Here is a 57,018-nt window from a genome sequence, read left to right on the forward strand (position 1 = left end):
CAGGAGGACCGGCCACAGCCAGACGGGGAGAAGGGAGCGCTGCTCTCCGGCCGGGTCCGGGTCCCGCTTCGGGTACGGGGCGGGGGCGGGGGCGGCCGGAGGGTGCGGACGCCGGCCCTGGTCCAGGTCCAGGTCCGGGTCCCGGTCCCGGTCCAGGTCCTGGTCCCGGTCCGCCGGATCCGGGACCGGGGCACTGTCCGGGCCTTGGCGCGTGGGAGGGGAGGCGGGAAGCATCGTCGTCTCACTCCCCCGCCGGTACGGACGCGACGGCGGCGGGCGCGTGGGGGATCGAGGAGAGCCTGCGGACGGCGAACTCCCGGTTGACGCGGGTCTGCTCCCGGTGGGCTTCGGGCAGGTCCGGCATCGCGAGCAGCCGGTCGCAGGCGGCGAGCGAGCCCGCGGTGTCGCCGACCCAGTACGCGGTGATCGAGAACTCGAACAGCAGGCCCCAGCGGTAGATCCACGGCTGGAGGAAGAGCAGGTCGTCCGGCGGTTCCCGGTCGAGGGCGGCGGTGACGACGGCGTGGGCGCTGTGGTGGCGGCCCATGCGGCGGAGCCGGGAGGCCAGTTCCCAGCAGGCTTCGAGGCGCTGCGGCCGGGCCTCCCAGGCGCGGGAGAGGGTGTCCATCGCCGACGGCCAGTCGCCGGCCTCGGCCTTCAGGATCCCGGCCTGGAGCAGCGCGTAGGAGACCTCCTCGTCCCAGCCGCCCATCCGGGCGCGGCGCTCGTAGAGGTCGACGGCCTCGGCCGAGCGGCCGAGGTCGCGCAGGGTCTGGGCGAGGTAGAAGACCGTCCGGGGGTCGTCGGGGTCCCGTTCGAGTTCGGCGCTCAGCAGCCGGGCGTCGCGCTCGAACTTGTCGTGCCGGGACCCGCCGTCGGCGAAGTCCTTGACGACGAGCGCGTCCAGATGCGCGCTGACATGGCTCTGCGGATGGCCCGGCTCGATGGTCAGGTACTCGTGGGTGACGCCTTCGTACCGCCATGGGAGATCGCCTCTGACCAGGCGTTTGATGCGGTACTCCAGCGCTCCGGCGTGCCGCAGCAGATACGCGTCGGCGGTGAGCTCCGGCAGGGGCCCGGCCCGCTCGATCACCAGGTCGGCGTCGAGGAGGAGCAGATAGTCGGCCCGGCCGCGGGCGTGCCGGATGTTGAGGGTCCGGTTGTGGCCGAAGTTCACCCAGGGCTCCTCGCGCAGCTCGCCGGGGATGCCGTCGAGCGCGTCGCGGACGAGCTGCCGGGTCCCGTCCGTCGAGCCGGTGTCGGAGATGACCCAGGTGTCCACCAGGTCACGGACGGAGGCGAGGCATCGCTCGATGACGCGCGCCTCGTTCTTGACGATCATGCAGAGGCAGATCGAGGGCTTCACGGCAACACGGCTCCGGGGGGATCGGTGCGGACGACCTCATGACCGGCCGACCTTACGAACCGGGCGTGGGAGCCCTCCCGCGGCACGCCGCGCACGGCCGTGGCGTTCGCTCCCGCGTACGCGTCCATTCGGGATCGGCCGTAGGCCAGGGAGTTGATAGCTCCGCGGGACCCTCAAGGCTTCGTGATCGTGACCCGATGACCCGAGGGGAAGTCCGAAGTCCGAACACACTTCCCACTCATCACTCGAACCGGTTACGAAGGAGCACATGTATGCGTCCTGATCCCCGGACCAGGTCCTCTCTTGGCCCGCTCGCCCGACGTCGTTCCTGGCTCACCGGCGGGGCCGTCGCCTCGCTCGCCCTGGTGCTCACGAGCGTGGCCGCTCCCGCGGTCGCCGTGACGCAGCTGCCGGCGGGCCTCGCGGGTGTGAACGCGAACGCGGGTCCCTCGCCCGAGGAGTGCCAGGACGGTCCGCCGCCGCACCACGAGGACGGACCGCCGCCGTACGCCCAGGACGGCCCGCCGCGGCACGACCAGGAAGGGCCGCGGTTCCACGAGGACGGTCCGCGGTTCCACGAGGACGGACCGCCGCCGTATGACAGGGAGCGGATCCGGGAGTACGTCGAGCGGCACCTGGGCGAGTTCGCGCCCTACGGTCCGCAGCGGGCGACCCGAGCCCTGCACACGGAGTGCGAGGACGGGCCCACCGGTCCGACCGGACCGACCGGGCCCACGGGTCCCGAAGGGCCGACCGGCGACACGGGACCCACGGGCCCCGAGGGGCCGACCGGCGACACCGGACCCACGGGTCCGGAGGGGCCGACGGGTGACACGGGTCCGCAGGGACCGACGGGTGACACCGGCCCGGCGGGTCCCGCGGGTGGTGACACCGGCCCGACCGGACCGACCGGACCGACCGGGCCCGAGGGACCGGCAGGAGCGGACGGCGAGCAGGGTCCGGTGGGCCCCCAGGGCCCGGAGGGAATCCAGGGACCGACAGGAATCCAGGGACCTCAGGGCCCGCAGGGACCCCAGGGACCGATGGGTGCCGACGGTGAAGAGGGCCCCGAGGGGCCCGAAGGACCGCAGGGGCCCCAGGGCCCGACCGGAGCGACGGGTGCCACCGGTGCGACCGGCGCCGCCGGCCCCGCCACGTGCGTGGACATCGACGCCTCCCGGGACGAGTCCAGCCGCGAGATCAAGGGCGTGGTCGACAATGGCGCGGTCTACGCCGGCATCCGGGATCTGACCCCCGACACCACGGACTTCGTCTGGACCCCGCTTCCCGGGGCCCCGGCCGGCGCGTGCTCCGTCTCGATCGCCGAAGGGAACGACGACGTCTCGGTGGAGGTGCTCACCACCGGGGGCGAGGTGTGGGAGTTCCGGTGCGAGGTGGACTCCGGCAACCCGAACGAGCTCGACTGCGACACGGTCACCGATGACCCGGAGAGCCCCGACTACGGCCGGGGCCGCTGGATCGAGCTGACCACGCCCGGCGGCGCGGCGACCAACCGGGTCAACCGGTTCCTGGGCAGGCTGGGCGCCTCCGACGGGCTGAACGAGGCCGCGAAGTCCCTGAAGTGACCTGATCCGGGGAAGTGACCTGATCCGGGCGCGAGCCGGCCCGGAAGACGCCCGAGGGGCGGTGCGCGCCCCATGCGCACCGCCCCTTGAGGCGTCGAGAACACCCGACCGTACGGTCAGGCCCTCTCGGCCACCCACCCGCTGTGCGGCTACCCGCCTTTCGCGGCCCTACGCCCCTCGCCCCGGCCGCGGCTCGGCTCAGCGGCTGAGCGCCGGCTCGGCTCAGTGGCTGAGCGCCGGCTCCTTCGTGGGTTCGTCGGTCGCCGGGCCGGGGCCCTGCTCGTCCGCCGGGCCGTCCTCGGCCGCTTCCGCGCCCTCGACGTGCTGCTTCGGCTTGGCCGGCAGCGCGAACATCAGCAGGAAGATCACGGCGAGCACCGCCACCACCCAGCCGAGCGCGTTCTGGAACGCGTCCGCGAACGCCGTCCCCACCTCGCCCGGGACCCGCGCCAGACGCTCCTCGTCGATCACGCCGTAGAAGACGACCGACACGAGCCCGAGTCCGAGCGCGTTGCCCATCTGGCCGGTGGTGTTGATGAGGCCGGAGGCCGAACCCGCGTGCTCACGGGGGACGTCGGAGAGCACCGCGTCCGTCAGCGGGGCGACGATCAGCCCCATGCCCAGGCCCATGACCACCAGCGGGGCGATCATCTGCCAGGAGTGGATGGCCGTGCCGTACCGACCGGCCTCCCAGAGGTAGAGCAGCACGCCCGCCGCCATCGTCAGCGCGCCCGCCTGCAGCACCTTCCGGCCGAAGCGCGGCACCAGCTTCTGCACCGACAGGCCGGCCGCCATCGAGACGGCGATCGAGAACGGCACGCCGGTCAGACCGGCCTTCAGCGGGCTCCAGCCGAGCCCGATCTGCATATACAGCGTCCAGACCAGGAAGAAGATGCCCATCACGACACCGAAGGTGAGCTGCACCGCGATGCCGGCGGCGAAGCTCTTCACCCGGAACAGCGACAGCTCGACCAGCGGCGAACCGTCCTTGCGCGTCTTGTACTTCTCGTACGCGACGAGGGCGGCGAAGACGACGAGGCTGCCGGCCATGCAGAGGTGGCCCCACAGCGGCCAGTCCAGCTCGCGGCCGCGCGTCAGCGGATAGATCAGCATCAGCAGCGCGAGGGTGACGAGCAGGACGCCGACCAGGTCGAGCCGGAGCGCCTTGGGCGCCTTGGACTCGATGATGAACTTCCGGCCCAGGAGCAGGCCCGCGATGCCGACCGGCAGGTTGATCAGGAAGATCGGCCGCCATTCCAGGCCGAAGAGGTTCCACTGCGTCAGCAGCGCGCCGAGCAGCGGTCCGGAGACGGCGCCGAGACCGATGATCGCGCCGAAGAGGCCGAAGACCTTGCCGCGTTCGTGCGCCGGGAAGGTGACGTGGACGATCGAGAGGACCTGCGGCACCATCATCGCCGCCGCGGCGCCCTGGAGGAGCCGGGAGGCGACCAGCATCTCCGGGTTCGCGGCGAAACCGCAGAGCGCGGAGGCGAGGGTGAAGCCCGCCGTGCCGAGGAGGAACAGCCGCTTGCGGCCGTAGATGTCACCGAGACGGCCTCCGGTGATCAGACCGGCGGCGAACGCGAGGGCGTACCCGGCGGTGATCCACTGGATGGCCCCGAAGGAGGCGCCGAGGTCGCGCTCGATGCTGGGGATCGCGATGTTGACGATCGTGGCGTCGACCAGGTCCATGAAGGCGGCCGTCATGACGATGGCGAGGGCTATCCAGCGCCTGCGATCGGTGCTCGGATCGGTACTCGGCTCGGTACTCGGGGCGGTGCCCGGCTCGGTACCCGTGCCGCTGCCCGGGACGGAGGCGTCGTGTGAACTCATGCTCAGAAGATAGACAGCATGTAGGACAGATCATGGCCTAGTTCGGCGGCATCCTGGAACGCATGACGGATACTCCCGCACGACTGCTGACGTTGCTGTCGCTTCTCCAGACCCCGCGCGAGTGGCCGGGCAGCGAGCTGGCGGACCGGCTCTCGGTCTCGCCCCGCACGATCCGCCGTGACATCGACCGGCTCAGGGAGCTGGGGTACCCGGTCGAGGCGTCGAAGGGGGCGGTGGGCGGATACCGCCTGGTCGCCGGGGCGGCGCTGCCGCCGCTGGTCCTGGACGACGAGGAGGCCGTGGCGATCGCGGTGGGCCTGCGGGCGGGGGCCGGCCATGCGATCGAGGGGGTGGAGGAGGCGTCCGTACGGGCCCTGGCGAAGCTGGAACAGGTGCTTCCGTCCCGGCTGCGGCACCGGGTCTCCACGCTGCAGAACGCGACGATGCCGCTGGCCAGGGGGGGACGGCGCCACGATCGACCCGTCCACGCTGACGGCCCTGGCCGGGGCGGTCACGGGGCAGGAGAAGGTGCGCTTCGGCTACCGCGCCGGGGACGGTACGGAGTCGAAGCGGCTGGTGGAGCCGTACCGGCTGGTGTCGACGGGGCGGCGGTGGTACCTCGTGGCGTACGACCTGGGGCGCGAGGACTGGCGTACGTTCCGGGTCGACCGGGTGGCGGAGCCCTTCGCCACGGGCGCCCGTTTCGCGCCGCGCGAGCTGCCGGAGGGCGGCGCGGCGGAGTACATGGCCCGTTCGATGGCCCGGTCGCAGGCCCAGCCGGACCTCGATCTGGACGTCGCCTTCGACGCGCCCGCCGCGTTCGTGGCGGCACGGCTCCCGGCGCATCTGGCGCCCACGCCGACGGGTCCGGACACCTGCCGCCTCCGGGCGCGCTGCACCGACTCCCTGGAGTGGGTGGCCCTCCGGCTGGCCCTGGTCGACTGCGACTTCACCGTCCACGCGCCGGACCCGCTGGTCACCTACGTGAGGGAGCTCGCGGCCCGCTTGGGCGCGGCGGTGCGCTGAGGGCGCGGGAGGGGTGCGCTGAAGGCGCGGGGCGGGGCCCCGGGGCGGGCCTCGGGACGGGCAGGGCTGCGCGGCTCGCGTGCTACCCAGGGCGCAGCGGTGCGCTGAGGGCGCGCGGTGGGCCGGGGGCACGCGTCACCCGAGGAAGGCGCCGGGCTGACGCGGGCGCGGCGCCCGGTGTGACGGCGCCGCGGCGGGGAGCCGGCTCCGACCGGTCCGGCTCCCGTCCGCCGCTACGCGACCGCGTCGAAGCCGGTGTCGCGGGCCATCTTCTTCAGCTCCAGCAGGGCGTGCTTCTCGATCTGCCGGATGCGCTCACGCGTGAGGCCGTGTTCCTTGCCGACCTCCGTCAGGGTCCGCTCGCGGCCGTCCTCGATGCCGTACCGCATCCGGATGATCGACGCCGTGCGGTGGTCGAGCTTGTCGATCAGGTCGTCGAGCTCCTCGCTGCGCAGCAGCGTGAGCACCGACTGCTCCGGCGAGATCGCCGAGGTGTCCTCGAGGAGGTCGCCGAACTGCGTCTCGCCCTGGTCGTCCACGGACATGTTGAGCGAGACCGGGTCCCGCGCCCAGTCCATGACGTCCACGACGCGCTCGGGCGTCGACCCCAGCTCGGCCGCGATCTCCGCGGGCTCCGGCTCGCGGCCGTTCTCCCGGTTGAATTCGCGCTGCACGCGCCGGATCCGTCCCAGCTCCTCGACGAGGTGGACGGGCAGCCGGATGGTGCGGGACTGGTCGGCTATGGAGCGGGTGATCGCCTGGCGGATCCACCAGGTGGCGTACGTGGAGAACTTGAAGCCCTTGGCGTAGTCGAACTTCTCGACCGCGCGCACCAGGCCCGCGTTCCCCTCCTGGATCAGGTCGAGCAGCGGCAGCCCGCTGCGGGGATAGCGCCGGGCGACGGCGACGACGAGGCGCAGGTTGGACTTGATGAAGAGGTCCTTGGCGCGCTCGCCCGCGGCGACCAGCGCCTCCAGCTCCTCGCGGGACGCTCCGCCCGCCTCGCTCTCCACCTCGCCTTCGAGGATCTGCCGGGCGTACACGCCCGCCTCGATGTCCTGGGAGAGCTCGACCTCCTTGGCGGCGTCGAGCAGGGGGGTGCGCGCGATCTCGTCGAGGTACATGCCGACCAGGTCGCGGTCGGCGATCTCCCCGCCCACGGCGCGAACGCTGCTTGCCCTCGAGCTGCTGCCGCTGGAGGCGGACGAACGACGGGCGACGGCACGGGTTGCCATGCGTGCTCCCTTGCTGAGTAGGTCGCGACACCTTTTCGGGTGCCCTGCATCCGACGGAAACAACGACTGGAATCAGGACAGAATTCCCACGCGGCACATCGATTTTCGCGATCATGCAGTACCCTGTCCGGCCACCCAGGGCTACGCCTGCTCCCGCAGAGCGCATCAGCGCAGGTCAGAGGGGGCGCGAAAGACGTGGCACGCGACCGCCGTCGGGGCCACGCCGCCCCCGCGTCCGCTTCACCCGGAGAGACGGCACGCGGCGCCACGCGGTTGCTCGCACTGTCCGAAAAGATCCGAAAGACCGGAAAGTGTGCGGGCGGGCACTGCCGCCGGTCCTACGTCCGCACACGGACCCGTCTACGCCGCGGCCTAGGTCTCCAGGCCGTTACGGGCGGCCCGGACGCGCGCCTACGGTCGGCGGCATGACCGAGACCGCAGGCACCGCAGGCACCGCCGACATCACCCGGACCCCCGACTTCACCGCCCACACCAGCACCGCCAACTCCTCCGGCATCTTCGACTCCACTGCCCACACCGGCACCGCCGACACCTCGGGGACCCTCGACGAAGCCCTCCAGCGCCTCCATGCCAGCGGCCCCGAGCGTCTGGGCCGGCTCACCAACCACGCCCCGATGGCCGTCGAGGCGCTGGTGCGCCGCGGCCAGGCCCGGGCCGTGCACCGCTGGCTCGACCACTACCGGCCCAAGCTGGAGGACATGCCCGCGCCCCACTCCCCCGTCACGGCGGCGAACTGGCGCGAGGCGCTCGGCGACCCGGTGCGGATCACCGACTGGGCGCGGTACTTCGACCGGGAGACCCGGGAGCGGCCCTGGCGGGAGGTGCTGGCCGAGTGGTGGCCGCGCCTGCTCCCCGGCATCGCGGGCGGGTCCACGCATCCCGTGATCCGCACCGGCCATGCCGTACGCACCCTCCTGACGTCCGAGGAGACGGAGCCGCGCCGGGTCGAGCTGGCCCACGCCCTCGGCTACTGGGCGGCCCGCCACCACCCGCTCCCGCCCCTGCGGGACCTGGGGCCCGCGCCGACGGCCGCCGCCGCGTTGGACGCCGTGCCGCCGATCCTCGACCAGGACGGCCCCCTGCCCGCCCGCCTCGCCCGGCTGACCGCGCACCCCCGTTGGGGCGCCGCCACCGACCCGGACACCGCGCACGCTCTGCTCACCGAGCTGGTGACGGCCGCGACCCACCGCTACGCCACACACGGCCACGGCGAACCGGTCATGCTCGTCCACGCCGCGACCGCGCCCAACGCGGTGCTCCGCACGCTGCCCGCGCTGCCGCGCGACCTGTGGGCGCCGAGCGTCGGCGCCGCATGGGCCGCCGCGGCCGCGGTGACCGCCGCCTACACCCCGGCCGAGCCCGTCCCGTACCGCCAGGTCCCGCTGATCGCGGAGGAGGTCTTCGAGCGGGCGGCGGCGCACGGCGACGACCACACCATCAAGTTCACCGACACGGCCCTGGACGTCGGCGACCCGCGCGCGCTGGCCGCCGCCGCCCGCTCGATCACCCTCAATCCGCCGGTGTTCTGACCCCAGCCGCCCCGCCCCGCCCCGCCCCGCCCCGCCCCGCGCCGCCCCGCTCCGGAGGCTCAGCCGAACTGCACCGAGCGTTTCGCCAGCCCCATCCAGAAGCCGTCGATCACGCTCCGCCCGCCGTCCAGGTCCCCGGCCGCCTCGGCCGCGCCGAGCGTGACGAAGAGCGGTGCGAAGTGCTCGGTACGCGGGTGGGCGAGCCGGCCGGCCGGTGACGTGTGGACGAAGTCGAGGAGCGCGTCGACGTCCCGCGCCTCCAGGGCCCGGCGCCCCCAGTCGTCGAACTCCGCCGACCAGCCGGGTACGCCTCCGCCGGTGTGCCGCAGCGCCGCCAGGTTGTGGGTGAAGAAGCCGCTGCCGACGACGAGCACGCCCTCGTCGCGCAGGGGCGCGAGCCGGCGCCCGATCTCCATCAGCGCGCGCGGGTCGAGCGTCGGCATGGAGATCTGGAGTACGGGCACGTCGGCGGCGGGGAACATCTCCACCAGCGGTACGTACGCGCCGTGGTCGAGCCCCCGGTCCGGGATGTCCTGGACCGGCGTGCCGGGCCGGCGCAGGAGCTTGCGTACGGCCGCGGCGAGCGCGGGGGCGCCGGGGGCCGGGTAGCGCACGCGGTAGTAGTGCTCGGGGAAGCCCCAGAAGTCGTAGACGAGCGGGACGGTCTCGGTGGCGCCGAGGGCGAGCGGGGCCTCCTCCCAGTGCGCGGAGACCACGAGGATCGCCGTCGGCCGGGGCAGCTCGGCGGACCAGGCGGCGAGTTCGCCGGTCCAGACGGGGTCGTCGGCGAGCGGCGGGGCGCCGTGGGAGAGGTAGAGGGCGGGCATCCGGCCACCCGGCGGGCGCCCTTCCCGCGCGGGGTCCCCCGGCGCGAGCGGGCCCCCCTCCCCCTGGCCGTGGGGCGGGCGCCCGGAAGCGCGCTGCCCTTCCACCAGCGGTCCCTGTTGTCCGGCGCCCATGACGACCGCCTCCCGAGATCCTTTAAGTTTCAAGTTCAACTGACATGACGAGCTTAGACCCGATTTAGTTCAACTTTCAAGGATAGGTCGTAGGATCGGTACATGAACACGGCACCGAAGGCCACGGCGACCGGCCCCCGCTGGCTCAGCGACGAGGAACAGCGCGTCTGGCGCGCGTACCTCCACGCCACCACCCTCCTCGAGGACCACCTCGACCGCCAGCTCCAGCGCGATGCCGGCATGCCGCACATCTACTACGGGCTCCTCGTCCAGCTCTCCCAGGCGCCCCGCCGCCGCCTGCGGATGACCCAACTGGCCAAGGACGCCAAGATCACCCGCTCCCGGCTCTCGCACGCCGTCGCCCGCCTGGAGAAGAACGGGTGGGTGCTGCGCGAGGACTGCCCCTCCGACAAGCGCGGCCAGTTCGCGTATCTGACGGACGAGGGCTTCGCCGTCCTGGAGCGGTCCGCGCCGGGGCACGTCGCCGCCGTACGCCAGGCGATCTTCGACCGGCTCAGCCCCGAGCAGGTGGAGCAGCTCGGCGCGATCATGTCGGTGATGGCGGAGGGCCTCCAGCCGACCGACCCGAACGCGGATCTGCCCTGGCTCCGCTGAGGCGGAACCAGGGCAGAGGGCCGAGGGGGCGTCGGCCCGTTCGGAGGCCCGACGGTCAGTGCATGACGACCGGGATCTTCACTTCGTCGCGCACGCCTTCACCGGCGCCGGCATCCGCGCCGTCCCCGGCGCCCGGACCGGCCGGGACGGACATCTGCGGCTTCCCGGTGTTGATGAAGGTGACGGCGATCGCGGCCGAGACGGCCAGGATGCCGACCGCCCACCAGATGGCCGCCGCGTAGCCCTCGACCATGCCCTGGAGCTGGAGCAGCTTCTGCGCGGCCGGGGTGGTGGCGCCGGCCGCGTGGTCGGTGAGGAACGCGGTCGTGGCCGAGGCGGCAATGGTGTTGAGCAGCGCCGTACCGATCGCGCCGCCGACCTGCTGCGAGGTGTTGACCATCGCGGAGGCCACACCGGCGTCCCGCGGGTCCACGCCGTGCGTCGCCAGCGACATCGCCGGCATGAAGGCCGTGCCCATGCCGAGGCCGAGCAGCAGCTGCGCGGGCAGGATCAGACCGGTGTACGAGGTGCCGATCTCCAGCTGGGTGAGCAGCAGCATGCCGACGGCGGCCGTCAGGAAGCCGGGGCCCATCAGCCAGCGCGGGGGCACCCGCGTCATCAGCCGCGTACCGATCTGGGTGGAGCCGATGATCATGCCCGCGATCATCGGGAGGAAGGCGAAGCCCGTCCGGACCGGCGAGTACCCCTTCACGATCTGGAGGTAGTACGTCAGGAAGAGGAACAGGCCGAACATCGCGATGACGGCGAGTCCGAGGGAGAGGTAGACACCGCCGCGGTTGCGCTCGGTCAGGACCCGCAGGGGCAGCAGCGGGGACTTGACCTTCGCCTCGGTGAGGACGAACGCGGCGAGCAGCACGGCCGAGGCGACGAAGAGGCCGATCGTGGTGGCGTCGGACCAGCCCTCGGACTCGGCGCGGGTGAAGCCGTAGACCAGCGAGACCAGACCCAGGGTGGAGAGGACGACGCCCGGGATGTCGAGCGGCGAGCGGTTGCGGCCGCCGACCGGCTCACGGATCACGAAGTACGCGCCGACGGCGGCGACGATCGCGAAGGGGATGTTGACGAAGAAGGTCCAGCGCCAGTTGAGGTACTCGGTGAGGAAGCCGCCGAGGATGAGGCCCACGGCGCCACCGCCACCGGCGATCGCTCCGTAGATGCCGAAGGCCTTGGCGCGCTCCTTGGCGTCGGTGAACATCACCGCGAGCAGCGACAGCGCGGCCGGGGCGAGCAGTGCGCCGAAGGCGCCCTGGAGGCCGCGGGCCCCGAGCATCATCGCCTCGCCGGTCGCGGCCCCGCCGAGCGCGGAGGCGGCGGCGAAGCCGATCAGACCGACGACGAAGGTCCGCTTGCGGCCCCACAGGTCGGCTATGCGGCCGCCGAAGAGCAGCAGACCGCCGAAGGCGAGGGCGTAGGCCGTGATGACCCACTGGCGGTTGCCGTCCGAGATCCCCAGGTCCTGCTGGGCGGAGGGCAGCGCGATGTTCACGATCGTCGCGTCGAGCACGACCATCAGCTGGGCGAGGGCGATGAAGACCAGCGCTTTCCAGCGCCGGGGATCTGTTTCGGACATGGGGGCAGCCACCTCTTGGTGCGTAAAGGAGAAAACGGACGTACGACGTGCGGCGTACGGAAGGCGGGGGCCGTCGCACGGGTCGACGGACGGGGTCGCCGGGCTGGTCGCCCGGCTCAGGGAAACCCTGGGGACGGGCCCAGGGAGCGGACATAGGGAACAGACCCGGGAAGCGGGCTTAGGGAACGGGCTGACGGAACGGTCCGGGGGCGGTCAGGTCGGGGTCACTCGCGGGAGGCGCCCCGCAGATCCTCCAGAGTGGCGGCCGACCCGGGCAGCACGGAGCGCGCGGGCGCTTCCAGGCCGTCCAGGAACAGCTGCAGATGGCGGTGGACGAAGCGGTCCATGTCCAGGCATCCGGTGCCCGGGAGCGGGCGGGTGAGCTGGGAGACGGCCACCATCAGGTCCCCGACGCCGACGTCGGCGCGGAGCCTGCCGGCCCGCTGCGCCCGGTCGACGAGGGCCTGGACGGCCTCCTCCAACCGGTCGCGTTCGGCGTGCAGTTCGGGGTGGTCCTGGTCGAAAGTGCCGTCGAGCATCGGACAGAGCGCGCCGATCCGCTCGTCGGCGGCGGCGTGGGTGAAGCGGCGGAGCGCGTCGAAGGTGTCGGCCTCCTCGGCGGCCGCCCGTTCCGCCAGGTCCGTGGTGCGGCACATGACGGAGACGACGACCTCGCGGACGAGGTCGGCGCGGTCGGGGAAGTTCCGGTAGAGGGTGGCGTTGCCGACGCCGGCGCGGCGCGCGATCTCGTCGAGCGGCACCTGGGGGCCGAACTCGACGAACATCTCGCGGGCCGCCGTCACGATCCGCTCGCGGTTGCGCAGGGCGTCGGCCCGCGGGCGCGGTGCGCGGCGGACGGCGGGCGCGGTGTCGGCGGTGGAGCTCACGCCACCCTCCTTCGAAGTCATCCGGGGACCAGGTCCCCACTTTCCGGAACACAGGCGTAAACGGGGACACCGCCCCCGGTTATTTCCGCGCCGCGATGTGACCTGCGCCACACCCCGCCGCCCCGGCCGCGCACCCGTACCTCCGGGCCGCGAAATCCCACGATCGGGCCACCCGGCGCGCGCCCCCGCGCCCCCCGACACAGGCTGATCGGACAGCGAGAGCGAGAGCGCGGACGAGAGAGGCGACCGTATGCAGCACACCTGCCGTCGGATATGCAGACCCCTCACCCTGGCCGCGGCGGCGGCGCTCGCCCTCGCCGCCCTGACCTCGTCCACGTCGACCCTGCCCGGGCCCGCACCGGCCACGGCGGGTCCGGTGGCCGCGGCGCCCGGGACCTCGCAGCTGGGGCCGTGCCGCATCGCGACGACGCTCGGTGTGCAGATGTCCGAGGGGCTGCCCACCCCGCCGGGATACGCCCGGGCCACGGGCCGCCTCACGGCCCTGAACCTCATGATCGACTTCCCTGACGCGGAGGGCGAGGGGACCGCCCTCGGCCGCTACCGCGAGTTCTTCCCGCAGACGACGGACTGGTTCCGCGTCAGCTCCTACGGGCGGCTCGCCTACCACCCGGAGACCCCGATACCCGAGTGGCTGCGGATGCCCAAGCCCTTCTCCTCGTACGGGATAGAGCGCGGCTCACCGTACGAACCGGGCTACCGCGCGCTCGTCGAGGACCTCGTCAAGGTCGCCGACGCGAAGATCGACTTCAGCGCGTACGACCTGGTCAACGTCCTGGTCACGCCGAACGCCGGGCCCTCGGCCCTGGACACGGTCCTCTCCGTCACCTTCTCCGGAAACGACGAGGCCCCCTACGCGGACGGGGTCCCGCTCTCCAACACGTCCTTCGTCTACAGCCGCCAGGACGACGGCTCGGGGACGTACGGCCAGACCGGCTACCGCGTACTGCCGCACGAGAACGGCCATGTCTTCGGCCTTCCCGACCTCTACACCGTCGACGGCGGCGGCACGGTGGGGCACTGGGACATCATGTCCGAGGACTGGGGGGCCAACAACGACCTCCTCGGCTGGCACAAATGGAAGCTGGGCTGGCTCGACGACGAGCAGGTCGGCTGCGCGTCCGGGGCGGGCATCAGCGATTTCGTCCTCACCCCGCTGGCCACCACGGGCGGCGCGAAGCTGGCCTTCGTACCGCTCTCCGGCACCTCCGGCTACGCCGTCGAGGTGCGCACCCAGCGCGGCAACGACGCCGCCGTCTGCCGGCCGGGCGTCCTGATCTACCGCGTCGAGTCGGACGTGGACACCGGGCACGGGCCGGTGACCGTGTCGGACAGCCGACGCGACAGCGGCGGCTGCACGCGGCGCCCGAACGTCCACGCGGAGCTGTCGGACGCGACGTACCGCCCGGGCGAGACCTTCACGGACCGGACGAACGGCATCCGGATCACGGTGCTGAAGGAGGACTCCGCCGGCCGCTACCGCGTCCGCGTCACCCGCACCTGACCGGCGTGGTCCGAGCCGTACCCCTCAGTGCGGGAGCGTCGCCCGCAGCTCCCTCTTCAGGATCTTCCCGGCCGGATTGCGTGGCAGCTCGGTGTCCCGTACGAGCACATGGGCGGGCACCTTGAACGCCGCCAACGACGTCCCGACGTGCGCGCGCAGCTCGTCGGCGGTGACGGCGGCGTCCGCGCGCAGGCGCACCACGGCCGCCACCTCCTCGCCGAGGACGGGGTGCGGCACGCCGAGGACGGCGGCGTCGAGGACGGCGGGGTGGTCGTGGAGGACGGCCTCGACCTCGACGCAGTACACGTTCTCGCCGCCGCGGATCACCATGTCCTTGAGACGGTCGACGACGGTGACGCGCCCGTCGCGGATCCGGGCGAGGTCGCCGGTGCGGAACCACCCGTCCTCGGTGAAGGCGTGCCGGGTCGCCTCCTCGTCCCTCCAGTAGCCCCGCGCGAGGGACTGCCCGCGGAGCAGCAGCTCTCCGACGCCGTCGGCGTCGGGCCGGTCGACGCGGACCTCGACGGCCGGGGCGGGGCGGCCGACGCTGCGCGGGTCCGCGCGGTACTCGGCGCCGAAGTTGGCGAGGACGCCGCCGCAGGTCTCGGTGAGGCCGTAGCCGTTGCGGGGCTCGATGCGGTCCCCGTGGCGGGCGGTGATCCGGGCGACGATCTCCGGCGGGGCGGCGGCGCCCCCGGTGTTGAGCATGGTGAGGCTCCGGAGCGGGTCGCCGGTGCGCTCGGCGAGGTCGAGCAGCTGAAGGGCGGTGGTGGGCACGCCCGCGTAGTGGGTGACGCGGTGCCTGCCGATGAGCTCCAGCGCCTCGGCGGGGTCCCACTTCCGCATGAGGACGAGGGAGCCGCCCGCCGCCATCACGGCGTACAGCGAGGTGAAGGCGGCCACGTGGAAGAAGGGGAAGGTGGTGAGCGAGACGGGAGCGGGGCCCTGCCCCGGGATCCCGTTGCGGGCGAGGGCGGAGGCGGCGGCGAAGTAGCGGGGGTTCGTCGCGGCGGCGGCCTGGGCGAGATGGGTGGCGACGGCGCCCTTGGGCCGGCCGGTGGTGCCGGAGGTGTAGACGATGGTGGCGTCGTGCTCGGGCAGGACGTCGACGAGGGGCGGGCCGAGCAGGGGGTCGGTGTCGGGCACGTACGCCCGGAACCCCTCGCTCGCCTCCCCGTGGAAGACGATCCCGGGCACGCGGTGCTCCCGGGCCCAGCGGCGGACCCTGCCGACCCGTTCCCCGTCGACGAGGAGGACGCGGGGCGAGCAGTCGTCGAGGGCGTACGCGAACTCCTCCTCGGTCCACCAGGCGTTGAGGGGGACGGCGACGAGGCCGGCGAGTTGGGCGGCCCAGAAGGCGATCTGCCACTCCGGGTGGTTCCGCATGGCGACGACCGCCCGGTCGCCGGGCCGCAGCCCGTGCTCGCCGACGAGGCTCCGCGCGAGTCCGCAGGCGGCGTCGAAGAACTCCCGGTAGCTCATCGTCCCGCCGCCGTGGAGGAGGAAGGGCCGGTCGCCGTACGCCCAGGTGACCTCCACGAACTCGCGGAGGGTGCGGGGCCCGTCGACATAGACGCCGTCCTCGACGGCGAAGGGGGCTCCGGGGCCGGTGAGCCGCGCGGCGACGGCTTCGGCGGCGAGGGCTGTGGCGGTGGCGGTGGCGGTGGCGGTGGCGGTGGCGGGGATCGGACCACGCGCGCCCGGGTCGCCCTCCGGTGTACGGGTGCCGGGTGTACGGGTGGGCACACGGGCGCCGTCCGTCGCCTCGCCCTGCTGGTCGCCCGGCCCGCCGCGCTCCCACCCGCTGCTGTCCGGCCCGCTGTTCTCCGGCCCGCGCACGTTCGCCTCTTTCCCGGGCGTTCGCTCGGCCCGGCGGCCGACGCTATGCCGGTCAGGGGAGCCGGTCAATCCTGCGCCGGGCAGCCACCGGCGGCCCTCCCCGGCCCCGCTTGACGCCACCCCGATGACACATTGGCACCCCATGGCGCATGATGGCGCCATGGAACTTGCAATGGCGCCACGATGGTGCCACTATCGGTTCATGGACCTCACGCCCTATGTCGACAATCTCCGTCATGAACTCGGCGTGGCCGCCGAAGCCGGTGGCGACGAAGCCCGCGCCCTGGCCGACCGGCTCACCGGCACGCTCGAGTCCGCCGCCCGGCTGACGCTGCTCAACGCCCTGTCCGACGCGATGGACGAGGTCACCCGTGACCTGGCCCCCGGCTCGGTCGACCTGCGGCTGCGCGGCATGAACCCCGAGTTCGTGGTGACGGCACCGCCGACCGCCGAAGCCTTCGACGAGGCCGAGGCCCCGGTGCAGGCCCCGCCGCCCCCGGTGCCGGCCCTGGCGGAGGCCGAGGACGGCGCCACCTCCCGGATCAACTTCCGGCCGCCGGCACAGCTCAAGGTCCGCGTCGAGGAGGCCGCGAGCCGCGAGGGCCTCTCGGTCAACGCCTGGCTCGTCCGGGCCGTGGCCGCCGCCCTGGAGCCCGGCACGGCGGCCCGCGGCCGCAAGGGCGCGACGGCCTCGGGCAACGCCGTAGGACAGGGCTTCACCGGCTGGGTCCGTTAGGCCTTCCGAAACTCCCGGCCGCTCGCCCCCGCCCCAGGCACCTCACCCCGCACTCACCACCCTCCAGTCAAAGGACGGCACAGGCATGCCTACTTTCGCGACACCCGAACCCCTCTCCGCCACCGTCGAGCTCGAGATCGGCCGGGCCCGGATCGTCGCGGGCAAGCGCGAGGACACCGTGGTCGAGGTGACCCCGAGCGACCCCGGAAACAAGCTCGACGTCCAGGCCGCCGAGGAGACCAACGTGACCTGCTCCGGCGGGAAGCTGCTGGTCAAGGGCCCCAAGCGGCGCTCCCTCTTCGGCAAGGTGGGGGCCGTCGACGTGACCGTCGAGCTGCCCGCGGGCTCGGAGCTGAGCTGCACCACCGGCCTCGGCGAGGTGATCGGCGAGGGCCGGTTCGGAGACTGCCGCCTCACGACCGGCGCCGGCGACATCCGGCTCGAAGAGGCCGAGGCCGTACGCCTGAAGACCTCGCACGGCGACGTCCTGGTGGACCGTACGACGGGCGAGACCGAGATCCAGGGGTCGGGCCGGGTCCGGGTCGGCCGGATCGACGGAGCGGCGACCATCAAGAACCTCAACGGCGAGACCGCGATCGGCGAGATCGGCGGCGAGCTGCGCGTGAACTCCTCCAACGGCCCCATCGGCGTGGCCCGCGCGGAGTCCTCGGTCACCGCCAAGACGGCGAGCGGCTCCATCCGCCTGGACGAGGTGGTGCGCGGGCGCATCACCCTGGACTCCTCCGCGGGGGTCCTGGAGGTCGGGATCGCCGAGGGCACGGCGGCCTGGCTGGACGTCCGCTCCAAGGCCGGTCGGGTCCGCAACGAGCTGGGGACCGCGGAGGGCCCGGGGCAGTCCGAGGAGACGGTCGAGGTCCGGGGCCGTACGAGCGTCGGCGACATCGTCATCCGCCGCGCCTGAGAATTCCCTCTCCGGGCGGTGCGCCCCGTTCAGGCGGTGCGCCCGCGCGAGCGACGCGCCCCGCTGCCCGCCGGCGCACCCCGCCCCGGTTCACCTCGCGCCGGTTCACCTTGCGCCGGCGCACCCCGCCGGTGGTCGCCCCCTCTCGACGCACCCCCTTCCCTTGGCCCTCTCCTCCAGGCGGCGCACCTCGTTCCCATAGCGCACCCCCTTGCCGCCCGCCGTTCTAGCGGCCCACCCCTCCAGGCGGCGCACCTCGTACAGGCGGTGCGCCTGCCCCCGCGCCCCCGGCGCCCCCGCCTGCCCCCAGCGCCCCTCCTGCTTCCCGACGGGCCCGCGCGAAGGGCGACTTGACGAGCCGGCTGCCCGCGGAGGCGTAGGAGCGTCGTCTCCGCCGCCCCGCCCGGGAGCCGCGCCCCCTGGCGCCCCCTGACCGCCGCGCGCCTCTTCGCACCCTCCCGCGCGCCCGCGCCCCGTCCGGCCCGCCGGACCCCTCGTACCACCGCGCACGCCCCCGCCGCCCCTCCGCGAGCACCGTCCCCGCGCCGCCAAGGCGCCATGTCGCGCTGCCCCTCGACCCCACAGACCCCCCGCGGACCCCATCCGCCTCCCCTCACCCCTCACCCCTGCATGCCGATCCGACAGGAGCCCCACCGTGGCTACGTTCCTCTCCAGACTGGGCCGCCTCGCCTTTCGACGACGGGGGGTGACGCTCCTGCTCTGGCTGCTGGTCTTCGGCGGCATGGGCTTCGCCGCCTCCTCCGCTCCGCCGCCTCCCGCCGATACGTTCTCGATGCCCGGCACCGAGTCGCAGGAGGCCTTCGACCTGCTGGCCGAGAGGTTCCCGGACGCGCGCGCCGACGGCGCGGGTGCGCGGGTCGTCGTGCGGGCCCCCGGCGGCGCGAAGATCACCGCGGCCCCGCACCGGGCCGCGGTCGAGCGCCTGGCCGCCGAGTTGGGGAGGTCGTCCCCGCAGGTGGTGGCCGTCGCCGACCCGTACCGGTCGCCCGACGTCAGCATCAGCGAGGACCGTACGACCGCCTACCTGGCGGTGACGTACCGGGTCCCCGCGCCGGAGGTCGACCGGAAGGCGCACGACGCCTTCGACGCGGCCCTCGCACGGGCCGGAACGTCCGGGCTCACCGTCGAGGCCGGCGGTGACGCCGTACGGATCGAGCAGGCGGCGATGGGCGGTACGGGCGAGAAGATCGGCATCCTGGTCTCCGCGATCGTCCTCGTCCTGACCTTCGGCTCGATGATCGCGGCCGGAATGCCGCTGATCACCGCGCTGATCAGCGTCGGCATCGGCATCTCCGGCATCACGGCGCTCGGCTCCACGCTGGGCCTGTCCGGCACCACGTCGACCCTCGCGATGATGATCGGCCTCGCGGTCGGCATCGACTACGCGCTCTTCATCGTGTCCCGTTTCCGCGCCGAACGGATGGAGGGGCGTACCCCCGAGGAGGCGGCCGGACGGGCCGTCGGCACCGCCGGCTCGGCCGTCGTCTTCGCCGGCCTGACGGTCGTCGTCGCCCTCGCAGGGCTCGCCGTGGTGAACATCCCGATGCTCACCACGATGGGCCTGGCCGCGGCCGGCACCGTCGCCGTCGCCGTACTCGTCGCGATCACCCTGGTCCCCGCCCTCCTCAGCTTCGCGCCGGTCAAGGTGATGCCCCGTAAGGGACGCCTGGCGTACGCGGTCAAGCCGCTGTCGGCGCGCCGGCAGCGCAGGGCCGCCCGCCACGCGGCGAAGCAGGCCCGGAGGACCGCCAAGCCCAACCTGGGCTCGCGCTGGGCCGGTTACGTCCTGCGCCACCCGGTCGCCGTCCTCCTGGTCGGTGTGATCGGCCTCGGCACGATCGCCGTGCCGGCCGCGAGCCTGGAGCTCGGCCTGCCGGGCGAGGGCCAGATGTCGACGGAGACCACCCAGCGCAAGGCGTACGACCTGCTCTCGGAGTCCTTCGGGCCCGGCTTCAACGGACCCCTGATGGTCACCGTGCAGGCCGAGGACGCCAAGGCCGCCGGCGACGCGGTCGGCGGGATGCTCCGGCGGACGGACGGCGTGGCCTCCGTCTCCCCGGCCACCGCCAACACGGCGGGCGACACCGCCATCCTCACCGTCGTCCCGGAGACGGGTCCGACCGACCGGAGGACCGAGGAACTGGTCCGCGAACTCCGCTCGCTGGCCCACGGGATGGAGGGGCGGACCGCCGACCGGATCCTGGTGACCGGCCAGACGGCCATGTTCATCGACTTCTCGCAGACCCTCGACGACGCGCTGCTGCCCTATCTGGGCCTGGTCGTCGGCCTCGCCTTTCTGCTCCTGATGGTGGTCTTCCGCTCAATCCTGGTCCCGCTGAAGGCGGCCCTCGGCTTCCTGCTGTCCGTGACCGCGGCCCTCGGCGGCGTCGTGGCCGTCTTCCAATGGGGCTGGCTCGCCGACGTCCTCGGCGTCGACGCGCCCGGCCCGATCATGAGCACGATGCCGATCTTCATGATCGGCGTGGTCTTCGGCCTCGCGATGGACTACGAGGTCTTCCTCGTCAGCCGGATGCGCGAGTCGTACGCCCACGGGGCGCGCCCGGGCCAGGCGGTCGTCGACGGCTTCCGCCACGGCGGCCGGGTGGTCAGCGCGGCGGCGATCATCATGATGAGCGTCTTCTCCGGCTTCATCGTGGAGGACAACGACTTCGTCAAGATGATCGGCTTCGCTCTCGCGATCGCCGTCCTCTTCGATGCCTTCGTCGTCCGCATGGCGATCGTGCCGGCGCTCTTCGCCCTCCTCGGCCCGTCCGCGTGGTGGCTGCCGAAGTGGCTGGACCGGATCCTTCCCCGGGTGGACGTGGAGGGCGAGAAGCCGGGCCCCGACGCGGCACGGGGGACGCCGGGTCCGCGGAGGGAACGCTCCCTGACCGGCTGAGAGACAGCCCCCCGCACGTCCCATCGCGTCCCGTGGCACCGAAGGCGCCTCCGCACCTGCTCCGGCCGGAAGCGGGGGCGCCTTTCGCCGTACGGGAGCCGCGCCGCCGGCGCCGTAGCGCCACGCGCGACACCTTCGTACGGGCGCATCACCCCAGCTCAGCCACGCCCAGCGCCATCACACCCCACCTATGGCGCCACAATGACTCGACATGGCGCCATGCATGTGCCACGATAAGGGCGCAAGCACGGCAGGGGTGGCGCCAAACAAACGCCAACCCCTTCCGGCCCCGCCCTCGGACCACGGGAATCCACAGCGCATCCACGGGACTCCCCCCAAGAGAAAGGCCGCCCACCATGAACACCGCGACCACAGCGGCGACCAGCACGCCCACCGCGGCGATCTCCGCGACCGGACTGCGCAAGTCGTACGGCGACAAGGTGGTGCTCGACGGCATCGACCTGCGGATCCCCGAGGGCACGGTCTTCGCTCTGCTCGGCCCCAACGGAGCGGGCAAGACCACCACCGTGGAGATCCTCTCCACCCTCATCACGGCCGACGCGGGCCAGGCGCTGGTCGGGGGCCACGACGTGGCCGCCGACGCCGACTCCGTACGCCGCCGGATCGGCGTCACCGGCCAGTTCGCCGCCGTCGACGGGCTGCTCACCGCCGAGGAGAACCTGCTCCTCATGGCCGACCTGCACCACCTGAGCCGCGGCGAGGGCCGGCGACGGGCCGCCGAACTCCTGGAGCGCTTCGAGCTGACCGAGGCGGCCCGCAAGAACGTCGCCACCTTCTCCGGCGGCATGCGCCGCAAGCTGGACCTGGCGATGACGCTGGTCGGCCGGCCGCGGATCATCTTCCTCGACGAGCCGACCACCGGTCTCGACCCGCGCAGCCGCCGCGTGATGTGGGAGCTCATCCGGGACCTGGTCGCGGATCAGGGCGTGACGATCTTCCTCACCACCCAGTACCTGGAGGAGGCCGACCAGCTCGCCGACCGCATCGCGGTGCTGGACCACGGCAAGCTCGTCGCCGAAGGCACCGCGGACGAGCTGAAGCGGCTGGTCCCCGGCGGCCACGTCCGCGTCCGGTTCGCCGACCAGGCCCAACTCACCACCGGGGCCGCGCTCTTCGGGACGGCCACCCGCGACGACGAGTCGCTCACCCTGCAGGTCCCCAGCGACGGCTCCCTCGCCAATCTCCGGGCCATCCTCGACGTCCTCGACCACAGCGGCGTGCACGCCGAATCGCTCACCGTGCACACCCCGGACCTCGACGACGTCTTCCTCACCCTCACCGGCCGGCCGACCGCCACCCCCACCGTCCCCGCCCCGGCCGCCACCTCCGCCACCTCCGCCACGTCCGCCACCGCCCAGAAGGAGTCGAACCGATGAGCACCACGCGCACCGCCGCCCTCGCCCCGGCCAAGCCCGCCGCGCCCACCCGCTCGTACGCCGTGCGCGACTCCCTCACGATGCTGCGCCGCAACATCAAGCACATGCAGCGCTACCCCTCGATGACGATCTCGATCCTCGTGATGCCGCTGCTGATGCTGCTGCTCTTCGTGTACGTCTTCGGCGGCGCGCTCGGCGCCGGCATCGGGGCGGGCGGCGACCGGGGCGACTACATCAACTACCTGGTGCCCGGCATCATCCTGATGTCCGCGACCTCGGGGGCCGTCGCGACGGCCGTGTCCGTCTGCACCGACATGACGGAAGGCATCGTCAACCGCTTCCGCACGATGTCGATCTCCAGAGGCTCCATCCTCACGGGCCACGTCCTCGGCAGCGTCATCCAGGTCGCGGCCGTCCTCGCCCTGATCACCGGCGTCTCCCTCGCGATCGGCTTCCGCCCCGACGCCTCGGCCGTCGAATGGCTGGCCGCCGCCGGCCTGCTCCTCTTCCTCGCCTTCGGCATGGCGTGGCTGTCCGCCGCGATGGGCATGGGCGCGAAGACCGTCGAGGCCGCGAGCAACGGCCCGCTGCCGCTGACCTTCCTGCCCTTCCTCGGCAGCGCGATCGTCACCCCGGACTCGATGCCGACGGCCCTGCGGTGGTTCGCCGAGTACCAGCCCTTCACCCCGATCAACGAGACCCTGCGCGGCCTGCTGCTCGGCACCCCGATCGGCAACGACGGCTGGATCGCCCTGGCCTGGTGCACGGCCCTGGCCCTGATCGGCTACGTGTGGTCCCGCGCGGTCTTCAACCGCGAGGTCACCCGCTGATCCCCAACGGCCTGAACCCCCTGGGCAGGCAGACGGACGGACACGCGGACAGGCGGCTCCCGAACCGATTCGGGAGCCGCCTTCGGCGCATTTCCGGAGCGGACGGATCGAGGTCAGGTGGTCACTGCCGCTGTCGCGGGATGCGCGCCGCGCGCCCGAGCCTGGTTTTGAAACGAGACAGAGTGGAGGGGACCGGCTGGATCTGCAGGGCGAGCTTGCCGTCGCTGGGACCGACGCTGACGGTGTGCGGGCAGCCGTCGGCCGGGGACAGGTCCACCGTCCGCCGTACCGTCCGCTGGGGCACGTCGGGTCCGAGCGCACCACCGAGCCCTCCGCTGGCGGTCATCCCTCGCGCCGTGCAGCGCAGGAAGACCTCCCAGGTGCCCGCGCCGAGGGAACGGCCGCCGTCCGCCGCCGCGAGGTCGAACGACGCACGGAACCCGGCCAGGCCGTAGTCGTACGTCTCCCTGCCGCGGCTGACGGTCAGATGCGGGGAACCCTCGCGCTGGGCCGGCACCACGATCTCCTGCTTGGTGGCGGCGTGCCGCAGCACCACCTCGGTCTCCAGACCGTCGGTGTCCACCTGGTCCAGGTAGGCGTAGCCGGAGAGTTCGAGGACGCTGCCCCGCCAGGTGAGCTCGTCCACCCGGCGGCGTGGGCTGGCACCGAGGGCGACGTCGGTGATGTCGCAGAGCTCCTCGTACACGGCCGAGGAGACGGGCGGGTACGGCACGGCCGCGTACAGACGGCCGTCCCGCAGCAGCGCCTTGCCCGGGCGCCCCGCCAGATCCCACTCGACGACCCGGGCCAGCTCGTCGAGGAGACCCTCCCGCAGACAGTGCACCCGCAGCCGCTCCGCGACATCGAGCCGTGCCAGGACACCCGGCGTCACCCACGCCTCCGCATGCGGACGGGCCAGCTCTACGAGCGCCTTGCGCTCCGCCTCGTCCGCCCGCAGATAGCGCCGGTCGAAACGCCGCAGCAGCTCGGCCTTCACGTGCCGGGCCACCATCCGGTCCCGCATCGCGCCCGGCTCGGTGAGCTCCGTGAGGATGCCGACCAGCTCGGCCGCCTGCGACACCATCGTCGGATAGTCGAGACCGCCGCTCGTGATGTTGCCGTCGTCCCCCCGCCGCACGAGGTAGTAGCAGTCGTAGTCGGCGAGGATCGATATGACCCTGCTGTGCAGATAGGCACGTGCGACGAAGTGCTGGTCCTCGCTGATCCGCATGTGCTCGGGGAAGCGCAGCCCGTGCTCCTCGATCATGCTGCGCCGGAACAGCTTGAACGGCATGAGGGTGTAGTAGACGGTGGCCGCGTCCGCCCGGTCCACGTTCCGGGCGAAGACCTGCTGAACCTCCTTGCGGATCACCCGCCCCACCCCCACGAGCTTGGCCAGGACGGTGTCCGCGCCGTTCTTCTCGGCCATGTTCACCAGCCGCTCCAGGGCCTGCGGCCCCAGGCAGTCGTCCCCGTCCAGGAAGAACACGTACCGGCCGGTCGCCCGGTCCAGCCCGGCGTTACGCGGACGGCTCGGGCCGCCGGACGCCTCCTGGTGGACGACGGTCATCGCCCAGTCCTTACGGGCCCATTCGTCCAGGACGTCACCACTGCCGTCCGTGCTGCCGTCGTCGACGGCGATGACCTCGATCACGTCCGTGCCGATGCTCTGCCGGGCGACCGACGCGAGGGCCTGCTCCAGGTACGGCATCGCGTTGTACACGGGGATGACCACGGAGACGATCGGCGTAGTCGCATCGTTCATCGACTGGTTCCCCCCAAGGCGACGTTGTGAATGACCGGACCAGATTCAGAGGACCGGCATTATGCCGCAGGGTCCTCGGATCACGAAGGGGACGCGATCCGTCACGGCACCGGCGGTGCCATGTGTGCCTCCGCGCAGAAGCGATCACGTGCCCGGCGGTCCGGTGCGCCCCCCATCCGCGAGGCCGTACCACCGAGGTCAGAGGCATCGTGCGGACCCGCAGCGGCACTCCGGGGAAACAGGGGCGACCTCCACAACCCCGATCGGCTAGGCTGTCAGCGGTCAGTCGGCCTCTGCGCGCCTGCCCGGGATGGCGTCCCTCCGGACCCCGCCCCGGCACCGCTTCGAGAAAGTCTGACCAGGGCGTTTGTCCCGCTCTGCTCGGCATCCCCCGACAGGGGTTTCCGACAGGGCCACGACAAGCCCCGCCTTCGTAGCTCAGGGGATAGAGCACCGCTCTCCTAAAGCGGGTGTCGCAGGTTCGAATCCTGCCGGGGGCACAAGGGAAAGGCCACCTACCGATCTTGGTAGGTGGCCTTTGACATCTACTTCTGACATCAACGACGACGGTCGGCCGAGGACGGCCGCGAGCGCGCGGAGCGAAATACGGGTGCCGGCTCCCGGGCCTGGCCGGCAGGATCACGCTATGTCGACCGATGTCAGCGGAATGATCGAGTGCCGACCGGGGGCACGGCTGTGGGGTCCGGATGATGAGGACACAGTCTGGGAAGCGGGCATCGACCTCTTCCTGCTGAACAGGGGCAACGCTTACGACGGCCTGGCGTGTCTCTTCGGTATCCGCAACTCCTTCGGCTTCCGTCCGCTTGCTGAGGACCGTGGCTTCCCGGATGACGCGTCGGAAGGGCTGCGTCGTGAGTTCGTCGGCTACGGCGGCCCCGACTCCGTGTACGGGACGACATGGGTGACCTGGGCCGAGCTGTCCGCCACCGACTGGCAAGAGACGGACGCCTCTGGCACACGAAGTCGTGCGTCGGCCGCAGGACCCGACACCGACTGGGGCCGCGTCTGGAGCGTCATGCGCATCCTCAGTGAGGTCCACGGCGCGGAGAACGTACGTCTCGTCGTCTGGTTCCACTGACTCGACCCCGCGCTGAACATGGGGTCGGGCCAGACAGGCATCCAATCCACTCAGCCACAGTCGGGGCGGCCCTTCAGGCAGCGTTCCCCTGAGGAGCACCGAGTGAGCTCAGCGGTCATCCCGCGGTTCGTTCACTCCGCGATCCGAGAGGCGGCCATTTCCCACGGGGCCGGCTCCGCCACGTCTTCGCACTCATCGGCGTCTTCCCGGTACCACCCTGTTCCGGCGAGCCAGGCTTCGAGCCACTCGGCCAGGCTGCCGGTGTCGACGAACCAGGCGGCGGCTCCTTCGTCTGCCATGGCGTTCGGGTCGAAGAGGAGGACCATGGCGGTCTCGCTGAAGCAGTCCACCGCGGCGTACATGGCGCAGCCCCAGTCGAGGATCGGCAGCACGCCCGCCGGCCAGTACGGTGCTTCTCCCTCGGCCGAGGCGGATCGTTCGGATTGATACGCGCTCAGCGCCGTACGCCCTGGCCCGACCAGCGGAAGAAGCTGGTAATCGGGGCCGTAGCCACCGTTGGCCACTTCCCGGTACAGGCTCGCCAGCAGGGGCGGGAGGGCGAAGCCGAAAACTGCCTCTACCTCGGCAACCTCCTCGGCAGTGGCGGCGGGAGGCAAGGCCGTGGAAGTGGCCCTGGCCTCCACCGCTACGCGGGGAACGAGATCTTCGATGGCTCTCACGTTCGGGATCCTGTCAGGAACCTACGACAGAGAGCGCCGTCCTGTCGGGTCTCCCCTTGCAGGTGCCGTCAGACGCACAACGCCCTGAATACGGCATTAGACGTCCCGCACTGAGATGGCACCGATCCGAGGAATCGACCGATAGACGGCGAACGGAATGACGGAGAATCCAGGATATTGCGGCAGTGAAGCCGACCCTGCCCAGGTTTCGCATCTGCGCGTTCAGGCACTCTGCGAAATCTCCTCGATTCACACTGCCGTCGGCGGAAGCGGACGCACTGATCGACGTGCGGAACCTAGGGAGTGAGGTTGTCATCGAGGCGAATACAGCGGGCCGCAGGACACTGGCTGGGCATCCGCTCATGCTGGCGGGCGAGGGTGTCTCCGGCGGAGCGCACCTGCACCTCGAAGACAGCAACAGCCTGGAGGACGGTTCCGTCGGACTGGTCCTAGAGCGGAGCAACGAGGAGTAGTACCGCCGGCACGCGGACGATCCGGGTGTGCTCAGGCCGTCGCGCTGTGGGAATTGACGGCCCATTAGAGTGCCGTGCGTGATCACTTCTCCCGAGTACGTCAACAGCAGAGAAGACCTGGCATCCTTCGTCCGTTCCCTGCACGCCAGCAATGTCGACGGCGGTGAGTCATGGGAGAACACGGACCTTGCTGGTTTCCTGGAGGCGTTGGCGGCCTGGATCGATGACGCTGGCAGTTGGTACCGCAACACCGGCCACGATCTGCCGGCCAACGGTGACTGGCGCTTCTTCGCCCGAGCGCTCCGAGCGGCAACCGTGTACGAGTAGTCCAGATCTCGCATGGTCGCGACGCGGACCGAGCGGAGCAGCCCCGGGGCGCGATCCGGGGCTGCTCTGTCGTTGGATGTGCGTCGCTGCTAGCCGAAGGCCGCCGCCGGTAGCAGAGGGCCCTCGCCATCTCCCTTGAGAGGCCGGTAGTGGCGGCGCATCTGGCCAAGATCGAGCGGGCAGTCAGGCGCACCCGTTCCTCTCACGCTGGGCAGCCGTACCCCGCGGCCCGGCAAGCTCTGGTCGAAGCGCTGCGGGACGAAGGCGCCCCACGTGTCGTACCTCAGGTCGTCGACGAGTTCGCCTGGCGTATCTGTGAGGACCCGGAGGGGCTTCCCTTCTGACCTCCGGCCGAGCCGGCAGGGGCCGTCAGCGGAGTTCTTCCGGGCAGGCCGTGCCGCGGGGGAAGAGTTTGTACGGGGCCGCCAGGCGGTAGACGCCCGCCTTCGGGGCCAGGAGTTCGGTCCACTCGTCGCCCTCCGCGTCCGCTTCCGTCTTCAGGAGGCAGCCCTCGGCGTTGTGGAACACCTTCGGCAGCTCCGTCTCCGACTCCTCGCGGTCCCGCTTCGACTCCTCCGTCTCCTGCGGCGGTTCGATCTTGTCGCCGTTCTCGTCCACGAGCGCCAGCCACGGGGAGTACGGGACCCGGATCAGGATGCGGCCCGGGGCGTCGAGGCGGATGACGACCTCCTCGGCGGCCGCGCGGCGGACGTCGGCCGGCGAGGCCGCGAGCGGGGTGGGGTCCTCGACCGCGTACAGGCGCCAGTTCGCGTCCGACCACACCTGCTGGAGGTACGGCAGACCGCCCTGGACCAGCTCCGCCTCGCGCTCCGCCCCCGAGTCGGGCGCCCCGGTCGGCAGCACCACGTAGTGCACCGCCCAGCGATCGAGCCAGTCCTGGTAGTTGGAGGCGTTGAGGGTGTCGTCGTAGAAGAGCGGGTTGCGTTCCATGTCCGCTTGGCGGTTCCAGCCGCGCGCCAGGTTGATGTACGGCGTCAGGGCCGACGACTCGCGGTGGCTGGAGGCCGGTACGACCTCCACGCGCGCCTTCTCCGCTCCCCGTACCTGCAACTGGTTGATCAGCGGCGCGACCTCCCGCGCCCAGGAGGCGTCGGGCGCGGTACGGATGACGTCGTCGACGCCCTTGAACCCGATCCAGAAGTTCAGCCCCGCGAAGGCGATCACCAGCGCGTACCAGCGGCGCGAGCGCGGGACCGCGTACGGCAGGGCGGCGAGGAGGACGACGCCCGCGAAGACCATCACCAGGCGCGAGACGTTCGACCCGATCTGGGAGTCGACCAGCCAGGTCAGCAGCGTGCCGGCGGAGTACACGGCCGCACCGGTGCGCACGGTGCGCCACTCGCGCGGTACGAGGACGAGGACCAGGACCCCGAAGAGGAACGGCAGCGCCGTCGACGCCCACGACATCGGCTGCGTACCGGAGAAGGGGAACAGCCAGGAGGAGAGGGCGACGACCGCCACCGGGGCGAGGCCCAGGGCGTACGCGCCCGGGCGCCGCTTGTTGAGGAAGAGGGCCGCGGCGGCGACTCCGAGGAAGAGGCCGGCGACCGGGCTGCACGCGGTCGCGAGACCGGCGAGCGGGGCGGCGACGGCGGCCTTCGCCCACCGCTTGTGGCGCCAGCGGTGCGGCCAGCAGAAGACGGCGGCGACCGCGCCCAGCGCGAACATCATGCCGAGCCCGAACGTCACCCGCCCCGACAGCGCGTTGCACAGGAACGCGAAGACCCCCGCCAGCGCGCACGCGAGCGGATTGCGGACCGCCCGCACCCGCACCAGGATCAGCGCCGTCAGCCCCGCCGAGAGCGTCCCGGCGATCATCATCGTCGTACGGACGCCGAGGACCGACATCACGTACGGCGACACCACGCTGTACGAGACCGGGTGCATCCCGCCGTACCAGGCGAGGTTGTACGCGGAGTCCGGGTGCCGGCCGACGAACTCGGCCCAGGCGTCCTGGGCGGCGAGGTCGCCGCCGCTGTTCGCGAACAGGAAGAACCACAGGATGTGGGTGAGCGCCGCGACACCCGTGGCGATCATGACGGGGTAGCGGCGCTTGCGGCGCGCGGGGCGAGGGCGGGGTGCCGCCGCGGGGGCCGGGGGCGCCGTGCCGGAGGGCGGCCGGGGAGCCGGGAGGTTTATTCGCGGCGCGGCGTCGGCCGAGACGGAGGTGAGGGCGGGGGCCGGGGCCGAAGCCTCGGGGCCCGTCGTCGCCGTGGCTCCGGCTGACGCCTTCGTACCGGTCGCCTTCGTACCGGACGCCTTCGTACCGGACGCCTCGGTTCCGGCCGGCTCGGTTCCGGTTCCGGTCCCGCCCTCGTCGGCGCGTGTCGGCTCGGCGGTGGTCACTGCGGCCCTTTCCCGTGCTGCCCGTCGCGCGTGCTCGTTCCTCGGAACGCTAACAGTCGGGCGCCCCGGAGAACCGGGGCGCCGTCACGCGTCAGCCGATGCGCGTCAGCTTCTTGTCGAAGCCCGGCTCCACCAGGTCCGCCTGGAGGGCGACCGGGGCGCTGACCTTGCCCGTTCCCGTACCGATCGACACCTGGCCGACGATCGCCCCCGCCTTGGCGGCGTGCGGGACGGCCGTGCCGCCGTCGGTCAGCTCCAGGTCGACCTTCAGGCCCGGCCAGCCGATCGCCTTGAGCTCCTTGGTCGCGATCACCGGCGTCCGGCCGCCGAGGCCGTCGTCGACGTAGCCGACGACCTGGCCCTTGCGGACGACCGGGGCGGAGGTCACGTCCTTCTGCGCCTGCTGGATCAGCTTCAGGCTGTAGTCGATCGCCAGCTGGAGCTTCTGGTAGAGCTGGTCGGCGTCCTTCGCCCCCATCACGACACCGAGGATGCGGCGGCTCTTGCCGTCGATCACGGTGTTCGCGGACCAGAGGAGGTTGCCGCCCGCGGGCGTGGAGGAGCCGGTCTTGATGCCGCCGACACCCGGCTTGAGCAGGATGTTGTTGTTGTTCTCGATCTGCCCGGGGATGCCGTCCACCGTCAGGTTCGGCATGTTCACGATCTCCCGGAACACGTCGTACTGCATCACCGCCTTCGCCAGCTTCAGCTGGTCCAGCGGGGTGGAGACGGTGGTCGCCTGGAGGCCCGACGGGTCGGTGTAGACCGAGCCCGTCATACCGAGGTCCTTGGCCGCGGCGTTCATCTTGTCGACGAACGCGGCCTCCGTACCGGCGTCCCAGCGGGCCAGCAGCCGGGCCACGTTGTTGCCGGACGGGATCATGAGGAGCTGCAGCAGCTCCTTCTCGGAGTACTTCTGGCCCTCCTCGATCTGCGCGGTCGACTCGTCCTTGGCCTTGGCCTGCTCGCCGGCCTTCTTGTCGACCGTGATCTCGGGGCCGTTCGCGTTGCCCTTGATGGGGTGGTCACGGAGGATCACGTACGCGGTCATGGTCTTCGCGACGCTCGCGATCGGCGCGGGCTTCTGCGCGCCGTACGTCCCCAGCGAGCCGACGCCCTCGACCTCGGCGGCGCCCTGGCCCTCGGCGGGCCACGGCATGTTCAGCGCGCCGCCCGCGAACGTGTAGGTCGGGGCCGTGGAGAGGGCCAGCGCGGGGGCCGGGAGCGGCCGCACGAACTGCACGATCGCAAAGATGATCAGCAGCAGGATGACCAACGGCGTCCAGATCCGCACCCGGCGGACCGTGGTGCGCAGCGCGGTCGGCTGCGGGGGCGGGGTGTTCGTCAGCTCCGCGAGGAGGTCCAGCGGGGGCAGCGGCGGCATCGGCTGCTGCCTGGTCCGCTCGGCCTCCGTGAGGGAGGCGGGCGGGGTGGCGGCAGCGGGGGCCGAGGGGGCGGCCGCGGCCGCCGGCTTCTGCTCGGCCGGCCGCTGCGGCGCCGAGGCCGGGGCTGCCGCGGCCTCGGGGAGGTCGCGGCGCAACGGAATGAACTGGCTGGTCCGCTCGGCGTCGGACTCCGGCGGCTTGGGGGCCTGGGGGGTCGAGGGGGCCTTCGCCTTGGAGGGCGAAGGACCGGCGGTCGCCTCGGACGCCTTCGCGGATTTCGGGGCCTTGGCGGCCTCCGGGGCGGCCCCGTCCGTCGGGGTGGGCTTCGCGGCAGGCGTGACCGGCGTGACCGGCGGGAGCTTCAGCGCGGTCGTCGGCTGGTCCACGACGGGCGGGCGCACGGCCTTGAAGACGGCGGTGGGCTGATCCAGGGCCGGCTTGGCGGGGACGGCGTCGGCCTCCGGCTGGGCCTCAAGCTGCTCGTCCTCGGCGGCAGGGGCATCCTCGGCGGCGGGCGCGTCTGCCGGGTTCTCGGCCTTGCCGGGCTTGCGGGAGGCGAACCAGTCCTTCGCGGGGCCGACGTCGGCGTCCGTCCCGGCCTCGGGGGCCGCGGCTCTCTCAGGCGCCTCACCGGCGTCGGGAGCCTCCGAGGTGACATCCGTATCGGCCTCGGGCTCGGGCTCGGCTTCGGCGGCCACGGGCTCACCGGCCTCGTCAGCAATCGCCTCACCATCGACCACCGTCTCGACCGCCGTCTCGGGCCCCTCGGCGCCGTCGGCGGCCTCGGCGTCCGTCGTCGCCGCCTCGTCGCCCGAGGCGACCCACGCCGCCACGGCCGCCCGCAGGCGGTCCTCCCCGCCCTCGCCACCGTCCTCGGCAGCCGGGGGCTCAGCATCCGGGGTCTTGGGCTCCGGGGTCTGCGTCCTCGGGGCCTCGGCGGCCGGAGCGTCGTCCTCCGGGGCGCGCGGGGTGAGCGTCTTGAAGACCGCCGTCGGCTGGTCCACCCGAACCGCACCCGACTCGGACTCCGCCTCCGCGCCCGATCCCGAGCCCGACGCCTCACCGGTCGATGCCGAAGACCGCGACGCCGAAGACGCCGAAGACGCCGAAGACGCCGAAGAGGAGCTCGACTCGCGGAACACGGAGAGCCGCGGGTCCCGCCCACCGCCACCCGGGGTCGCCTCCTGCGAAGACTCCTGCTGCTCCGCCTTTTCGGGGGACTCGCCCGCCACCGTGCCTCCTCCATGCGTCATGCGTACGTCCGAACCATGTACCAGTGTCCTGTGTGAACCCCTTGGCTCCCGTGCTAGACGAGAACGACATACCTGCCGGTTCCCGTACGAACCACCCAGGCGCTCTCGACAGATGAATGTGAGAGGGGTCACCCTGTGACTCATCCACGCGGGGAGGCATGGATGGGCAGGAGCCGCAGAACAATTCCGGAGGAGCTTCTGCTGCTCGCTCTGGACCCGGCCACGGGTACCACAGCGCAGCCGCAGTCGCTCGACCTCGGCCTCGCCGGAGCACAGCTAGTGGAGCTGGCTCTGGCAGGACGGATAGCCCCTGACGGGGATCGTATCGCCGTGGTGATGCCACGGCCGACCGGAGATCCGACTCTGGACTCCGCACTGGAGCTGCTGCGAAGGCGTGGCAGCCCGGTCCGGGCGGTCCACTGGATCGGCGGGCCCCGACTGGGGCTGCGTCAGATCTATCTCGCTCATCTGGAGCGATGCGGCATGGTGCATGCCGTGGAGGGCCAGATGTGCGGAGTGCTGCCGACGACTCGCTACCAGGCGACGGAGACAGCGATCAGCCGGGACATCAGGTCCCGGCTGGACAGTGCGATCCGCACCGGTGTACCGCCGGACCCGCGGACCGCGGCGCTCGCCGCGCTGGCCCACGCGGTCGGTCTCGGCAAGCACCTGTACCCGGGGAACGAAGGACGGTCGTCGCGGTCCCGGCTGCGCGATCTGATCCGGCACGACCCCATGGGCGGCCTCGTGGCGCACGCCGTGATGGACGTCCAGAACGGCGTGGCGGCCCAGCCGCGCCGTAACGCCGCCGCGGGAGGCGGGCGCCCGGCGGGCGTCCCCGAGCAGCCCCGTCGCGGCAGCATGGCCCGCGCGGCCGCGCACTGAGCAGCCGCGCATCGCGACGCACCACCCTGATCCCTTCCGGGAGCCGCACAGACGTGTGCGGGACGGCCCACACGGCCGTCCCGCACACGCGCGTCGCCGCCCCCGTACACGTGCGTCGCGCACCCGCCCAGGGGCACCGCCCGCCCCGCCCACGGGCGTTCGCACGCCGGGGCCGCTCGCCCGCGGTGTCATCGTTTTCCAGCGCACACCCGGCCTTTGGTGGCAGTCTGCCAAGCAGTAGATACTCACAGCTACGCAGCCGACAGCCGGAGGTGCAGTTTCCGTGGCGTCCAACGTCAATCCCACCGTCAGGCGACGCCGATTGGGCCAGGAGCTGCGCCGGCTCCGGGAGCAGAAGAACATGACGGCCGAACAGGTCGCCGAGCGTCTCCTGGTGTCCCAGTCGAAGATCAGCCGCCTCGAGAACGGCCGCCGCTCCATCAGCCAGCGTGACGTCCGCGATCTGTGCGGCGTGTACGAGATCGAGGACCACCGGATCGTCGACTCGCTGATGCAGATGGCCAAGGACTCGCGCCAGCAGGGCTGGTGGCACGCCTTCGGCGACATCCCGTACAGCGTCTACATCGGTCTGGAGACGGACGCGGCGTCGCTGCGCGTGTACGAGTCGCTCATCGTTCCCGGCCTCCTGCAGACGCGCGAGTACGCGCAGGCGGTGATCGAGGGGATGTGGCCCGAGGCCACTCCCAGCGAGATCGACAAGCGCATCCAGATCCGGTTGAAGCGCCAGGACCGGCTCTCCGACCCGGACAATCCGCTGCGGTTCTGGGCCGTCATCGACGAAGCCCTGCTCCGTCGCGTCGTCGGCAACCCGCACATCATGGCCGACCAGCTGCGGCACCTCGCCGAGCTGAGCGAGAAGCCGCACGTCACGCTCCAGGTGCTGCCGTACGAGGTCGGTGCCCATCCCGGGATGTACGGAAAGTTCGCCATCCTGGAGTTCCAGGAGGCGCTGGACGCCAGCGTCGTCTACCTGGAGGGCGTTACCAGCGACCTCTATCTGGAGAAGGCCAACGACGTCCAGAGCTACGCGGTGATGTACGAGCACCTCAGGGCGAAGGCCCTGAGCGCCGAGCAGTCGCGCGAGTTCATCCTCCGCGTGGCGGAGGAACTGCAGGGACAGTAGGGCGATTTGGACGGGGCGGGCACCTTACACCGCCGGAACCACCGTCCATGGATTTCGACGGAATATGCCATCCGGATGGGTGAACGCGTCCCACCACTGCTGATGTTGCAGCGTAGCGTCGACAGCAGAGCCGCTGCCGCAGCGGCTGGAATGCGCGACACCCACCCCACTGGCACAACCATCGGAGTCACGATGCTGTTTCGGCACGACGCGCTGGCGGAATGGACCAAATCCTCCTACTCGGCCGTCAATGGCGATTGCGTAGAGGTCAAGGCGCAGGGGCACCTCTCGGTCCGCGTCCGGGACTCGAAGGACATCGCTCGCTCGGGCCTCGGCTTCTCCGCCGAGACCTGGTCGGAGTTCATCCTCGACGTCAGCGAGCGCGACCGCCCCGGCGCCTGAGCCCCGCGTCACCTCGCACCCTCAGGCAAGCCCTCTCGACTGGATCGCCGTCCTGGCCGAGGGGGCTGGTTGCTGTCCGGGGTCCGCTCCGCCTAGTCGAGGAGGCCGCGCGTCCTGATCGTGACCGGGTCGTCCGGACCCAGGACCCGCTCGCACAGCGGGAGGTTCAGTCGTGCCAGGGCCTGTGCCTCCACCGCCTCGCCCGCCGCCGCCAGGGCCTCGGCCAGACCGGTGCGGTTGGTGAGGAGGTACGGATGCTCGTGCCCCAGCGCCCGTTCCTGCCCCAGCACGACCCGCCGGCCGAGCGAGAGGGACTCCTCGACCTGTCCGAGCTTGCCGAGGATCCAGCTCAGCAGGACGGCCGCGGAGAGGGCGAGGGCGTGGCCGGGGCCGTGGACGAGCTCACGCCCGGCCAGCGCTCTACGGGCCTCCGCCTCCGCGACCGCCGCCCGGTCGAAGCGGTACAGACCGAAGGCGTAGTTGTGGCGGGCCGTCACCGTGGTGAAGGAATCCTCGCCCAGGTGCTCCTCGCAGGCGGCGACGGTCCGCGGGCCCATGCGGTCGAACTCGTCGACGTCGTCGGCGACGGCGAGGTACTCGATCATGAGTGCCCGCGCGTGCAGGGTGTCCCGATGGTGTTCACCGAGGACGCGCGACCGGATCCCGGCCGTCTCGCGCAGCGTGGCGAGACACTCCTCGGTCCGCCCCAGCTGACTGAGCGGTTCGTGGATGTCCTGCCGGCTCTCCAGCGTCTCCGGGTGCTCTGGGCCGAGGACCCGTTCCCGGGCGTCGAGGACCCGCCGATGCGCCGCTTCCGAGTCCTCGAAGCGCCCGATCCGGAACAGCGACATGGCCGCCCGGTGCGACGCGCGGAGGGTCGCCGGATCATCCGGTCCCAGCCACCGCTCGGCCGTCTCCCCCGTGTCCTGGGCCAGGGAGAGCGCGGCCCGGAAGTCGCCGCTGTCGAAGAGGCACGCGGCGAGCCGCGTACCGATCGCCACCGCGCGGCCGGCGCTGTCGGCTTCCCCCACCCGGCGGAGCAGGTTCGCCGCGTGGGGCACCAGGTGGCCCACGCGATGGGCGTCCGGGGCCGGGGAGCCGGCCTCCGGGACGGCTGCCCGGAGGAGCTGCGCGGCGGCCGTGACGAGCGGCGGCCGCTGATCCTCAGGGACGGCGGCGGCGACGCTGTCGAGGACCACACCGTGTGTCTTCACGCACCGCATCGGCGTACCGCCGATGTCGAGACTGACGAGCGAGACGAGCGAATGGTCCAGGAGTCCCCGGAGGGCCGTCTCGACGCGCGGCGCGGTCAGCGGCGGGTGGAGCGTGCCCAGCGCCGTCCCTTGCACGGCCTCGGGGCGGATCAGCGACAGGGGGACGGGGTCGGCGCTCCAGCAGGACAGCAGCCGCAGGAGGGCGGCGCATTCGGGGAAGCCGTCCTCCGCGAGGGAGGTCAACGAGATGTCCCACGTCCGGCCGACGAGGTGCCGGGCGTTCCGCTCGGTGCTGCCCGGAACCGCTCCCTGGTCGAGCAACTCCGTGGGGTTGTCGTCCAGGTGGCGCCGGTAGTCGCTCATGGACCAGCTCTCCAGAAGTTGTCGTGACAGGAAGGACCCGGCCAGGGTGAGCGCGAGGGGAAGGCAGTCGAGTCGTCGGGCCACCGTCTCCGCGTCCTCGACCGACCCCGCCTCGGGGGCGAGGTCACGCAGCACCAGCGCGGCGTCCTCGATCGGAAGCACGCCCAGGTGGTGAAGACGCGCTCCGTGCCACACCTCGGAGCCGGCCTGCCGCGTGGTGACGATGACCGTGCCCTGAGCACTCTGCCGCAGCCAGCCTCCTTCCCCCAGCACCTCCGGGTCGTCCGCGTTGTCGAGGACGAGGAGCCACGGCTCCGACGAGGAGTGGAGGTAGTGCCAGACGAGGTCGGCCGAGGCGCGCTGCCCCTTGTGTGCCGCGGCCAGTTCGCCGGCCTCCGCCCCGCGGTCTGCGGCGACGGCCAGCATGCCCGCCCGGAGCGTCGAGCGTTCGGAGGCGTTGACCCAGAGTCCGGTGCGGCGGCCCGTGCGCGTCACCTCGTGGAAGACGGCCTGGGCCACGGCCGTCTTGCCGCAGCCGCCGAGCCCGTGGAGCACGTGCACGCCCCCGGTCTCGTCCCCGGCCGCCGTCAGGAGGTCCCGCATGACGTCCCGGCGGTCCCGCAGCACCAGCGGGGTCCGCCCGACAAGCGGCGTGCGCACCGAATCGGGTGCCGACGGAGCCGGTCCGCCGGCCCTCCGGGGTGTCGGAACGACGGTGCGCTCCATGGACGGACCGAAGAGGGAGGCTTCGCCCGGCGGATAGTGATGGTGGTGCTCCGTCACGTGCTGATCGCCCTGTGCCTGGTAGACCCGGCCCTGGCCGGATGCCCTGCCCTGCACTCCCGGCTCGGCGTGCCGCTCCGCGCCGTTCACCGCTCGGTGATGTGCTGGTCCCGGCCGGCCTGGTAGACCCGGCCGCTGCCGGTCGCCTCGGCCCGCATCCGTACCGTCGTGGGGCCGGAGGCCTGGGAGTCGGGGTCGCACTCGGCAAGGATCCGGCGCAGTTCTTCGGCGACCTCGGGCTGTTCGCGCAGGAGACGCCGGAGGCGGCCCGCCCACTCCTCCCGCAGTTCCTGCTCGGTCAGGTCGTCCCCGTTCTCCCTCGCCGCCAGCAGATCGTCCCTGGTCGCGTCGAGCTCTCCCTCCACGCCGTCGGCGCGGGAAGGGCTGGCCCGGCGCCACAGCGCCACCACGCCTTCCCGCGTCCGCTCCCAGGCGTCCGTGGCCATGAGCGTGACCACGGCGACGCCCGCGGCCCGTGCGAGTTCCACCATCTGTGCTTCCATCGATGCCCCCATGTGTCGGTCGGCGCAGCGAAGTCGCTCCGACCGAACGTCCACGATAGGTGCGGTATTTGGTGCTGTCAGGCGAAACCCGCGCCGTCGGCCCCCGCGTTCCTCCCCCGCCCCCTCACCTCAGTTCGTCGACGTACCGGTCCGTTCCCGGGAGCGTCGGGAGGAACGGGGCCACCAGCTCCACGCGGCCGAGCTCGCCGGCCGTCGTGTGCAGGTCCGCGAAGTGGTCCGGCCAGGTGGTGCGGGGGTCGGCTTCGAGGAACCAGAGGAGGGTGAGCCGGGTGTCGGTGCCCTCGACCTGCTTCACGTACGTCATGCGGTCGCCGGGCAGTGGGGTGGGGCGGAAGACCGTCACCATCGCCGCCGGGGAGCCGGCCAGGCGGCGTGGCAGTTCGCGGGCGCGCAGCCACTCCAGCAGCTCCGCGCGCCGCTCCGGGCCGTCGGCGTCGATCACCTGGAGGATCAGGCCGGCGTAGGGGTGGTCCAGGGCGTGGACGTCCCGGGGTCCGGCCGCGCCGTCGCGGTACACCGTCGCCTCGTGGTCCTGGAAGGCCGTGAAGACGTGCGTACGGTCGCGGTAGACCCGCCCGTCGCGGTTCAGGCGCTTGTTGATGGAGACGGTCCACTTCATGTGCTCGTCGTAGCGGCCCTCGGTGATCCAGTACGTGGAGAGGTAGCAGCCGGCCGTCACCGGCTGGGCGATCGCGGACTTCTCCGGGGTCCGCAGCTCCTGGAGCGCGCGGGTGGCGACCCAGCGGCGGCCCGCGTACATCCAGGGCATCGCCATGGCTCCGGCGTAGTAGTGGTCGTCCTCGTACCAGCGGTTGTAGGCGTACTCGTGGCCCGGGTGCGGCTCGACCATCGTGATCAGGGCGTGCCCGGGGCGCACCCCATACGGTCCGGTCGCCGCCAGCTCCGCGTACGCGTCGGCTCCTGTCCCCTCGCTCATCTCCGTGCCCCTTCCCTTGTCGGTGACGCGGTCCTACTCTGACGGGTCGTCAGATCGATGGCCAGAGTCGGGAGGCACCCGGATGCTGCTCCAGGGGAAGACCGTGATCGTGTCGGGCGTCGGCGACGGGCTGGGTCACCGGGTCGCCGAGACGGTGGTGCGGGACGGGGGCAACGCGGTCCTCGGCGCGCGGACCGAGGCCCGTCTCGCCAAGGCGGCGGCCGAGATCGACCTCGACGGCCGGCGCACCGCGTTCCTGCCGACCGACATCACGGACGAGGCGCAGTGCGAGGCGCTGGCCGCGCTCGCGGTCGAGCGGTTCGGGGCGGTCGACGCGGTCGTGCACGTGGCGGCCTGGGACAGCTACTTCGGCGGTGTCGAGGACGCCGACTTCGCGACCTGGCAGGGCGTCCTGGATGTCAATCTGCTGGGCACCCTGCGGATGACCCGGGCCTGCCTGCCCGCCCTGAAGGCGCGGGGCGGTTCCGTCGTCCTCATCGGTACGCAGTCGGCGGTGGCCGCGCCCTCGCAGGTACGGCAGGCGGCGTACGCGGCCTCGAAGGGGGCGCTGACCTCGGCGATGTACTCGATGGCGCAGGAGCTGGGGCCGTACCGGATCCGGGTCAACACCGTCCTGCCGGGCTGGATGTGGGGGCCGCCGGTGCAGGCGTACGTCCGGTTCGCCGCGGACACGGAAGGGGTGGCGGAGGCCGAGGTGCTGGGCCGGCTCACAGAGCGGATGGCGCTGCCCGACCTGGCCACCGACGGGGACGTGGCGGAGGCGGCGGCCTTCCTCGCCTCGGACCGGGCCCGGGCCATCACCGGGCAGTCGCTGCTCGTCAACGCGGGCGAGCTGATGCGGTAGCGCCCAGGTGGTGGCCCCCGGCGCCCCGGGGCGGCCGCTGCCACCGATCGCCCTCCGGCCGCACGGCACCTTCGCCGTGCGGCCCTTTTTGACCCCATCTGAGTTCATGAATATGAACGCAGGTCAAAAACTCGAACGATTTTACTCCCTCTTGACCCTCCAGTCCGTTGTCGCGGCCGGTCACGTCGCCACACCATGAACGGCGTTCACAAGGCGGACCGGACCCCTGGAGGGGGCGCAATGAACAGTCTCGACTGGGCCGTGCTCATCGGCTACTTCGGCGTGATGGTCGCGATCGGCGTCTGGTCCCACAAGCGCGTGGACGACGTCTCCGACTACTTCACCGCCGGAGGCAAGATGCCCTGGTGGCTCTCCGGCATCTCGCACCACATGTCGGGCTACAGCGCCGTGATGTTCACCGGCTACGCCGGCATCGCGTACACCTACGGCGTCACGTCGTACGTCACCTGGTCCTTCCCCATCGCGATCGGCATCGCGATCGGGGCCCACCTCTTCGCGCCCCGGCTCAACCGGCTCCGGTCGCGGCTGCACGTCGCCTCCCCGCTGGAATACCTGAAGAACCGCTACAACCTGCCCACCCAGCAGGCCCTCGCCTGGTCGGGGGTGCTGCTGAAGATCGTCGACGTGGGCGCCAAGTGGGCCGCCATCGCCACCCTGCTCTCCGTCTTCACCGGCATCTCCCTCAACGAAGGCATCCTCATCACCGGTGTCATCACGGGCATCTACTGCACCGTCGGCGGGCTGTGGGCCGACGCGCTCACCGAACTGGGGCAGTTCGTCATCCAGTTCTTCGCCGGCATCGCGATGCTCGTCGCCGTCCTGGCCGAGCTGGGCGGGTTCAGCGCCCTGTGGACCGTCTGGGACCGGCCGGAGCTGCAGGGGCACACCGCGCCCACCGCCGGCCCGTACACGATGACGTTCCTCCTCGCCTACCTCTTCATCAAGACCTTCGAGTACAGCGGCGGCATGTGGAACCAGGCCCAGCGCTACATGGCGACCCCCACCGCCCGCGAGGCCACCCGCTCCGGGCGGCTCTCCGCCGTGCTGTGGTTCGTCTGGCCGCTCGTCCTCTTCTTCCCCATGTGGGTCGCGCCGCTGCTCGTCGACCCGAAGAAGCCCGACGCCTCCGACAGCTACGCCCTGATGACCGAGCAACTGCTGCCGCACGGTCTGCTCGGCCTGGTCATCGTCGGCTTCTTCTCGCACACCATGGCCATGTGCTCCTCCGACGCCAACGCCATCGCGGCCGTCTTCACCCGGGACATCGCGCCCGTGATGAGCAAGGCCGCGCGGAGCTGGACACACCGGGCCGGGCTGCTCGCGGCCCGCTGGTCGACGATCGCGTTCCTCGCGCTGTCGATGGCGGTCGCGACCCAGGTCAACTCCCCCGCCTTCAAGGACATCATCACCGTCGTCATCAAGTGGGTGGCCGGTCTGATGGGGCCGATCGCGATCCCGTTCATGCTCGGCCTGCTGCGCACCTTCCGGAAGTCCGGGCCCACGGCGGCGCTGGTCTCCTGGGCCGCCGGACTCTTCGCCTTCTGGCTGACCAACTACGGCCTGGACGGCGTCGAGCTGCAGATCCAGATCGTCTCGCCGCTCGCCACCTCCCTGATCCTCTACGTCCTCATCGGCTTCCTCCGGCCGGAGGACACCCCGGAGCGGGACGCCGTCCTGGACAAGCTCCACTCGGACGGCGGCAGCCCGGCCGGAGCCGCCGCCGTCCCCGCGCAGCGCGACGGCGACCGGGCGGATCAGCCCCTCGGGTAGCGCGCCAGCCAGCCGGGCGAGGACTCGGAGGGGCTGTGCAGGGCGGCGCCCTGCGTCATCTCCATCGCGAAGTCGTCCGCGATCTCCAGGACCGTCGCACGGCCCTCCAGCTCGGCCAGCCAGGCCGGCGGGAGGGCCGTCTCGCCGTGCAGGGCGCCGAGCAGCGCGCCCGTCACCGCTCCGGTCACCGCCGACGGCCCGTCGTGGTTGACCGCGAGGCGCAGGCCGTGGCGGATGTCCTCGCCGACGAGGGCGCAGTACACCGCGACGGCGAGCAGGTTCTCGGCCCGGTCCTCGTCCGCGCCGAGCGCGGTGACCCGGGCGGCGTTCGGCATGCCCTGGCGTACGGCTCCGAGGGCCTGCTGGAGGGCCGCGGTGACGGGTTCGTGGCCGGGGCGCGGGGCGAGCTGCGCGAGGGCCCGCTGCACCGAGGCGTCGACGCTGTCGCCCCGCGCGAGGCCGTGGACGACGACGGCGAGGGCGCCGGCCGCGAGGTAGGCGGCCGGGTCGCCGTGCGACTGCGCCGCGCACTCCACGGCCAACTGGCACACCAGCTGGGGCTCCCAGCCGACCAGGAGCCCGAAGGGGGCGGAGCGGACCAGCGCGCCGGAATCGGTCGCGTCCGGGTTCTTGGGCTTGTCGAGGGTGCCGAGGAGTTCGTCGCCGAAGCCGGTCAGACAGGCGCGGGCGGGGTCCCGGCGGGCGTAGAGCCACTCCTCGCGGGCGAGCCAGCCGTTGTCCTTGCGCCGTTCGTCGGGGCCCCAGTCGCGCTGGGTGGCCGCCCAGCGCAGATGGGCGCGGTGGACGTCGGTGGGCGGGTGCCAGGCGCCGGTGTCCCGGCGGACCTGGGCGCGTATCAGGCCGTCGACGGTGAACAGGGTCATCTGGGTGGCGGCGGTGACGGCCCCGCGTCTGCCATAGGCGGGGACGGGCTCGGTCAGGCCCTCCGGTCCGTGCGCGGCCCTGATCTCCGCCAGGGACCGCCCCGCGACCCCCGCGCCGAACGCGTCCCCGACGGCCCCGCCGAGGAGACAGCCGCGCACCCGGGCCCGAAAGTCCTGCTGTTCGGCGCGGCCCCACACGGCCGCGGCGGTTGTGGTCACGACGTGCCCTCTCCCGGAAAGCCCTCGGCGCACAGGTCTCGGAGCACTGTAATGGACCGCGTTCGCACGTTCGCGGGGCGGAACCTTTTGCGATCGGAGGCCTTTCTGTCCGCTTTCGACCGCGGTGCGCCCGAAGTGCCGTCACGAGGGGGCTTCGGGCGGGGCGGTCACTGCGGCAGCACCGGCAGCAGCTCCGGCAGGTGCCCGTCGGAGGCCTTCGCCGCCCGGACCCGCTCCTCGGGCACCTCGCCGTACAGCGTCGTCCGGGGCCGCGACGGGCGGCCCGCCGCCTCCGCGATGGCGACCAGGTCCCGGACCGAGCGGTACGAGCCGTAGCCCGAGCCGGCCATGCGGGAGATGGTCTCCTCCATCAGCGTGCCGCCGAGGTCGTTGGCGCCCGAGCGGAGCATCTCCGCCGCGCCGTCCGCCCCCAGCTTCACCCAGCTGGTCTGGATGTTCGGGATGTAGGGGTGCAGCAGCAGCCGGGCCATCGCCGTGACCGCGCGGTTGTCGCGGACGGTGGGCCCGGGGCGGGCGATCCCCGCGAGGTAGACGGGCGCGTTGGTGTGGATGAAGGGGAGCGTCACGAACTCGGTGAAGCCGCCGGTCCGCTGCTGGATCCCGGCCAGTGTGCGGAAGTGGCCGAGCCAGTGCCGGGGCTGGTCGACATGGCCGTACATCATCGTGGACGAGGAGCGGATGCCCAGTTCGTGAGCGGTGGTGACGACCTCGATCCAGGTCGCCGTGGGCAGCTTGCCCTTGGTCAGGACCCAGCGGACCTCGTCGTCCAGGATCTCGGCGGCCGTGCCGGGGATCGAGTCGAGCCCGGCCTCCTTGGCCGCCGTCAGCCACTCCCGGATGGAAAGGCCGGTCCGGGTCGCGCCGTTGACGACCTCCATCGGCGAGAAGGCGTGCACGTGCATGCCGGGGACGCGTTCCTTCACCGCCCGCGCGATGTCGAAGTAGGCCGTGCCCGGCAGGTCGGGGTGGATGCCGCCCTGCATGCAGACCTCCACCGCGCCGACCTCCCACGCCTGCTGGGCCCGGTCGGCGACCTGGTCGAGGGAGAGGGTGTAGGCGTCGGCGTCGGTGCGGCGCTGCGCGAAGGCGCAGAAGCGGCAGCCGGTGTAGCAGACGTTGGTGAAGTTGATGTTCCGGGTGACGACGTACGTGACGTCGTCGCCGACCGCCGCCTTGCGGACGTCGTCGGCGATCCGGGTCAGCGCGTCGAGGGCGGGGCCGTCCGCGTGCAGCAGGGCCAGGGCCTGGTCGTCGGTGAGCCGGGTCGGGTCGTCGGCGGCCACGGCGAGGGCGTCGCGGACATCGGTGTCGATGCGCTGCGGGACCATGCCGGGGGCGGCCGCCTCGCGTAGCGCCTCCCAGTCGCCGTAGACCTCGTCGAAGTCCTCGCGGCGGTCGTGGGTGCGGCCGGTGGTGTCGATGGTGCGGTGCAGGTCGGTGCGGCCGGCGGCGGTGAAGGCCTCGTCCGGCTCCTGCCAGGGCAGCCCGCGCACCTCCGCGTCCGGGTTCGCGAGGCCGGTCTCCGGGTCGGCGAGGGCGCGGACGTGCGGCAGCAGCCGCGGGTCGAGCCAGGGCTCGCCGCGGCCGACGAACTCGGGGTACACGCAGAGGCGTTCGCGCAGCTCGAAGCCGACGGCGCGGGACTTCTCGGCGAGGGTGTCGATCTGCGGCCAGGGCCGCTCCGGGTTGACGTGGTCGATGGTGAGGGGCGAGACGCCGCCCCAGTCGTCGATGCCGGCGGCGATGAGGCGGCCGTACTCCTCGTCGACGAGGTTCGGCGGGGCCTGGAGGCAGGCGCTCGGGCCCATGATGTGGCGGGCGACGGCGACGGTGGCGATCAGGTCGTCGAGCTCCGCGTCCGGCATGCCGCGCATCGCCGTGTCCGGCTTCGCGCGGAAGTTCTGGATGATCAGTTCCTGGACGGAGTGGTAGGCGCGGGAGACCTTGCGCAGCGCGAAGAGGGAGTCGGCCCGCTCCTCGTGGGTCTCGCCGATCCCGATGAGGAGGCCGCTGGTGAAGGGGACGGAGGAGCGTCCGGCGTCCTCCAGGACCCGCAGCCGCACGGCGGGGTCCTTGTCGGGGGAGCCGTAGTGCGGTCCGCCGGGCTCGGACCACAGGCGGGTGGCGGTCGTCTCCAGCATCATGCCCATCGACGGCGCGACCGGCTTGAGGCGCTGGAAGTCGGTCCAGGAGAGCACGCCGGGGTTGAGGTGGGGCAGCAGCCCGGTCTCCTCCAGGATCCGGATCGCCATGGCCCGTACGTACGCCAGGGTGTCGTCGTAGCCGTGCGCGTCGAGCCATTCGCGCGCCTCGGGCCAGCGGTCCTCGGGCTTGTCGCCGAGCGTGATCAGGGCTTCCTTGCAGCCCAGTTCGGCGCCGCGGCGGGCGATGTCGAGGACCTCGTCGGGGGACATGAACATCCCGTGCCCGGCGCGGCGCAGCTTGCCGGGGACGGTGACGAAGGTGCAGTAGTGACACGTGTCCCGGCAGAGCCGGGTGAGCGGGATGAACACGCTCTTGGAGTAGGTGATGACTCCGGGCCGCCCGGCGGCCTCCAGACCGGCGTCCCGGACCCGGCCGGCGGAGGCGACGAGGTCGTCCAGGTCGGCGCCGCGCGCCCGGAGCAGCACGGCGGCCTCGGTGACGTCGAGCGCCACCCCGTCCCTGGCCCGCTTGAGGGCGCGGCGCATGGCGTTCTCGGTGGGCCGTGGTGCCGGGCCGGGCTGCTGATCCGTCATGGACCGAGCATACGAGTGCCCCCGCGCGGACAGGAGGCCCCGTCCGGCCTCGGCCGTGGCGCCCTCCCGGCCCGGCCCTACAGGTACGGGGCGTACGCGTCGAGGACGCCCAGGACTTCCGCCTCCCCCGCCGGGGGCAGCTGCAGGACGACCTCCTCGCAGCCCAGTTCGGCGTAGTGCGCCAGCTTCCCGGGGTTCGGCAGGACCGCGTACGGGACGATCCGGAGGGTCCGCGGGTCGCGGCCGGCCTTCTCCCAGACCTCGCGGAGCGCCGGGACGGACTCCGAGAGGCCGCGGCCGCCGATGGGCATCCAGCCGTCGGCGTACTCGGTGATGTGCGCGAAGAGCGTGGGGCCGGCCGCGCCGCCGACGAGGGTGCGGGGGGCGCCGCCGAGCGGCTTGGGCCAGGCGAAGGAGGCGCGTACGGACACCCCGTGCCCGCCCTCGTACGCGGTGGGTTCGGCGGCCCACAGGGCGCGCATCAGCGCCATCCGCTCCCGGGTCAGCTCGCGTCGGGTGGACCACTCCACGCCGTGGTCGGCGGCCTCCTCCTTGTTCCAGCCGAAGCCGACGCCGAGGGTGAAGCGCCCGCCGGAGAGGTGGTCGAGGGTGGCGATCTGCTTGGCCAGGGCGATCGGGTCGTGCTGGGTGACCAGCGTGATGCCGGTGCCGAGCCCGAGGCGGTCGGTGACGGCGGCGGCCTGGCCGAGGGCGACGAAGGGGTCGAGGGTGCGGCCGTACTCCGGGGGCAGTTCGGTGCCCGCGGCCGGGTAGGGCGTGGTGCGCTCGATCGGGATGTGGGTGTGCTCGGGGAGGTAGAGCCCGGCGAAGCCGCGCCGCTCCAGCTCGCGGGCGAGGCGCACGGGGGAGATGGTCTCGTCGGTCAGGAAGATCGTGGTCGAGATCCGCATAGCGGCACGGTAGGGGGTGCGGCCGTGATTTCCGAGAGGTGCGGCACCGCGGGCCTCTTGTGTTGTCCGGCGGTTCATGCGCTCCTACGAGGGTGCCGGACATGAGCGGACCGACCCGACGAACGCTCCTGGCGACGAGCGTCGCCTCCGCCTTCACCGTGGGGGGCGTGAGCTTCGCGCACGCCGCGGGCACCCCCGGCGGCGACCGTACGGAGACGGTCGGCGGTACCCTGCCGCCCGGCTCCCCCGACTACGTCTACCTGCCCGTCGAGGTCCCGCGCGGGGTGCGCGAGATCCACGTGTCGTACGCGTACGAGCGCCCCGCCGTCCCCGCCGGGACGCAGGGCAACGCGCTCGACATCGGCCTCTTCGACCAGCGCGGCACCGGCCTCGGCGGGGCCGGGTTCCGGGGCTGGTCGGGAGGGGCGCGGACGGAGTTCTTCCTGCGGGCCGACGCGGCCACCCCCGGCTATGTGGCCGGGCCGCTGAGGGCCGGGACCTGGTTCGTGGTGCTCGCGCCGTACACGGTGGCGCCGCGGGGGCTGACGTACACGGTGACGGTCACCCTCCGTTTCGGCGACCCGGCGCCCGCCCCCGCGGTCGTGTACCCGCCGGAGCGGGCGAGGGGGCGCGGCCGGGCCTGGTACCGGGGCGACTGCCACCTCCACACGGTGTACTCGGACGGGCGGCGCACGCCCGCGGAGGTCGCCGCGCTCGCCCGCGCCGCCGGGCTCGACTTCCTGACCGCCACCGAGCACAACACGCACGGCGGGCACGGGGCGTGGGCCGGGCACGCCGGGGACGACCTGCTGGTCCTGCTCGGCGAGGAGGTCACCACCCGCAACGGTCACGTGCTGGCCGTGGGCACGGACCCGGGCACCTTCGTGGACTGGCGCTACCGGGCCCGGGAGAACCGCTTCGGGCGCTTCGCGCGGGAGATCCGCCGGGCGGGCGGGCTGGTCGTCCCGGCGCATCCGCACGCCCCCTGCGTGGGCTGCGCCTGGAAGTTCGGTTTCGGCGACGCGGACGCGGTGGAGGTGTGGAACGGCCCGTACACCCCGGACGACGAGGTCGCGCTGGCCGACTGGGACGCGGCGCTCGCCCGGGGCCGCCGGATCCCGGCGATGGGCGGCAGCGACGCCCACCGGGACCCGGACCGGGTCGGCACCCCGCAGACCGTGGTCCTGGCCCACGAGCTGAGCCGGACGGCGATTCTGGCGGGCCTGCGCGCGGGCCGTTCGTACGTCGCCGAGTCCTCGGCGGTCGCCCTGGACTTCACCGTGACGGACGGGCGGGGGCGGACGGCCGGGATCGGCGAGCGGCTCGCGGTCCCGGCGGACGCGCCGGTCAGGGTCCGGCTGGCGGTGCGCGGGGCCCCGGCGGGCGGCACGGTCCGCTTCGTCACGGACCAGGGCGTGCTGCACACGGCGCCGGCCGCCGCGGGTCCGGTGGAGTGGGTGACGACGGCGGCGTACGCGACCTACGTACGGGCGGAGGTCCGCCATCCGGCGATGCTGCCCCCGCTGCCGGGCGCGCTCGCGGGCTTCACCAATCCGGTGTTCCTGGAGGCCCGGGGGGTCAGCCCTGGTACTCGCTGAGGTCGATGGCGTGGATGCGCAGGGGGACGCCGAAGTCCGGGTGGTCCGTCTCGCGTTCCGGGGTCATGCCGAGCTTGCGCACGACGTTCTCGGAGGCCTCGTTGGAGATGTGCGTGACGGCGACGACCCGGTCGAGGGCGCGGTCCTGCAGGGCGAACTCCAGGACCGCGTGCGCGGCCTCGGAGGCGTATCCCTGTCCCCAGAAGGGCCGTCCGAGCCGCCAGCCGATCTCGACCTCGTGGCGCAGGTCGGGCAGGAACGCGGGGACGGAGAGGCCGGCGAAGCCGATCAGCTCGCCGGAGCCGAGGAGTTCGACGGCGAAGAGCCCGAAGCCCTCGTCGTCCCACTCCTCCTCCCACCGCTCGATGTCCTCGGCGGTCTGCTCCAGATCCCGGACGGACCCGTCGCCGATCCAGCGCATCACCTCGGGGTCGGCGTTGATCTCGGCCATGGGCACGAGGTCGTCGTCGGTCCAGCGGCGGAGGAGGAGGCGGGGCGTGAGGATCTCGGTCATGGCCCCATCGTCTCGCACCCGGCCGGCCGGAGACGTCACGGTCCAACCCTTGACCTCGACCTTGGTCGAGGTACCAAGCTCGTGGGCATGGACACGGACACCACGAGCACCACCGATGACACGGCCTCCCCCACAGGTGCGGCCTCCCTCGCCGACAGCGCCGCCGTCACGCGCCTCTTCGATCGCTACCTGCGCTCCCTCGACGACCGGGGGCCGTACGACGCGGCCTGGGCGGCGGACTTCTTCACCGAGGACGCCACGACCTCGACACCGGCCGGGGACGTCCGCGGGCGGGAGGCGATCGCCGCGAACATACGGATGGCGATGGGGCTCTTCGAGCGGACGGTGCACTTCGGCTCGAACTACCTCGTCGACGTGGAGGGCGACCGGGCCACGCTCGTGGGCAACCAGCTCTCCACGCACGTACGGGCCGGCAGCGGGAAGCTCTTCGTCTCCGGCGGCCGGACGGAGAACGCGCTCGTCCGAACCCCCCGGGGCTGGCGGCTGTCCCGGGCGGACCTGCGCGTCGTGTGGACGCAGGGCGACCGGCCGGTGATCCCCGGCGCGGGCGCCGCCCCGCACTGAGTCGCCGGCCGGAGACGTCACGGTCCGGCGGGCGGGCGCACCGGCGCGGCGGGACCCCGTCCGGTCCCGCCGCGCCGGCGGTCGTGTGCGTGCCGTGCGGTCAGTCGGCGACGACCAGCGCCGGCGTCTCCTTGGTCAGCACCTCGCCGCGGAAGAACGCGGGGCTCCTGCGCTGCATGACCAGCATGATCACCACGCCGAGGAGCAGCAGTCCGACGCCGATGACGAAGACCGAGCCGACGCCGAGGACCGAGGAGCCGCTGCCGTAGGCGGGGTCCCACATGTCGTACAGGGTCTTGCCGAAGACCGCGGTCAGCAGGATGCCGCCGAGGACCGGGCAGACGCCCTTGTAGAGAAGGTTCCGGCCGGAGTGGAAGAGCTCCTTGCGGAAGTACCAGGCGCAGGCGAACGCGGTGAGCGAGTAGTAGAAGCAGATCATCAGGCCGAGCGCGTAGATCGTGTCGACCAGGACGTTCTCGCTGACCAGGGTCATGACGGTGTAGAAGACGCCGGTCGCGACGCCCGCGATGATCGTGGCCTTGCCGGGGACCTTGAAGCGGGGGTGGACCTTGGCGAAGGAGGCCGGGAGCGCCTCGTACGCCGACATCGCCAGCACGGTGCGGGCCACCGGGATGAACGTCGTCTGGAGGCTGGCCGCCGCCGAGGCGAGGACGGCGACGAAGAGCAGGATGCCGAGGGCCGGGCCCATGACCGGGCCGGCGAGGGCGGCGAAGACGTTGTCGGAGGTCTCCGGGTTGGCGAGGCCGAGGCCGGAGTCGCCGGAGCCGACGGCCATCTGCGCGGCGATGCCGGTGGCCAGGTAGGAGGCGACCAGGACGACCATCGCGATGAGCGCGGCGCGGCCGGGGGTCCTGGTGGAGCCGGAGGTCTCCTCGTTGGTGGCGAGACAGGCGTCCCAGCCCCAGTACATGAAGATCGAGAGGGAGAGGCCGGCGGTGAAGGCCGCGAAGGACTGGACCGCGAACGGGTTCATCCAGGACCAGGAGAAGCTCAGTCCGGTGTCGAAGGCGCCGCTGCCGGCCTTCTGGAAGGCCATCGCGACGAAGACGACGAGCACGACGAGCTGGAGGCCGACGAGGGCGTACTGCACGCCCTTGGTGGCGGTCATGCCGCGGTAGCTGATCGCGGTGGCGAGGGCGATGAGCGCGAGGCAGGTGACGATGTGGACGGCCTTGTTGTCGTCCAGGGCCGCGATCGACGGATCGCCCGTGATCTCGCCGGCCAGCAGCCAGAAGTAGGAGGTCGCGACGCCGGCCAGGTTGGAGAGCACGATGATCGTCGCGATGACGAGGCCCCAGCCGCACATCCAGCCGATCCGGGGGCCGAAGGCCTTCACGGTCCACGTGAAGGAGGTGCCGCAGTCCGGCATGACCTTGTTGAGCTCGCGGTAGGCGAAGGCCACCAGGAGCATCGGGAGGAAGCCGGCGAGGAAGATCGCGGGCATCTGGAGTCCGACCTCGCCGGCCGTGGAGCCGAGGGTGGAGGTCAGGCAGTAGACGGGGGCGACGGTGGAGATGCCGATGACGGCACTGCCCATCAGCCCGACGGAGTTCCCGCCGAGCCCCTTGCGCCGTACGCCCTGGGTGTCGCCCGGAGCGACGACGCCCCTTACCGTGTCTCCGGCCTGGGGCCGTGCATCCACCTGAGTCATGAACAGGACGTTAAGTGCTGCGGTTTCCACATCTGGAAGATCACAATCCACTCACAGCGCGGATCTTCACCTTGTAATGCGAGGCGAAATCCGGACGATCACCGATGATTGAAAGATCGATGATCCGACATACCGACCGATTGGTTGGAGCGCCGGTCAATGTCCGATATGCGGGAACCGCAGCACCATCCGAAATGTCCGTTTCCAAAATTTCCCGTGCCGTTTTTCCGGCCGTCCCGCCCGGGCCTCCGGGGACCCTCCCGAAGGCCCCGTCCGGTGATCAACCGGGCCAGACCACCGCCTGCGTCTCGCTGTACGCGTGCAGGGCGTACGAGCCGACGTCGCGCCCCACACCGCTCTTCTTGAACCCGCCGAACGGCGCCTCCATGTTCCGTCCGACGGTGTTCACCCCGACGCCCCCCGCCCGCAGCCGGGCAGCGACGCGGAAGGCGCGGGCCACGTCGCCCGACCAGACGTAGTCGATGAGGCCGTAGTCGCTGTCGTTCGCCAGCGCGATCCCCTCCTCCTCGTCGTCGAAGGGGACGACCACCACGACCGGGCCGAAGATCTCCTCCCGGACGACCCGCATGTCCGGGGTGCACTCCGCGAGCAGGGTGGGGGCGACGTAGAAGCCCCGCGGCAGGTCCGGCCGCTCGCCGCCGGCGACGACCCGGGCGCCCTCCTTCCGCCCCAGGGCGACGTACGCCTCCACCCGGTCGCGGTGGGCCGCCGAGATCACCGGGCCGACCACCGTGCCCCGCGCCGCCGGGTCGCCGACCTTCATGTACGCCAGACAGCCGGTGAGCTTCTCGATCAGCCGGTCGTGGATCCCGCGCTGGGCGAGGACCCGGGTCGGGGCCGTGCAGATCTGGCCGCTGTAGAAGGAGAAGGTGGTGCCGATCCCCGCCACGGCGGAGTCCAGGTCGGCGTCGTCGAAGACGAGCGCCGCCCCCTTGCCGCCCAGCTCCATGAGCTGTCGCTTCAGCTCCCGGCCGCAGACCTCGCCGATCCGCTGGCCGACGGCCGTCGAGCCGGTGAAGGAGACCATGTCGACGTCCGGGGAGTCGACGGCCGCCTCCCCGACGGCGGCGCCCGCCCCGGTGACCACGTTGACGACGCCCGCCGGGACGCCCGCCTCCGCGAGGGCCCGGGTCATCGCGTAGACCGAGAGCGGGTCCTGCGGCGCCGGTTTCACCACGACGGTGTTCCCCATGGCGAGCGCGGGGGCGATCTTGCCCGCCGGATTGGCCCAGGGGTTGTTGTACGAGGTGATGCAGGTGACCACCCCGACCGGGCGGCGGACGGCGACCGCGCCGAAGACCCCGGCCCTGCCCATCGGGCCCGCCTCGTTGACCTGCGGGGGCAGCGCCCGCTCGACCGGCTCCAGGGCGCCGCGTGCGTACCGCCGGAAGCGGGAGGCGCCGACGGCGACCTGCATCCCGCGCGCGGTGGCGGTGGTCGCGCCGGTCTCGGCCCGGGCGAGGGCCACGTTCTCCTCGGCGTCCCGGGCCATCAGATCCGCGGCCCGGTCGAGGATCGCGGCCCGCTCCTCCGGTTTCGTACGGGACCAGGTCGCGAAGGCCTCCCGGGCCGCGGCCGCCGCCTCGTACACCTGGCTCCGGGAGGCCTCGGGCGCGAGGCCGACGACCTCCTCGGTGGCCGGGTCGACCACGTCGTAGTGCCCGCCCTCGGGCTCGACCCACTCCCCGCCGATGAACAGTCGCTGCGTCACCGTGTGGACACCGTCCTCGTGTCACGGCCCGAGCGCAGCACCCTGCCGGGGATCGCGCCGGTCACCTCGTCGTCGCGGATGGTCTCGACGCCGTTGACGCGGACGGAGACGACACCGATCGCCCGCGAGTCGAGCCGGGGACTGTCCCCGGGCAGGTCGTGCACCAGGGTGGCCGGGCCCGCGTCGATCCGCTCGGGGTCGAAGAGGACCAGGTCGGCGTGGAAGCCCTCGGCGATCCGCCCGCGCTCGCGCAGCCCGAAGAGCCGGGCCGGGTCGTCGCTGAGCATCCGCACCGCCCGCTCCAGCGGGACCAGCTTCCGGCCGCGCAGGCAGTCGCCGAGGAAACGCGTGGTGTACGGGGCGCCGCACATGCGGTCCAGGTGCGCGCCGGCGTCGGAGCCGCCCAGCAGCACGTCCTCGTGCTCCCAGGTCTCGCGGCGCAGCGCCCATGAGGCCGGGTCGTTGTCGCTGGGCATGGGCCACAGCACGGTCTTCAGGTCGTCGTTGGCGCAGATCTCGACGAGGCACTGGAAGGGGTCCTGGCCGCGTTCGGCGGCGATGTCGTCCACGACCCGACCGGTGAGGCCCGCGTTCTCGCGGCTGTAGGTGTCGCCGATGACATAGCGGCCGAAGTGCGCGAGGCGGCGGAAGACGCCGGCCTCCTTGGAGTCGGCGCGGCGCAGCATCCCGGCCCGCACGTCCGGGTCGCGGAGCCTGGCGATCCGCTCGGGGACGGGCAGCCCGAGGATCTCGCCCCAGCCGGGGATGAGGTTGAGGGCGCAGAAGGTGCCGAGCGACATGTTCATGGGGGTGAGGATCGGCATGGTGAGGGCGACGATCCGGCCGCCGGACTTGCGGGCGCGTTCGGAGGCGAGGAGCTGGCGCGGGACGCGTTCGGGGACGGTGGCGTCGATGGTGAGGACGTTCCAGTTGAGCGGGCGTCCGGCGGCGGCTGTCATCTCCACGAAGAGGTCGATCTCCGCGTCGGAGAACTGGTCGAGGCAGCCGGCGAGGATCGCTTCGAGCTGGGTGCCCTCGTGCTCGCCGACCGCCCGGGAGAGGGCGATCAGCTCCTCGGGGGCGGCGTGCCGGGAGGCGACGGGGGCGCCGTCACCGTCGGAGTGGGTGGACGACTGGGTGGTGGACAGGCCCCAGGCGCCGGCGGCCAGGGCGTCGTGGAGCAGCGCCGTCATCCGGTCGAGCTGCTCGGGCGTCGGCCGGCCGCCGACGGCGTCCGCGCCCATCACGTACCGGCGCAGGGCGCAGTGGCCGACCATGAAGCCGGCGTTGACGGCGATCCGGCCTTCGAGGGCGTCGAGGTACTCGCCGAAGGAGGACCAGCTCCAGTCGACGCCCTCCTCCAGGGCCTTGAGGGCCATGCCCTCGACCTTGGACATCATGCGGCGGGTGTAGTCGGCGTCCTCGGGCCGCTCCGGGTGGAGGGGGGCGAGGGTGAAGCCGCAGTTGCCGCCGGCGACGGTGGTGACGCCGTGGTTCATGGAGGGGGTGGCGAAGGGGTCCCAGAAGAGCTGGGCGTCGTAGTGGGTGTGGGGGTCGACGAAGCCGGGGGCGAGGACGAGCCCGGTGGCGTCCTCGGTGCTCGCGGCCTCCTCGGTCACGGTCCCCGGCGCGGCGACGACGGCGATCCGCCCGTCGCGCAGGCCGACGTCGGCGGTACGGGCGGGGGCGCCGGTGCCGTCCACGACGGTGGCGCCCTTGATCAGGTGATCGAGCATGACGGTCCCTTCACTCGGTCCTCTCCACGGGGACGGGCCCCGGCCCGGGACGGGGCAGCCGGCCGCGGCTGCCGCGCCCCCGACCGGGGCCGGTGCGGGGCGGCGGTCCGGGAAGACACCGCCCCGGGTACGGGGGTCCGCCCGCCCTACTCGCCCGCCGCCCGGCGGAAGCGGGTGGTGCGGTGGACGGGGTCGGTGTCGATCCTGGGGATCACGTGCTCGCCGATCAGCCTGATCGAGTTCATCGTGTCCTCGTACGAGATCCCGATCGGCAGCCCGAAGGAGAGCTGGTCCGCCCCGGCCTGCTCCCAGCGCTTGCACTGGCGGGTGACCTCCTCGGGGTCGCCGCAGATCATCAGCTCCTCGGCGATGAGGAGTTCGATGATCTCGGCGCTGTACTCCGGGAGCAGCTCGGGCCACTCCGGGACGCCCTCGGGCCGCGGGAAGGTGTCGTGGTAGCGGAAGAGCAGCGACTGGAGGTAGTTGAGCCCGCCGCCGACGGCGATCTCGACGGCCTTGTCGTGGGTCTCGGCGCAGATCGCCGTCGAGGTCACCATGACGTTGTCGTTGACGAAGTCGCCGACCGCCTTGGCCTCCTTGATCGCGGTCTTGTAGGACTCGACGACCCACTCCATGTCGGAGACCTTCTGCACGCTGAACCCGAGGACGCCGAGCCCCTTACTGCCCGCCATGGCGTACGAGGACGGCGAGCCGGCCGCGTACCACATGGCGGGGTGGGACTTGCCGTACGGCTTGGGCAGGACCTTGCGCGGCGGGAGGGACCAGTGCTTGCCCTGGAAGCCGGCGTACTCCTCCTGGAGCCACATCTTGGGGAACTCGGCGATCGTCTCCTCCCAGATCTCCTTGGTGTGGTTCATGTCGGTGATGCCCGGCATGAACCCGAGGATCTCGTGGGAGCCGGCGCCGCGGCCGGAGCCGAATTCGAAGCGGCCCCCGGAGAGGTGGTCGAGCATGGCGACCTTCTCGGCGACCTTGACCGGGTGGTTCACGGGCGCGAGGGGGTTGAAGATGCCGGAGCCGAGGTGGATCCGGTCGGTGGCGTGGGCGAGGTAGCCGAGGTAGACGTCGTTCGCCGAGAGGTGGGAGTACTCCTCCAGGAAGTGGTGCTCGGAGGCCCAGGCGTACTTGAACCCGGACCTGTCCGCCTGGATGACGTACTCGGTCTCCTCCATCAGCGCCTTGTGCTCGGCCTCGGGATCGGTCTCGGCGCGCTTGCCGACGTATCCCTGTACGAAGATCCCGAATTCCAAGGAAGTTCACCGTCCTCGTTGTTTCTGACATACCGTCAGATTCTCGATGGCCCGACTCTCGCACCGCCGCGCGGAGGCGTCAATAGCTGACGAAGCGTCAGAACAGGCTGACGCCGGCCAGCCAGCCGCCGTCGATGACGAACGGCTGCCCGGTGATGTACGCCGAGTCGTCGCCGGTCAGGAAGAGCGCGAGCGCCGCGACCTCCTCGGGCCGGCCGATCCGGCCGAGCGGCACGAGCTTGCGGTACAGCTCCGCCGTCGCCGCCGGGTCCACGCCCTCCGGATGGCTCATGGGGGTGTCGATGGCGCCCGGGCAGACGGCGTTGACCCGGACGCCCGAGGCGGCCAGCTCCAGGGCCGCGACCCGGGTCAGGCCGAGGACGGCGTGTTTGGTGGCGGCGTAGGCGCCCACCCCCGCCATGCCCGTCAGCCCGGTGTACGAGGCGGTGTTCACGATCGTCCCGCCGCCGGCCGCCGCGATCTCGGGCGCCACGGCCCGGATCCCGAGGAAGCAGCCCACCTGGTTGACCGAGACGATCGCCTGGAACTCCTCCAGGGGCGTGGAGACCAGCTCGTTGAAGCGCAGGATGCCGGCGTTGTTCACCAGTCCGTCGATCCGCCCGAAGCGCTCCGTGGCGACGGCGACGGCGGCCGTCCACTCCTCCTCGCGCGTCACGTCGAGGTGGACGTAGACGGCCCGCTCCTCCCCCAGCTCCTTGGCGAGCGCCTCGCCGGGGTCGTCCAGGACGTCCCCGAGGACCACCCGGGCCCCCTCGGCGGCGAAGAGCCGCGCCTCCTGCTCGCCCTGCCCGCGCGCCGCGCCCGTGATGACGACGACCCGCCCGTCCAGCTTGCCCATGCCTGCCACGCTCCTCAGTTCAGGTGGGGGGCGACCTCGGCGGCGAACGCCGCCATCTGGTCGGTGAGCTCGCTCCGGCTCCGGGAGCGGAACCGGACCTGGATCTGGTCCACGCCCATGGCGCCGTAGGCGTTCAGCGACTCGGCGAGGGCCTCCGGTTTGCCCGACAGCGTGCGGCGGCCGACCTCCCAGCCGGCCTCGCCGACGTAGAGGGGCTCGACGATCGCCCCGACGGTGATCGGGTCCGCGATCCCGGCCTCGGCGCGCAGCTCCCGCAGCCGGGCGATCTGCGCGGCCAGCTTCTCCCGCGGGTCGCCCTGCGGCAGCCAGCCGTCCCCCTTGCGCGCGGCCCGGCGCACCGCGGCCGGTGAGGAGCCGCCGACCCAGACCGGCACCCGCTCCTGGGCGGGCCGGGGCAGCTGGCCGAGGTCCTTGAAGGCGAACCGCTCGCCGCTGTGCTCCGGGTACTCCTCGGGGCCGAGGGCCGCCCGGAGCGCGTCGATCGTCTCGTCGAGGACGCCCCCGCGCCCGGCGAAGTCGGCACCGACCGCCTCGAACTCCTCCTGGACGTGGCCGGCCCCGACCCCGAGGACCAGCCGGCCGCCGGAGAGGTGGTCGAGCGTCGCGTACGCCTTGGCGGTCACCAGCGGGTGGCGCAGCCCGACGACGGCGACGTGGGAGAGCAGCCGGACGCGCTCGGTGGCGGCGGCGAGGAAGGAGAGGGTGGCGACCGGGTCGTACCAGACCGTGCTCATCGGCCCGGCGAGCCGGCGCGGGATGGCGACGTGGTCGCAGCTCGCGATGTAGTCGAAGCCGGTCCGGTCGGCGACCCGGGCGATCTCCACCAGATCGGCCGGGCCGGCGGCCGCCTCCCAGGGCTCGGCGTAGATCGTGCTCTGGGACTGGACCGGGAGCTGCATCCCGTAGACGACCATGGCGACCCCTTAACTGACGAACCGTCAGATGCCGAAGGGCCCCATAGTCGGGGCCCGCCCGCCATCAGGCAAGGGTTGCGCCGGAACAAGGGCGCGGCCGGAGGTCGCGAGCTCGATGTGGGCGACGTATAGTTTCTTGTACATGACCAACATCGCGGGAGGTGCGGCATGGCCGTCACGCAGATCGACATCGACGATGACGCGCTGCAACGGGTGATGGCGCTGTCCGAGGCCAGGACCAAGAAGGAGGCCGTGAACCTCGCCCTCCGGTT

The 57,018-nt window shown here is 72.2% G+C and carries 44 protein-coding genes, 1 tRNA gene and 1 pseudogene (2 of these 46 cut by a window edge); 21 read left to right on the plus strand and 25 right to left on the minus strand.

Annotated elements, in window-relative coordinates; translation table 11 throughout:
* Together ACFZBD_RS30390 and ACFZBD_RS30395 are read right to left on the minus strand one after the other, a co-directional pair.
* Nucleotides 1–234, minus strand: partial view of a glycosyltransferase family 39 protein gene (locus tag ACFZBD_RS30390; RefSeq protein ID WP_391145823.1) — the start only. The gene continues 1,416 nt to the left of window position 1, outside the view; 234 of the gene's 1,650 nt are visible here — the first part of the coding sequence; the start codon lies at nt 232–234; its stop codon lies beyond the left edge, outside the window.
* A gap of 7 nt (nt 235–241) precedes the next feature.
* Nucleotides 242–1,366: a glycosyltransferase gene (locus ACFZBD_RS30395; protein ID WP_391145825.1), complete on the minus strand. Its 1,125-nt coding sequence runs from the start codon at nt 1,364–1,366 to the stop codon at nt 242–244.
* A 272-nt stretch (nt 1,367–1,638) separates the two neighbouring features.
* Between ACFZBD_RS30395 and ACFZBD_RS30400 the strand changes: the two genes are divergently transcribed.
* On the plus strand, nt 1,639–2,952 hold the full coding sequence (locus ACFZBD_RS30400) for a hypothetical protein (RefSeq protein ID WP_391145827.1): 1,314 nt from the start codon (nt 1,639–1,641) through the stop codon (nt 2,950–2,952).
* Between the two features lie 222 nt (nt 2,953–3,174).
* Here ACFZBD_RS30400 and ACFZBD_RS30405 read toward each other — a convergent pair whose 3' ends face one another.
* Nucleotides 3,175–4,785 carry a DHA2 family efflux MFS transporter permease subunit gene (locus ACFZBD_RS30405; RefSeq protein ID WP_391145829.1) on the minus strand — a complete coding sequence of 537 codons (1,611 nt, stop codon included), beginning with the start codon at nt 4,783–4,785 and terminating at the stop codon, nt 3,175–3,177.
* Nucleotides 4,786–4,847: 62 nt separating this feature from the next.
* On the opposite strand from ACFZBD_RS30405, the pseudogene ACFZBD_RS30410 reads away from it, so the two are divergent.
* Nucleotides 4,848–5,811, plus strand: a pseudogene (locus tag ACFZBD_RS30410) (helix-turn-helix transcriptional regulator).
* A gap of 233 nt (nt 5,812–6,044) precedes the next feature.
* Here ACFZBD_RS30410 and ACFZBD_RS30415 read toward each other — a convergent pair.
* Nucleotides 6,045–7,046: a sigma-70 family RNA polymerase sigma factor gene (locus ACFZBD_RS30415; protein ID WP_391145831.1), complete on the minus strand. Its 1,002-nt coding sequence runs from the start codon at nt 7,044–7,046 to the stop codon at nt 6,045–6,047.
* A 425-nt stretch (nt 7,047–7,471) separates the two neighbouring features.
* Here ACFZBD_RS30415 and ACFZBD_RS30420 point away from each other — a divergent pair, with 425 nt between their 5' ends.
* Nucleotides 7,472–8,596, plus strand: a complete 1,125-nt coding sequence (locus ACFZBD_RS30420) for a questin oxidase family protein (RefSeq protein WP_391145833.1) — start codon at nt 7,472–7,474, stop codon at nt 8,594–8,596.
* 59 nt (nt 8,597–8,655) lie between these two features.
* On the opposite strand, the gene ACFZBD_RS30425 is transcribed toward ACFZBD_RS30420, so the two are convergent.
* Nucleotides 8,656–9,423 carry a dioxygenase gene (locus ACFZBD_RS30425; protein ID WP_391145835.1) on the minus strand — a complete coding sequence of 256 codons (768 nt, stop codon included), beginning with the start codon at nt 9,421–9,423 and terminating at the stop codon, nt 8,656–8,658.
* Nucleotides 9,424–9,657: 234 nt separating this feature from the next.
* On the opposite strand from ACFZBD_RS30425, the gene ACFZBD_RS30430 reads away from it, so the two are divergent.
* A complete protein-coding gene (locus ACFZBD_RS30430) occupies nt 9,658–10,170 on the plus strand; it encodes a MarR family transcriptional regulator (RefSeq protein ID WP_391145838.1) in 513 nt (170 codons plus the stop codon).
* 55 nt (nt 10,171–10,225) lie between these two features.
* Here the strand turns inward: ACFZBD_RS30430 and ACFZBD_RS30435 are convergent, their stop codons facing one another.
* Both ACFZBD_RS30435 and ACFZBD_RS30440 read right to left on the minus strand, forming a co-directional pair.
* Nucleotides 10,226–11,761, minus strand: a complete 1,536-nt coding sequence (locus ACFZBD_RS30435; protein ID WP_391145841.1) for a DHA2 family efflux MFS transporter permease subunit — start codon at nt 11,759–11,761, stop codon at nt 10,226–10,228.
* 224 nt (nt 11,762–11,985) lie between these two features.
* On the minus strand, nt 11,986–12,669 hold the full coding sequence (locus tag ACFZBD_RS30440; protein WP_391145844.1) for a TetR family transcriptional regulator: 684 nt from the start codon (nt 12,667–12,669) through the stop codon (nt 11,986–11,988).
* 229 nt (nt 12,670–12,898) lie between these two features.
* On the opposite strand from ACFZBD_RS30440, the gene ACFZBD_RS30445 reads away from it, so the two are divergent.
* The gene (locus tag ACFZBD_RS30445) at nt 12,899–14,170 is read left to right on the plus strand and encodes a M6 family metalloprotease domain-containing protein (protein WP_391145846.1); all 1,272 of its coding nucleotides are present in this window, start codon (nt 12,899–12,901) and stop codon (nt 14,168–14,170) included.
* Nucleotides 14,171–14,194: 24 nt separating this feature from the next.
* Here the strand turns inward: ACFZBD_RS30445 and ACFZBD_RS30450 are convergent, their stop codons facing one another.
* The gene (locus ACFZBD_RS30450; RefSeq protein ID WP_391146145.1) at nt 14,195–15,856 is read right to left on the minus strand and encodes an AMP-binding protein; all 1,662 of its coding nucleotides are present in this window, start codon (nt 15,854–15,856) and stop codon (nt 14,195–14,197) included.
* Nucleotides 15,857–16,211: 355 nt separating this feature from the next.
* Here ACFZBD_RS30450 and ACFZBD_RS30455 point away from each other — a divergent pair, with 355 nt between their 5' ends.
* From ACFZBD_RS30455 to ACFZBD_RS30475, 5 genes are all read left to right on the plus strand, one after another.
* A complete protein-coding gene (locus ACFZBD_RS30455; protein WP_391145848.1) occupies nt 16,212–16,745 on the plus strand; it encodes a hypothetical protein in 534 nt (177 codons plus the stop codon).
* Between the two features lie 85 nt (nt 16,746–16,830).
* Complete coding sequence (locus ACFZBD_RS30460; RefSeq protein ID WP_391145850.1) at nt 16,831–17,667, plus strand: DUF4097 family beta strand repeat-containing protein; 837 nt, start codon at nt 16,831–16,833, stop codon at nt 17,665–17,667.
* Between the two features lie 655 nt (nt 17,668–18,322).
* Nucleotides 18,323–20,587, plus strand: coding sequence for an MMPL family transporter (locus ACFZBD_RS30465; protein WP_391145852.1), 2,265 nt, complete (start codon nt 18,323–18,325; stop codon nt 20,585–20,587).
* Nucleotides 20,588–20,943: 356 nt separating this feature from the next.
* Nucleotides 20,944–21,984, plus strand: a complete 1,041-nt coding sequence (locus ACFZBD_RS30470; RefSeq protein ID WP_391145854.1) for an ATP-binding cassette domain-containing protein — start codon at nt 20,944–20,946, stop codon at nt 21,982–21,984.
* Nucleotides 21,981–22,814: an ABC transporter permease gene (locus ACFZBD_RS30475; protein WP_391145856.1), complete on the plus strand. Its 834-nt coding sequence runs from the start codon at nt 21,981–21,983 to the stop codon at nt 22,812–22,814. Before ACFZBD_RS30470 ends, ACFZBD_RS30475 begins: the two co-directional genes overlap by 4 nt.
* 121 nt (nt 22,815–22,935) lie before the next feature.
* On the opposite strand, the gene ACFZBD_RS30480 is transcribed toward ACFZBD_RS30475, so the two are convergent.
* Complete coding sequence (locus tag ACFZBD_RS30480) at nt 22,936–24,579, minus strand: glycosyltransferase (RefSeq protein ID WP_391145859.1); 1,644 nt, start codon at nt 24,577–24,579, stop codon at nt 22,936–22,938.
* 427 nt (nt 24,580–25,006) lie between these two features.
* On the opposite strand from ACFZBD_RS30480, the gene ACFZBD_RS30485 reads away from it, so the two are divergent.
* Both ACFZBD_RS30485 and ACFZBD_RS30490 read left to right on the plus strand, forming a co-directional pair.
* Nucleotides 25,007–25,079: transfer RNA gene (locus ACFZBD_RS30485), tRNA-Arg, on the plus strand.
* 146 nt (nt 25,080–25,225) lie between these two features.
* Complete coding sequence (locus ACFZBD_RS30490; RefSeq protein WP_391145861.1) at nt 25,226–25,678, plus strand: hypothetical protein; 453 nt, start codon at nt 25,226–25,228, stop codon at nt 25,676–25,678.
* 131 nt (nt 25,679–25,809) lie between these two features.
* Here ACFZBD_RS30490 and ACFZBD_RS30495 read toward each other — a convergent pair whose 3' ends face one another.
* Nucleotides 25,810–26,358, minus strand: coding sequence for an SMI1/KNR4 family protein (locus ACFZBD_RS30495; RefSeq protein WP_391145862.1), 549 nt, complete (start codon nt 26,356–26,358; stop codon nt 25,810–25,812).
* Between the two features lie 551 nt (nt 26,359–26,909).
* On the opposite strand from ACFZBD_RS30495, the gene ACFZBD_RS30500 reads away from it, so the two are divergent.
* Nucleotides 26,910–27,158 (plus strand): hypothetical protein, encoded by a 249-nt coding sequence (locus tag ACFZBD_RS30500; protein ID WP_391145865.1) that lies wholly within the window; start codon nt 26,910–26,912, stop codon nt 27,156–27,158.
* A 369-nt stretch (nt 27,159–27,527) separates the two neighbouring features.
* Here the strand turns inward: ACFZBD_RS30500 and ACFZBD_RS30505 are convergent, their stop codons facing one another.
* Nucleotides 27,528–29,525 (minus strand): MFS transporter, encoded by a 1,998-nt coding sequence (locus tag ACFZBD_RS30505; protein ID WP_391145867.1) that lies wholly within the window; start codon nt 29,523–29,525, stop codon nt 27,528–27,530.
* Nucleotides 29,526–29,616: 91 nt separating this feature from the next.
* Nucleotides 29,617–32,142: a D-alanyl-D-alanine carboxypeptidase gene (locus ACFZBD_RS30510; protein ID WP_391146147.1), complete on the minus strand. Its 2,526-nt coding sequence runs from the start codon at nt 32,140–32,142 to the stop codon at nt 29,617–29,619.
* Nucleotides 32,143–32,325: 183 nt separating this feature from the next.
* On the opposite strand from ACFZBD_RS30510, the gene ACFZBD_RS30515 reads away from it, so the two are divergent.
* The 3 genes from ACFZBD_RS30515 (at nt 32,326) to ACFZBD_RS30525 (ending at nt 34,594) form a co-directional block, all read left to right on the plus strand.
* On the plus strand, nt 32,326–33,048 hold the full coding sequence (locus ACFZBD_RS30515; protein WP_391145869.1) for a GPP34 family phosphoprotein: 723 nt from the start codon (nt 32,326–32,328) through the stop codon (nt 33,046–33,048).
* 283 nt (nt 33,049–33,331) lie between these two features.
* Nucleotides 33,332–34,192, plus strand: a complete 861-nt coding sequence (locus ACFZBD_RS30520) for a Scr1 family TA system antitoxin-like transcriptional regulator (protein ID WP_391145871.1) — start codon at nt 33,332–33,334, stop codon at nt 34,190–34,192.
* A 75-nt stretch (nt 34,193–34,267) separates the two neighbouring features.
* Nucleotides 34,268–34,594, plus strand: a complete 327-nt coding sequence (locus ACFZBD_RS30525) for a DUF397 domain-containing protein (protein ID WP_391145874.1) — start codon at nt 34,268–34,270, stop codon at nt 34,592–34,594.
* A 92-nt stretch (nt 34,595–34,686) separates the two neighbouring features.
* On the opposite strand, the gene ACFZBD_RS30530 is transcribed toward ACFZBD_RS30525, so the two are convergent.
* The 3 genes from ACFZBD_RS30530 to ACFZBD_RS30540 form a co-directional block, all read right to left on the minus strand.
* Nucleotides 34,687–37,044 carry a tetratricopeptide repeat protein gene (locus ACFZBD_RS30530; protein ID WP_391145876.1) on the minus strand — a complete coding sequence of 786 codons (2,358 nt, stop codon included), beginning with the start codon at nt 37,042–37,044 and terminating at the stop codon, nt 34,687–34,689.
* Nucleotides 37,041–37,445 (minus strand): hypothetical protein, encoded by a 405-nt coding sequence (locus ACFZBD_RS30535; protein ID WP_391145879.1) that lies wholly within the window; start codon nt 37,443–37,445, stop codon nt 37,041–37,043. Before ACFZBD_RS30535 ends, ACFZBD_RS30530 begins: the two co-directional genes overlap by 4 nt.
* 136 nt (nt 37,446–37,581) lie before the next feature.
* Nucleotides 37,582–38,415, minus strand: a complete 834-nt coding sequence (locus ACFZBD_RS30540; protein WP_391145881.1) for a hypothetical protein — start codon at nt 38,413–38,415, stop codon at nt 37,582–37,584.
* Nucleotides 38,416–38,497: 82 nt separating this feature from the next.
* On the opposite strand from ACFZBD_RS30540, the gene ACFZBD_RS30545 reads away from it, so the two are divergent.
* Entirely contained in the window at nt 38,498–39,280 is a 783-nt protein-coding gene (locus ACFZBD_RS30545; protein ID WP_391145885.1) for an SDR family oxidoreductase, read from the plus strand.
* Between the two features lie 240 nt (nt 39,281–39,520).
* Nucleotides 39,521–41,071 (plus strand): sodium:solute symporter family protein, encoded by a 1,551-nt coding sequence (locus ACFZBD_RS30550; protein WP_391145888.1) that lies wholly within the window; start codon nt 39,521–39,523, stop codon nt 41,069–41,071.
* Here the strand turns inward: ACFZBD_RS30550 and ACFZBD_RS30555 are convergent.
* The 3 genes from ACFZBD_RS30555 to ACFZBD_RS30565 form a co-directional block, all read right to left on the minus strand.
* Nucleotides 41,056–42,174, minus strand: a complete 1,119-nt coding sequence (locus ACFZBD_RS30555) for an ADP-ribosylglycohydrolase family protein (protein WP_391145891.1) — start codon at nt 42,172–42,174, stop codon at nt 41,056–41,058. The two genes, ACFZBD_RS30550 and ACFZBD_RS30555, sit on opposite strands and share 16 nt — an antisense overlap.
* A gap of 167 nt (nt 42,175–42,341) precedes the next feature.
* Nucleotides 42,342–44,933: a bifunctional FO biosynthesis protein CofGH gene (locus tag ACFZBD_RS30560; RefSeq protein WP_391145893.1), complete on the minus strand. Its 2,592-nt coding sequence runs from the start codon at nt 44,931–44,933 to the stop codon at nt 42,342–42,344.
* A gap of 77 nt (nt 44,934–45,010) precedes the next feature.
* Nucleotides 45,011–45,844 carry a TIGR03619 family F420-dependent LLM class oxidoreductase gene (locus ACFZBD_RS30565; RefSeq protein ID WP_391145896.1) on the minus strand — a complete coding sequence of 278 codons (834 nt, stop codon included), beginning with the start codon at nt 45,842–45,844 and terminating at the stop codon, nt 45,011–45,013.
* Nucleotides 45,845–45,945: 101 nt separating this feature from the next.
* Between ACFZBD_RS30565 and ACFZBD_RS30570 the strand changes: the two genes are divergently transcribed.
* A complete protein-coding gene (locus ACFZBD_RS30570; RefSeq protein WP_391145898.1) occupies nt 45,946–47,442 on the plus strand; it encodes a CehA/McbA family metallohydrolase in 1,497 nt (498 codons plus the stop codon).
* Here the strand turns inward: ACFZBD_RS30570 and ACFZBD_RS30575 are convergent.
* Nucleotides 47,423–47,956: a GNAT family N-acetyltransferase gene (locus ACFZBD_RS30575; protein WP_391145900.1), complete on the minus strand. Its 534-nt coding sequence runs from the start codon at nt 47,954–47,956 to the stop codon at nt 47,423–47,425. The genes ACFZBD_RS30570 and ACFZBD_RS30575 overlap by 20 nt on opposite strands.
* Nucleotides 47,957–48,043: 87 nt before the next feature.
* On the opposite strand from ACFZBD_RS30575, the gene ACFZBD_RS30580 reads away from it, so the two are divergent.
* Nucleotides 48,044–48,541, plus strand: coding sequence for a nuclear transport factor 2 family protein (locus ACFZBD_RS30580; protein ID WP_391145903.1), 498 nt, complete (start codon nt 48,044–48,046; stop codon nt 48,539–48,541).
* A gap of 100 nt (nt 48,542–48,641) precedes the next feature.
* On the opposite strand, the gene ACFZBD_RS30585 is transcribed toward ACFZBD_RS30580, so the two are convergent.
* From ACFZBD_RS30585 to ACFZBD_RS30610, 6 genes are all read right to left on the minus strand, one after another.
* On the minus strand, nt 48,642–50,213 hold the full coding sequence (locus ACFZBD_RS30585; protein WP_391145906.1) for an amino acid permease: 1,572 nt from the start codon (nt 50,211–50,213) through the stop codon (nt 48,642–48,644).
* Between the two features lie 280 nt (nt 50,214–50,493).
* Nucleotides 50,494–51,945, minus strand: a complete 1,452-nt coding sequence (locus tag ACFZBD_RS30590; protein ID WP_391145909.1) for an aldehyde dehydrogenase family protein — start codon at nt 51,943–51,945, stop codon at nt 50,494–50,496.
* Nucleotides 51,942–53,681, minus strand: coding sequence for an amidohydrolase family protein (locus ACFZBD_RS30595; RefSeq protein WP_391145912.1), 1,740 nt, complete (start codon nt 53,679–53,681; stop codon nt 51,942–51,944). Before ACFZBD_RS30595 ends, ACFZBD_RS30590 begins: the two co-directional genes overlap by 4 nt.
* A 146-nt stretch (nt 53,682–53,827) precedes the next feature.
* Nucleotides 53,828–54,952 (minus strand): LLM class flavin-dependent oxidoreductase, encoded by a 1,125-nt coding sequence (locus tag ACFZBD_RS30600; RefSeq protein WP_391145915.1) that lies wholly within the window; start codon nt 54,950–54,952, stop codon nt 53,828–53,830.
* Between the two features lie 97 nt (nt 54,953–55,049).
* On the minus strand, nt 55,050–55,811 hold the full coding sequence (locus tag ACFZBD_RS30605) for a glucose 1-dehydrogenase (protein ID WP_391145918.1): 762 nt from the start codon (nt 55,809–55,811) through the stop codon (nt 55,050–55,052).
* Nucleotides 55,812–55,825: 14 nt separating this feature from the next.
* The gene (locus tag ACFZBD_RS30610) at nt 55,826–56,746 is read right to left on the minus strand and encodes a TIGR03619 family F420-dependent LLM class oxidoreductase (RefSeq protein ID WP_391145921.1); all 921 of its coding nucleotides are present in this window, start codon (nt 56,744–56,746) and stop codon (nt 55,826–55,828) included.
* Between the two features lie 168 nt (nt 56,747–56,914).
* Here ACFZBD_RS30610 and ACFZBD_RS30615 point away from each other — a divergent pair, with 168 nt between their 5' ends.
* Nucleotides 56,915–57,018, plus strand: the beginning of a protein-coding gene (locus ACFZBD_RS30615) for a type II toxin-antitoxin system VapB family antitoxin (RefSeq protein WP_391145922.1). The gene runs 118 nt beyond the window's last position; 104 of the gene's 222 nt are visible here — the first part of the coding sequence; its start codon is at nt 56,915–56,917; the stop codon falls past the right edge of the window.

It is taken from the genome of Streptomyces sp. NPDC008121, assembly GCF_042957155.1.
In the GTDB taxonomy this organism is placed as follows: Bacteria; Actinomycetota; Actinomycetes; order Streptomycetales; family Streptomycetaceae; genus Streptomyces.

Excerpts from the sequence above, each read along its gene's own strand:
- ACFZBD_RS30400 (WP_391145827.1), top strand. The coding sequence starts at position 1,639 with ATGCGTCCTGATCCCCGGACCAGGTCCTCTCTTGGCCCGCTCGCCCGA.
- ACFZBD_RS30405 (WP_391145829.1), bottom strand. The coding sequence starts at position 4,785 with ATGAGTTCACACGACGCCTCCGTCCCGGGCAGCGGCACGGGTACCGAG.
- ACFZBD_RS30415 (WP_391145831.1), bottom strand. The coding sequence starts at position 7,046 with ATGGCAACCCGTGCCGTCGCCCGTCGTTCGTCCGCCTCCAGCGGCAGC.
- ACFZBD_RS30420 (WP_391145833.1), top strand. The coding sequence starts at position 7,472 with ATGACCGAGACCGCAGGCACCGCAGGCACCGCCGACATCACCCGGACC.
- ACFZBD_RS30425 (WP_391145835.1), bottom strand. The coding sequence starts at position 9,423 with ATGCCCGCCCTCTACCTCTCCCACGGCGCCCCGCCGCTCGCCGACGAC.
- ACFZBD_RS30430 (WP_391145838.1), top strand. The coding sequence starts at position 9,658 with ATGAACACGGCACCGAAGGCCACGGCGACCGGCCCCCGCTGGCTCAGC.
- ACFZBD_RS30435 (WP_391145841.1), bottom strand. The coding sequence starts at position 11,761 with ATGTCCGAAACAGATCCCCGGCGCTGGAAAGCGCTGGTCTTCATCGCC.
- ACFZBD_RS30440 (WP_391145844.1), bottom strand. The coding sequence starts at position 12,669 with ATGACTTCGAAGGAGGGTGGCGTGAGCTCCACCGCCGACACCGCGCCC.
- ACFZBD_RS30445 (WP_391145846.1), top strand. The coding sequence starts at position 12,899 with ATGCAGCACACCTGCCGTCGGATATGCAGACCCCTCACCCTGGCCGCG.
- ACFZBD_RS30455 (WP_391145848.1), top strand. The coding sequence starts at position 16,212 with ATGGACCTCACGCCCTATGTCGACAATCTCCGTCATGAACTCGGCGTG.
- ACFZBD_RS30460 (WP_391145850.1), top strand. The coding sequence starts at position 16,831 with ATGCCTACTTTCGCGACACCCGAACCCCTCTCCGCCACCGTCGAGCTC.
- ACFZBD_RS30470 (WP_391145854.1), top strand. The coding sequence starts at position 20,944 with ATGAACACCGCGACCACAGCGGCGACCAGCACGCCCACCGCGGCGATC.
- ACFZBD_RS30475 (WP_391145856.1), top strand. The coding sequence starts at position 21,981 with ATGAGCACCACGCGCACCGCCGCCCTCGCCCCGGCCAAGCCCGCCGCG.
- ACFZBD_RS30480 (WP_391145859.1), bottom strand. The coding sequence starts at position 24,579 with ATGAACGATGCGACTACGCCGATCGTCTCCGTGGTCATCCCCGTGTAC.
- ACFZBD_RS30490 (WP_391145861.1), top strand. The coding sequence starts at position 25,226 with ATGTCGACCGATGTCAGCGGAATGATCGAGTGCCGACCGGGGGCACGG.
- ACFZBD_RS30515 (WP_391145869.1), top strand. The coding sequence starts at position 32,326 with ATGGGCAGGAGCCGCAGAACAATTCCGGAGGAGCTTCTGCTGCTCGCT.
- ACFZBD_RS30525 (WP_391145874.1), top strand. The coding sequence starts at position 34,268 with ATGGGTGAACGCGTCCCACCACTGCTGATGTTGCAGCGTAGCGTCGAC.
- ACFZBD_RS30535 (WP_391145879.1), bottom strand. The coding sequence starts at position 37,445 with ATGGTGGAACTCGCACGGGCCGCGGGCGTCGCCGTGGTCACGCTCATG.
- ACFZBD_RS30540 (WP_391145881.1), bottom strand. The coding sequence starts at position 38,415 with ATGAGCGAGGGGACAGGAGCCGACGCGTACGCGGAGCTGGCGGCGACC.
- ACFZBD_RS30545 (WP_391145885.1), top strand. The coding sequence starts at position 38,498 with ATGCTGCTCCAGGGGAAGACCGTGATCGTGTCGGGCGTCGGCGACGGG.
- ACFZBD_RS30550 (WP_391145888.1), top strand. The coding sequence starts at position 39,521 with ATGAACAGTCTCGACTGGGCCGTGCTCATCGGCTACTTCGGCGTGATG.
- ACFZBD_RS30560 (WP_391145893.1), bottom strand. The coding sequence starts at position 44,933 with ATGACGGATCAGCAGCCCGGCCCGGCACCACGGCCCACCGAGAACGCC.
- ACFZBD_RS30565 (WP_391145896.1), bottom strand. The coding sequence starts at position 45,844 with ATGCGGATCTCGACCACGATCTTCCTGACCGACGAGACCATCTCCCCC.
- ACFZBD_RS30570 (WP_391145898.1), top strand. The coding sequence starts at position 45,946 with ATGAGCGGACCGACCCGACGAACGCTCCTGGCGACGAGCGTCGCCTCC.
- ACFZBD_RS30575 (WP_391145900.1), bottom strand. The coding sequence starts at position 47,956 with ATGACCGAGATCCTCACGCCCCGCCTCCTCCTCCGCCGCTGGACCGAC.
- ACFZBD_RS30580 (WP_391145903.1), top strand. The coding sequence starts at position 48,044 with ATGGACACGGACACCACGAGCACCACCGATGACACGGCCTCCCCCACA.
- ACFZBD_RS30585 (WP_391145906.1), bottom strand. The coding sequence starts at position 50,213 with ATGACTCAGGTGGATGCACGGCCCCAGGCCGGAGACACGGTAAGGGGC.
- ACFZBD_RS30595 (WP_391145912.1), bottom strand. The coding sequence starts at position 53,681 with ATGCTCGATCACCTGATCAAGGGCGCCACCGTCGTGGACGGCACCGGC.
- ACFZBD_RS30605 (WP_391145918.1), bottom strand. The coding sequence starts at position 55,811 with ATGGGCAAGCTGGACGGGCGGGTCGTCGTCATCACGGGCGCGGCGCGC.
- ACFZBD_RS30610 (WP_391145921.1), bottom strand. The coding sequence starts at position 56,746 with ATGGTCGTCTACGGGATGCAGCTCCCGGTCCAGTCCCAGAGCACGATC.